At 30.7% G+C, this 54942-nt stretch carries 64 protein-coding genes and 1 riboswitch (2 of these 65 only partly in view); of the genes, 27 read left to right on the top strand and 37 right to left on the bottom strand.

All coding sequences use genetic code 11. From position 1 onward, the window contains the following. On the bottom strand, positions 1-337 hold the start of the coding sequence (locus ACTTA4_RS06340; protein ID WP_262589436.1) for an ABC transporter ATP-binding protein. The gene continues 596 nt to the left of window position 1, outside the view; 337 of the gene's 933 nt are visible here — the first part of the coding sequence; the start codon lies at positions 335-337; its stop codon lies beyond the left edge, outside the window. Positions 338-460: 123 nt separating this feature from the next. On the opposite strand from ACTTA4_RS06340, the gene ACTTA4_RS06335 reads away from it, so the two are divergent. Further along, complete coding sequence (locus tag ACTTA4_RS06335) at positions 461-775, top strand: thioredoxin family protein (protein ID WP_440633996.1); 315 nt, start codon at positions 461-463, stop codon at positions 773-775. Between the two features lies 1 nt (position 776). On the opposite strand, the gene ACTTA4_RS06330 is transcribed toward ACTTA4_RS06335, so the two are convergent. After that, positions 777-2216 (bottom strand): sodium:solute symporter family transporter, encoded by a 1440-nt coding sequence (locus ACTTA4_RS06330; protein ID WP_440633995.1) that lies wholly within the window; start codon positions 2214-2216, stop codon positions 777-779. Positions 2217-2343: 127 nt separating this feature from the next. Here ACTTA4_RS06330 and mgrA point away from each other — a divergent pair, with 127 nt between their 5' ends. Further along, positions 2344-3372, top strand: coding sequence for an L-glyceraldehyde 3-phosphate reductase (gene mgrA, locus ACTTA4_RS06325; RefSeq protein ID WP_440633994.1), 1029 nt, complete (start codon positions 2344-2346; stop codon positions 3370-3372). Between the two features lie 85 nt (positions 3373-3457). On the opposite strand, the gene ACTTA4_RS06320 is transcribed toward mgrA, so the two are convergent. Further along, positions 3458-3751: a hypothetical protein gene (locus ACTTA4_RS06320; protein WP_262589440.1), complete on the bottom strand. Its 294-nt coding sequence runs from the start codon at positions 3749-3751 to the stop codon at positions 3458-3460. A 3-nt stretch (positions 3752-3754) separates the two neighbouring features. After that, positions 3755-4267 (bottom strand): pentapeptide repeat-containing protein, encoded by a 513-nt coding sequence (locus ACTTA4_RS06315; RefSeq protein ID WP_262589441.1) that lies wholly within the window; start codon positions 4265-4267, stop codon positions 3755-3757. A 105-nt stretch (positions 4268-4372) separates the two neighbouring features. Here ACTTA4_RS06315 and ACTTA4_RS06310 point away from each other — a divergent pair, with 105 nt between their 5' ends. Beyond that, positions 4373-5437: a tartrate dehydrogenase gene (locus ACTTA4_RS06310; protein WP_440633993.1), complete on the top strand. Its 1065-nt coding sequence runs from the start codon at positions 4373-4375 to the stop codon at positions 5435-5437. Here the strand turns inward: ACTTA4_RS06310 and ACTTA4_RS06305 are convergent. From ACTTA4_RS06305 to ACTTA4_RS06250, 12 genes are all read right to left on the bottom strand, one after another. After that, positions 5434-6471 (bottom strand): Gfo/Idh/MocA family protein, encoded by a 1038-nt coding sequence (locus ACTTA4_RS06305; protein WP_440633992.1) that lies wholly within the window; start codon positions 6469-6471, stop codon positions 5434-5436. The two genes, ACTTA4_RS06310 and ACTTA4_RS06305, sit on opposite strands and share 4 nt — an antisense overlap. 1 nt (position 6472) lies before the next feature. Then, entirely contained in the window at positions 6473-7456 is a 984-nt protein-coding gene (locus ACTTA4_RS06300) for an aldose epimerase family protein (protein ID WP_440633991.1), read from the bottom strand. Between the two features lie 8 nt (positions 7457-7464). Then, positions 7465-8226, bottom strand: a complete 762-nt coding sequence (locus tag ACTTA4_RS06295; RefSeq protein ID WP_440633990.1) for an SDR family NAD(P)-dependent oxidoreductase — start codon at positions 8224-8226, stop codon at positions 7465-7467. Between the two features lie 133 nt (positions 8227-8359). Next, positions 8360-9208 carry a phytanoyl-CoA dioxygenase family protein gene (locus tag ACTTA4_RS06290; RefSeq protein WP_440633989.1) on the bottom strand — a complete coding sequence of 283 codons (849 nt, stop codon included), beginning with the start codon at positions 9206-9208 and terminating at the stop codon, positions 8360-8362. 42 nt (positions 9209-9250) lie between these two features. Further along, complete coding sequence (locus ACTTA4_RS06285; RefSeq protein ID WP_440633988.1) at positions 9251-10030, bottom strand: ATP-binding cassette domain-containing protein; 780 nt, start codon at positions 10028-10030, stop codon at positions 9251-9253. Next, the gene (locus ACTTA4_RS06280; protein ID WP_440618598.1) at positions 10030-11625 is read right to left on the bottom strand and encodes an ABC transporter permease; all 1596 of its coding nucleotides are present in this window, start codon (positions 11623-11625) and stop codon (positions 10030-10032) included. Before ACTTA4_RS06280 ends, ACTTA4_RS06285 begins: the two co-directional genes overlap by 1 nt. A 72-nt stretch (positions 11626-11697) precedes the next feature. After that, the gene (locus ACTTA4_RS06275) at positions 11698-12603 is read right to left on the bottom strand and encodes a sugar ABC transporter substrate-binding protein (RefSeq protein ID WP_262589451.1); all 906 of its coding nucleotides are present in this window, start codon (positions 12601-12603) and stop codon (positions 11698-11700) included. Between the two features lie 177 nt (positions 12604-12780). Further along, complete coding sequence (locus tag ACTTA4_RS06270; protein ID WP_440633987.1) at positions 12781-13683, bottom strand: ROK family protein; 903 nt, start codon at positions 13681-13683, stop codon at positions 12781-12783. A 5-nt stretch (positions 13684-13688) separates the two neighbouring features. After that, on the bottom strand, positions 13689-14438 hold the full coding sequence (locus ACTTA4_RS06265) for an SDR family NAD(P)-dependent oxidoreductase (RefSeq protein WP_440633986.1): 750 nt from the start codon (positions 14436-14438) through the stop codon (positions 13689-13691). 3 nt (positions 14439-14441) lie between these two features. After that, a complete protein-coding gene (locus ACTTA4_RS06260; protein ID WP_440633985.1) occupies positions 14442-15914 on the bottom strand; it encodes a tripartite tricarboxylate transporter permease in 1473 nt (490 codons plus the stop codon). Then, positions 15915-16421 carry a tripartite tricarboxylate transporter TctB family protein gene (locus ACTTA4_RS06255; protein WP_262589456.1) on the bottom strand — a complete coding sequence of 169 codons (507 nt, stop codon included), beginning with the start codon at positions 16419-16421 and terminating at the stop codon, positions 15915-15917. A gap of 23 nt (positions 16422-16444) precedes the next feature. Then, positions 16445-17419: a Bug family tripartite tricarboxylate transporter substrate binding protein gene (locus ACTTA4_RS06250; RefSeq protein WP_440614563.1), complete on the bottom strand. Its 975-nt coding sequence runs from the start codon at positions 17417-17419 to the stop codon at positions 16445-16447. Positions 17420-17508: 89 nt separating this feature from the next. On the opposite strand from ACTTA4_RS06250, the gene ACTTA4_RS06245 reads away from it, so the two are divergent. Beyond that, positions 17509-18510 (top strand): 4-hydroxythreonine-4-phosphate dehydrogenase PdxA, encoded by a 1002-nt coding sequence (locus ACTTA4_RS06245; RefSeq protein ID WP_440633984.1) that lies wholly within the window; start codon positions 17509-17511, stop codon positions 18508-18510. 3 nt (positions 18511-18513) lie between these two features. Here the strand turns inward: ACTTA4_RS06245 and ACTTA4_RS06240 are convergent, their stop codons facing one another. The 3 genes from ACTTA4_RS06240 to iolD are packed head-to-tail and all read right to left on the bottom strand — an operon-like array spanning position 18514 to position 22302. Beyond that, positions 18514-19275 (bottom strand): SDR family NAD(P)-dependent oxidoreductase, encoded by a 762-nt coding sequence (locus tag ACTTA4_RS06240; protein WP_440633983.1) that lies wholly within the window; start codon positions 19273-19275, stop codon positions 18514-18516. Between the two features lie 18 nt (positions 19276-19293). Continuing rightward, positions 19294-20451 (bottom strand): Gfo/Idh/MocA family protein, encoded by a 1158-nt coding sequence (locus tag ACTTA4_RS06235; protein WP_440633982.1) that lies wholly within the window; start codon positions 20449-20451, stop codon positions 19294-19296. 6 nt (positions 20452-20457) lie between these two features. Then, positions 20458-22302 carry a 3D-(3,5/4)-trihydroxycyclohexane-1,2-dione acylhydrolase (decyclizing) gene (gene iolD / locus ACTTA4_RS06230; RefSeq protein WP_440614575.1) on the bottom strand — a complete coding sequence of 615 codons (1845 nt, stop codon included), beginning with the start codon at positions 22300-22302 and terminating at the stop codon, positions 20458-20460. Positions 22303-22397: 95 nt separating this feature from the next. Between iolD and ACTTA4_RS06225 the strand changes: the two genes are divergently transcribed. Both ACTTA4_RS06225 and ACTTA4_RS06220 read left to right on the top strand, forming a co-directional pair. Further along, on the top strand, positions 22398-23840 hold the full coding sequence (locus ACTTA4_RS06225; protein WP_440633981.1) for an NAD-dependent succinate-semialdehyde dehydrogenase: 1443 nt from the start codon (positions 22398-22400) through the stop codon (positions 23838-23840). 2 nt (positions 23841-23842) lie between these two features. Further along, positions 23843-24637, top strand: coding sequence for an HpcH/HpaI aldolase family protein (locus tag ACTTA4_RS06220; protein WP_440633980.1), 795 nt, complete (start codon positions 23843-23845; stop codon positions 24635-24637). On the opposite strand, the gene ACTTA4_RS06215 is transcribed toward ACTTA4_RS06220, so the two are convergent. Genes ACTTA4_RS06215 through ACTTA4_RS06205 form a run of 3 tightly spaced genes read right to left on the bottom strand, consistent with a single transcriptional unit; the run spans position 24634 to position 26868 of the window. Continuing rightward, positions 24634-25449 carry a 3-methyl-2-oxobutanoate hydroxymethyltransferase gene (locus ACTTA4_RS06215; RefSeq protein ID WP_440633979.1) on the bottom strand — a complete coding sequence of 272 codons (816 nt, stop codon included), beginning with the start codon at positions 25447-25449 and terminating at the stop codon, positions 24634-24636. The two genes, ACTTA4_RS06220 and ACTTA4_RS06215, sit on opposite strands and share 4 nt — an antisense overlap. After that, complete coding sequence (locus ACTTA4_RS06210; protein WP_262589473.1) at positions 25449-25862, bottom strand: MarR family transcriptional regulator; 414 nt, start codon at positions 25860-25862, stop codon at positions 25449-25451. The genes ACTTA4_RS06215 and ACTTA4_RS06210 overlap by 1 nt, the downstream gene beginning before the upstream one ends. 28 nt (positions 25863-25890) lie before the next feature. Next, a complete protein-coding gene (locus tag ACTTA4_RS06205; RefSeq protein WP_440633978.1) occupies positions 25891-26868 on the bottom strand; it encodes a DUF1907 domain-containing protein in 978 nt (325 codons plus the stop codon). Positions 26869-26955: 87 nt separating this feature from the next. On the opposite strand from ACTTA4_RS06205, the gene ACTTA4_RS06200 reads away from it, so the two are divergent. Genes ACTTA4_RS06200 through ACTTA4_RS06185 form a run of 4 tightly spaced genes read left to right on the top strand, consistent with a single transcriptional unit; the run spans position 26956 to position 30716 of the window. Beyond that, positions 26956-27900: a ketopantoate reductase family protein gene (locus ACTTA4_RS06200; protein ID WP_262589476.1), complete on the top strand. Its 945-nt coding sequence runs from the start codon at positions 26956-26958 to the stop codon at positions 27898-27900. Next, positions 27900-28769, top strand: a complete 870-nt coding sequence (locus tag ACTTA4_RS06195; RefSeq protein WP_440633977.1) for a 2OG-Fe(II) oxygenase — start codon at positions 27900-27902, stop codon at positions 28767-28769. Before ACTTA4_RS06200 ends, ACTTA4_RS06195 begins: the two co-directional genes overlap by 1 nt. A 31-nt stretch (positions 28770-28800) precedes the next feature. Then, positions 28801-29784, top strand: coding sequence for a phytanoyl-CoA dioxygenase family protein (locus tag ACTTA4_RS06190; RefSeq protein WP_440633976.1), 984 nt, complete (start codon positions 28801-28803; stop codon positions 29782-29784). A gap of 11 nt (positions 29785-29795) precedes the next feature. Next, positions 29796-30716: an NAD(P)-dependent oxidoreductase gene (locus ACTTA4_RS06185; protein ID WP_440633975.1), complete on the top strand. Its 921-nt coding sequence runs from the start codon at positions 29796-29798 to the stop codon at positions 30714-30716. Here ACTTA4_RS06185 and ACTTA4_RS06180 read toward each other — a convergent pair. Next, a complete protein-coding gene (locus ACTTA4_RS06180; RefSeq protein ID WP_440633974.1) occupies positions 30709-31791 on the bottom strand; it encodes a Gfo/Idh/MocA family protein in 1083 nt (360 codons plus the stop codon). The genes ACTTA4_RS06185 and ACTTA4_RS06180 overlap by 8 nt on opposite strands. 31 nt (positions 31792-31822) lie before the next feature. Beyond that, complete coding sequence (locus ACTTA4_RS06175) at positions 31823-33055, bottom strand: cytochrome-c peroxidase (protein WP_440633973.1); 1233 nt, start codon at positions 33053-33055, stop codon at positions 31823-31825. 105 nt (positions 33056-33160) lie between these two features. Here ACTTA4_RS06175 and ACTTA4_RS06170 point away from each other — a divergent pair, with 105 nt between their 5' ends. Further along, positions 33161-33631, top strand: coding sequence for a tetratricopeptide repeat protein (locus tag ACTTA4_RS06170; protein WP_262589483.1), 471 nt, complete (start codon positions 33161-33163; stop codon positions 33629-33631). Between the two features lie 40 nt (positions 33632-33671). On the opposite strand, the gene ACTTA4_RS06165 is transcribed toward ACTTA4_RS06170, so the two are convergent. From ACTTA4_RS06165 to ACTTA4_RS06155, 3 genes are all read right to left on the bottom strand, one after another. Then, a complete protein-coding gene (locus ACTTA4_RS06165) occupies positions 33672-34724 on the bottom strand; it encodes a TRAP transporter substrate-binding protein (protein WP_440633972.1) in 1053 nt (350 codons plus the stop codon). A gap of 86 nt (positions 34725-34810) precedes the next feature. Continuing rightward, positions 34811-36100 carry a TRAP transporter large permease gene (locus tag ACTTA4_RS06160; RefSeq protein ID WP_440633971.1) on the bottom strand — a complete coding sequence of 430 codons (1290 nt, stop codon included), beginning with the start codon at positions 36098-36100 and terminating at the stop codon, positions 34811-34813. Further along, on the bottom strand, positions 36100-36696 hold the full coding sequence (locus ACTTA4_RS06155) for a TRAP transporter small permease (protein ID WP_440614590.1): 597 nt from the start codon (positions 36694-36696) through the stop codon (positions 36100-36102). The genes ACTTA4_RS06160 and ACTTA4_RS06155 overlap by 1 nt, the downstream gene beginning before the upstream one ends. 113 nt (positions 36697-36809) lie before the next feature. On the opposite strand from ACTTA4_RS06155, the gene ACTTA4_RS06150 reads away from it, so the two are divergent. After that, complete coding sequence (locus tag ACTTA4_RS06150) at positions 36810-37775, top strand: hydroxyacid dehydrogenase (RefSeq protein WP_440633970.1); 966 nt, start codon at positions 36810-36812, stop codon at positions 37773-37775. Positions 37776-37819: 44 nt separating this feature from the next. Here the strand turns inward: ACTTA4_RS06150 and iolE are convergent, their stop codons facing one another. Further along, positions 37820-38722 carry a myo-inosose-2 dehydratase gene (gene iolE / locus ACTTA4_RS06145; RefSeq protein ID WP_440633969.1) on the bottom strand — a complete coding sequence of 301 codons (903 nt, stop codon included), beginning with the start codon at positions 38720-38722 and terminating at the stop codon, positions 37820-37822. 129 nt (positions 38723-38851) lie between these two features. On the opposite strand from iolE, the gene iolG reads away from it, so the two are divergent. Genes iolG through ACTTA4_RS06130 form a run of 3 tightly spaced genes read left to right on the top strand, consistent with a single transcriptional unit; the run spans position 38852 to position 41689 of the window. Continuing rightward, positions 38852-39853, top strand: coding sequence for an inositol 2-dehydrogenase (gene iolG, locus ACTTA4_RS06140; protein WP_440633968.1), 1002 nt, complete (start codon positions 38852-38854; stop codon positions 39851-39853). Beyond that, positions 39853-40707, top strand: a complete 855-nt coding sequence (locus ACTTA4_RS06135; protein WP_440633967.1) for an SDR family oxidoreductase — start codon at positions 39853-39855, stop codon at positions 40705-40707. The genes iolG and ACTTA4_RS06135 overlap by 1 nt, the downstream gene beginning before the upstream one ends. A 19-nt stretch (positions 40708-40726) precedes the next feature. Then, the gene (locus ACTTA4_RS06130) at positions 40727-41689 is read left to right on the top strand and encodes an aldo/keto reductase (protein ID WP_440633966.1); all 963 of its coding nucleotides are present in this window, start codon (positions 40727-40729) and stop codon (positions 41687-41689) included. 35 nt (positions 41690-41724) lie between these two features. Here the strand turns inward: ACTTA4_RS06130 and ACTTA4_RS06125 are convergent, their stop codons facing one another. Further along, entirely contained in the window at positions 41725-42564 is an 840-nt protein-coding gene (locus tag ACTTA4_RS06125; RefSeq protein WP_440633965.1) for a phytanoyl-CoA dioxygenase family protein, read from the bottom strand. Positions 42565-42597: 33 nt separating this feature from the next. Here ACTTA4_RS06125 and moaA point away from each other — a divergent pair, with 33 nt between their 5' ends. Genes moaA through ACTTA4_RS06085 form a run of 8 tightly spaced genes read left to right on the top strand, consistent with a single transcriptional unit; the run spans position 42598 to position 47016 of the window. Then, positions 42598-43590 carry a GTP 3',8-cyclase MoaA gene (gene moaA / locus ACTTA4_RS06120; RefSeq protein ID WP_440633964.1) on the top strand — a complete coding sequence of 331 codons (993 nt, stop codon included), beginning with the start codon at positions 42598-42600 and terminating at the stop codon, positions 43588-43590. A 1-nt stretch (position 43591) separates the two neighbouring features. After that, on the top strand, positions 43592-44137 hold the full coding sequence (gene moaC / locus ACTTA4_RS06115) for a cyclic pyranopterin monophosphate synthase MoaC (RefSeq protein WP_440633963.1): 546 nt from the start codon (positions 43592-43594) through the stop codon (positions 44135-44137). Positions 44138-44142: 5 nt separating this feature from the next. Beyond that, on the top strand, positions 44143-44412 hold the full coding sequence (locus ACTTA4_RS06110; RefSeq protein ID WP_262589501.1) for a molybdopterin biosynthesis protein MoeD: 270 nt from the start codon (positions 44143-44145) through the stop codon (positions 44410-44412). Then, a complete protein-coding gene (locus tag ACTTA4_RS06105; RefSeq protein WP_440614604.1) occupies positions 44412-44864 on the top strand; it encodes a molybdopterin synthase catalytic subunit in 453 nt (150 codons plus the stop codon). Before ACTTA4_RS06110 ends, ACTTA4_RS06105 begins: the two co-directional genes overlap by 1 nt. Next, complete coding sequence (gene msrP / locus ACTTA4_RS06100; protein ID WP_075506535.1) at positions 44851-45756, top strand: protein-methionine-sulfoxide reductase catalytic subunit MsrP; 906 nt, start codon at positions 44851-44853, stop codon at positions 45754-45756. Before ACTTA4_RS06105 ends, msrP begins: the two co-directional genes overlap by 14 nt. After that, on the top strand, positions 45756-46340 hold the full coding sequence (locus ACTTA4_RS06095) for a sulfite oxidase heme-binding subunit YedZ (protein WP_440633962.1): 585 nt from the start codon (positions 45756-45758) through the stop codon (positions 46338-46340). Before msrP ends, ACTTA4_RS06095 begins: the two co-directional genes overlap by 1 nt. Continuing rightward, the gene (locus ACTTA4_RS06090) at positions 46333-46578 is read left to right on the top strand and encodes a DUF1244 domain-containing protein (RefSeq protein ID WP_440633961.1); all 246 of its coding nucleotides are present in this window, start codon (positions 46333-46335) and stop codon (positions 46576-46578) included. The genes ACTTA4_RS06095 and ACTTA4_RS06090 overlap by 8 nt, the downstream gene beginning before the upstream one ends. A 21-nt stretch (positions 46579-46599) precedes the next feature. After that, positions 46600-47016, top strand: a complete 417-nt coding sequence (locus ACTTA4_RS06085) for a YqaA family protein (protein ID WP_440614608.1) — start codon at positions 46600-46602, stop codon at positions 47014-47016. Here ACTTA4_RS06085 and ACTTA4_RS06080 read toward each other — a convergent pair. Next, positions 46997-47497, bottom strand: a complete 501-nt coding sequence (locus ACTTA4_RS06080) for a molybdenum cofactor synthesis domain-containing protein (protein WP_440614609.1) — start codon at positions 47495-47497, stop codon at positions 46997-46999. The genes ACTTA4_RS06085 and ACTTA4_RS06080 overlap by 20 nt on opposite strands. A gap of 15 nt (positions 47498-47512) precedes the next feature. Here ACTTA4_RS06080 and ACTTA4_RS06075 point away from each other — a divergent pair, with 15 nt between their 5' ends. The 3 genes from ACTTA4_RS06075 to ACTTA4_RS06065 all read left to right on the top strand — a co-directional run bounded on the left by ACTTA4_RS06075 (position 47513) and on the right by ACTTA4_RS06065 (position 49953). Continuing rightward, positions 47513-48259: a sulfite exporter TauE/SafE family protein gene (locus tag ACTTA4_RS06075; RefSeq protein WP_440633960.1), complete on the top strand. Its 747-nt coding sequence runs from the start codon at positions 47513-47515 to the stop codon at positions 48257-48259. 36 nt (positions 48260-48295) lie between these two features. Next, positions 48296-48886, top strand: coding sequence for a putative 2OG-Fe(II) oxygenase (locus tag ACTTA4_RS06070; RefSeq protein WP_440633959.1), 591 nt, complete (start codon positions 48296-48298; stop codon positions 48884-48886). A 91-nt stretch (positions 48887-48977) separates the two neighbouring features. Beyond that, positions 48978-49040, top strand: a riboswitch (SAM riboswitch). Between the two features lie 7 nt (positions 49041-49047). Continuing rightward, positions 49048-49953 (top strand): homocysteine S-methyltransferase family protein, encoded by a 906-nt coding sequence (locus tag ACTTA4_RS06065; protein ID WP_440633958.1) that lies wholly within the window; start codon positions 49048-49050, stop codon positions 49951-49953. Here the strand turns inward: ACTTA4_RS06065 and ACTTA4_RS06060 are convergent. Together ACTTA4_RS06060 and ACTTA4_RS06055 are read right to left on the bottom strand one after the other, a co-directional pair. After that, positions 49946-50827, bottom strand: a complete 882-nt coding sequence (locus ACTTA4_RS06060; RefSeq protein ID WP_440633957.1) for a DMT family transporter — start codon at positions 50825-50827, stop codon at positions 49946-49948. The two genes, ACTTA4_RS06065 and ACTTA4_RS06060, sit on opposite strands and share 8 nt — an antisense overlap. Further along, entirely contained in the window at positions 50824-51306 is a 483-nt protein-coding gene (locus ACTTA4_RS06055) for a YbaK/EbsC family protein (protein ID WP_440633956.1), read from the bottom strand. The genes ACTTA4_RS06060 and ACTTA4_RS06055 overlap by 4 nt, the downstream gene beginning before the upstream one ends. A 140-nt stretch (positions 51307-51446) precedes the next feature. Here ACTTA4_RS06055 and glnA point away from each other — a divergent pair, with 140 nt between their 5' ends. Then, positions 51447-52853, top strand: a complete 1407-nt coding sequence (gene glnA / locus ACTTA4_RS06050; protein WP_440633955.1) for a type I glutamate--ammonia ligase — start codon at positions 51447-51449, stop codon at positions 52851-52853. A 7-nt stretch (positions 52854-52860) separates the two neighbouring features. On the opposite strand, the gene ACTTA4_RS06045 is transcribed toward glnA, so the two are convergent. The 5 genes from ACTTA4_RS06045 to ACTTA4_RS06025 all read right to left on the bottom strand — a co-directional run. After that, complete coding sequence (locus tag ACTTA4_RS06045; RefSeq protein WP_262589515.1) at positions 52861-53031, bottom strand: hypothetical protein; 171 nt, start codon at positions 53029-53031, stop codon at positions 52861-52863. 71 nt (positions 53032-53102) lie between these two features. Continuing rightward, positions 53103-53435: a HesB/IscA family protein gene (locus tag ACTTA4_RS06040; protein ID WP_075506524.1), complete on the bottom strand. Its 333-nt coding sequence runs from the start codon at positions 53433-53435 to the stop codon at positions 53103-53105. Continuing rightward, positions 53435-53734 (bottom strand): SUF system Fe-S cluster assembly protein, encoded by a 300-nt coding sequence (locus ACTTA4_RS06035; RefSeq protein ID WP_075506523.1) that lies wholly within the window; start codon positions 53732-53734, stop codon positions 53435-53437. The genes ACTTA4_RS06040 and ACTTA4_RS06035 overlap by 1 nt, the downstream gene beginning before the upstream one ends. Before the next feature lie 2 nt (positions 53735-53736). Then, the gene (gene sufU / locus ACTTA4_RS06030) at positions 53737-54201 is read right to left on the bottom strand and encodes a Fe-S cluster assembly sulfur transfer protein SufU (RefSeq protein WP_262589517.1); all 465 of its coding nucleotides are present in this window, start codon (positions 54199-54201) and stop codon (positions 53737-53739) included. Beyond that, positions 54198-54942, bottom strand: the 3' portion of a protein-coding gene (locus ACTTA4_RS06025; RefSeq protein ID WP_262589518.1) for an aminotransferase class V-fold PLP-dependent enzyme. 476 nt of this gene lie beyond the right edge of the window; 745 of the gene's 1221 nt are visible here — the last part of the coding sequence; the start codon falls outside the window, past its right edge — the gene reads right to left on this strand; the stop codon is at positions 54198-54200. The genes sufU and ACTTA4_RS06025 overlap by 4 nt, the downstream gene beginning before the upstream one ends.

Below are 54942 nucleotides of genomic sequence, written 5' to 3'. Positions count from 1 at the left end.
TTGGATCTGGTTTTTTTCCATACAAACCTCTTGAGTATGAAACATTGTTAAAAACTGTTTCAAATTGTTCTAAGGTCAATTCTTGTGGAACTAATCCAATTCTAGATCTTGTTTCTCTGTAATCATCAATGATATCAAAATCATCTACAGTAACTTTTCCTGAAGATGGTCTAACGATTCCACAAATAATACTTATAAGAGTAGTTTTACCTGCACCATTCGGTCCAAGCATTGCAAAAATTTCACCTTTTTTGATGTTTAGGTTTATTTTCTTTAAGGCTTCAAAGCCATTATCGTAGACTTTTGATAGATTATTTATGCTTATTTGATCTGACATGAACTAGGCATATATAGAGACAATTTATTGTATTACAATAATTTAAAATTTGTTTACAACCTATGATTAATGAGAAAAATTTTTGTATTTATCTGTTTTATATTAGCATTCAATAATAACGGGATGGCTAAAGAAACAACTTACTCTAAAGAGTTGTTTGATAAGGCTTTAGCGGATGGAAAAGTTGTAGTGGTTAGTTCTTGGGTTAAATATTGCACATCTTGTGCCAGCCAAATGAAAGTTCTTGATAAAGCAAAAAATGATTTTGATAATATTGAATACTTTAAATTTGATGTAACTAATAAGGAAATTGCTAAATTTTTTAATGTTCAATATCAAACAACACTTTTAATTTTTAAAGACAATAAAGAAGTTTACAGAAGTATTGGTGAGACAACCAAAGAACTTATTTATGATGCTTTAAATTCAGTGATCTAAATTAATTACTTTTCAATTTCAAAATTACTGCTGGCAAAAAAGTTGCAACAACAAATGATAAGAATAATAAAGATTGTGCAACAAAAGGTGAAAATAGATCTTTAGACATAAATCCCCCAACTAATAAACTCTTAGAAAAATCTGGATAAGGAAACATTAAAAATCCACCAATTAAACCTATGATAATTGAAACATAAGCAGTTTTTTCATTTACCTTGTTGTAAAAACTGTAAAAGACTGTGAATACAAACGCGCAACAAAATAGATCTGCAAGTAAAAATAAATATAAAATATCAAATCCTTTTGATGCAACACCAAATGCAATTAATGATAAAAATATAATAAAGTATTTAGAAATTTTTAAATAATCTGTTTTTTTATCTAAATTAAAAGTTGCTTTACCATCAACAACAAACAAACTTGATATCGCATTAACCAATGTATCAACTGTTGAAATTGTTAAAGCTAATCCAAGAACAATAATAATTAAGGATAACATTTCAGTTTGCTCTTTTAACAATAAAGTGAAAAATCCTAAATCAGCTCTTGCTGAAGGGTCAATAGAAAATGAAACCATTCCAATAAAGCCCATTAAAAAAACTATTGGAACAATAACAAAAAAAGAAATGATCAATGCTGATTTTAAAGTGTTGTAATCTTTAGCAGCATAAACCCTTTGCCAATTTCCTTGGTGAAATAGATTAGTAGCTGCAACTGCAATAAAAAAAGTTAATCCAGCTGTATAACTTGGAATATAAGATGAGCTTAATAGTTGTGGATTTTTTTCTTTAATCAATGCAAATGAAAAATTATCTCCTGTTGATGAACTGATAATTAAAATTAGAATTAATAAAAGGAAACCAATTACTATCATTTGAATATTATCAGTAAAAATAGAAGCTCTTAGACCCCCATAAAGCGTGTACGTTAAAGTTGCTAAAAGTACTATTAATGCAGTGATCCAAAGATCTGTACCTGACAAATAATTTATCAAAACCGCAACAGCTGTCACCTCTGCACAAAGAAAAATAAACATGTAAAAAATTGTCATTAACAAAATCAGTTTAAACAAAATTTTTCCAAATTTTTTTCTCATAAACTCAATTAGAGATGAGCCTTTTGGAAACTCTGATCTAATTTTTCTTCCAAAATAAATTAAGAAAATCATTGGAAAAGCTGTACCTAGTGCATAACCAATAACAGCCCCTATTCCTCCCCATGTGGCAGCAGCAACTGGGCCAAATAAAATCCATGCTCCTAAAGCAGATGCAACAAGACTAGTTGTTAATGAAAATAATTCTATATTTCTATTAGCTGTTAAATAATTACTTATTCCTTGGAATTTTTTAGAATGATAAATTCCTAATGCAGCGAATACTAAACTAATAATAATTACTAATGTTAATGACGATGATTGACTTAAAAAGTATGCGTTATCCATTTTATCCCTTTCTGAATTACCGGACAGGTTCGTAGGGTTTAATCTCAGTCTGTTAAGACACCCCTTTATTTAAATATATATTTAATTTTAAGTTTTTAAACTAAAATATTAAGTTATATTAATAGTTATGAACTACAGAGCATCACCAAAAAGATATTCCAACATGAAATATAGAAGATGTGGAAAGAGTGGTGTTGATCTACCTTTAATAAGCCTTGGTCTTTGGCATAATTTTGGTGGTAAACAACTTACATCTGAAGCAAAGAAAATGTTGTTTTATTCTTTTGATTCAGGGATTACTCATTTTGATTTAGCAAATAATTACGGTCCACCAGCAGGAAGTGCTGAGGCTAATTTTGGAAAAATTTTAAGTAAAGAATTTAAAAGATATAGAGATGAATTAATTATCTCATCTAAAGCTGGTTATGATATGTGGGAAGGACCTTACGGTGAATGGGGTTCAAAAAAATATATCATTGCAAGCTGTGATCAAAGTTTAAAGAGAATGGGATTAGATTATGTAGATATATTTTATTCACATAGATTTGATCCAAATACACCGTTAGAAGAAACAGCAGATGCCTTAGAGCTTATTTATAGATCTGGTAAAGCTCTTTATATTGGTATTTCTTCGTATTCTTCAAAGAAAACCATTGAAATGTTCAATATTTTAAAGAAAAGAAACATTAAAATATTTATTCACCAGCCTTCTTACTCTTTAATAAATAGATGGTTTGAAAAAGACTTGGATAAAAATTTAATTAAATTAGGAATTGGAACTATTGCTTTTTCTCCATTAGCACAAGGAATGTTGTCAGATAAATATTTAAAAGGAATTCCAAAAGCATCAAGAGCAAGTGATCCAAAATCTGCATTAGATAAAAACTTTATAAACAAAAGAAACATAAAGATAATTTCAGATTTAAATCAAATTGCTAAAAAAAGAGGTCAAACGTTATCGCAAATGGCTTTGGCTTGGGTGTTAAATAACAAAGCAGTAACTACAGCTTTAATTGGAGCAAGTAGTGTAAAACAAATTAAAGAAAATATTGAAAGTCTAAATAATTTAAATTTTTCTAAATCTGAACTTAAAGAAATAAATAAAAAAGCTAAAGATGGAAATATTAATAAGTGGGCAAGATCTAGTTCTTATTAAAAAAAGTGTTTTTCAATCAAATAATGAAGAGTAAAAATAATTAAAGAAGCACAAATAATTAGAAATACTCTTTCTTGATTACTCATTATTGTTGACCTTTGTGATTCATGATTTCGATCATACACTGAGTAGCGTACTCTCTCCACTCTGTAGAATTCTTATTTTTTAGGCTATTTAAATGATCTCGGTTACTTTGAATATCGTCTTTATGTTTGAGATAATCAGCCCCATTTAGATTTGCTTCCATAGAAGAAAGGTTGGTTTCCATTGCTTTTATCCATTCTTTTCCAAGCTCAACACACTTTTGATCATCTTTTTCATCACAGATTTGTTTAAAAAAATTAAAAATAACATCATCAGTATTAACTGAAGTGTTCATATCTTATTGCTCAATGCAGGTGCCGATTGAGTCTGGACCGCATGTCTTACCATTAGTCCAAGTAGCACCAATCAGATTTGCATTTTCAAAATTTGCATTAGTAATGTTTGCAGATGTAAAGTTTGCTTCCATCAAATTTGCATTTTGAAAATTAGCTTCTATTAAAGTTGCTCCCATAAAATCAACTCTAGTTAAGTTTGCATTAGTAAAATTTGTTTTTTCAAAATTACCACCAATACTAATTGTTTCATAAAGATTAGCTCTAACAAATGTAGACTCTGGAAAAGTTCCAAAAGATAAATTTGAATTCATCATAATGCTTTTATCTAAATTTACTTGTACAAAACTTGCAAAAGATAAATTTGAGTTTGGTAGATAACTACCTTGTAGATCTTGTGCATCTGAAAATCTGCATTTAGAATAATCTACACCATCTGTTAATGGATCATCACATGCAGCATTTGAATTTGAAACAAAAAAGAAACTAAAGAAGATTAAAAGAAGTATTTTTTTCATAATCAAAACTAACAAATAAAATATGTCAAAACAATGAAGGTTTATGCCTTTAAAAATAATTTAACATTATAAATTATTGTATTTTTGAAGTATAAAAATCAACCTATGAAAGAATATAACATTGCATCAATAGCAGGAGATGGAATAGGAAAAGAAGTAGTTCCTGAAGGCTTAAAAGTATTAAAAGACGCTGCTGAAAAACATCAATTCAAAATAAATTTTACAGAATATGATTTTGCTTCATGTGATTATTATGAAAAACATGGAAAAATGCTTCCAGATGATTGGAAGGAAAAATTAGGAAAACATGATGCCATATTCTTTGGCGCAGTGGGTATGCCAGATCAAGTTCCAGATCATATATCTTTATGGGGATCCTTACTTCAGTTCAGAAGAGAATTTGATCAATATATCAATCTTAGACCAGTAAAATTATTTCCTGGAATTAATCCTCCGTTAGCAAATAAAAAACCTGGTGATATCGATATGCTAATTGTTAGAGAAAATACTGAAGGTGAATACTCTTCTGTTGGTGGAAGAATGTTTAAAAATACTGATAGAGAAATAGCTATTCAGGAAACTATCATGTCAGCGCATGGAATAGATAGAGTTCAAAAATTTGCTTTTGAATTAGCAAAACAAAGAAAAAGAAAAAAATTAACAAATGCAACAAAATCAAATGGTATTTCAATTACAATGCCGTTTTGGGATGAACGTTTTAATACAATGAAAGAAAATTATCCTGATATTGAAACAGATCAATATCATATTGATATTTTGGTTGCTAGATTTGTACTAAATCCTGAATGGTTTGATGTTGTTGTTGCATCTAACCTGTTTGGAGATATTCTTTCTGATTTAGGACCAGCTTGCACTGGAACTATTGGAATTGCTCCATCTGGAAACATTAATCCTGAAAATAAATTTCCATCTTTATTTGAACCAGTTCATGGTTCAGCACCTGATATTGCAGGAAAAGGTATTGCTAATCCTGTAGGACAAATTTGGTCTGGTGCAATGATGTTAGATTATTTAGGAGAAAAAGAAGCCTCTAATTCAATTGTTGATGCTATTGAAAAATCTTTAAGTGAAAAAGAAAACAGAACTAAAGACTTGGGTGGAGATGCTGATACCTTAAAATGTTCTAATTCAATATTAGCTAATCTTTAAATCTTAACCTTCTTACCAGTTTTTGCGCTTTTGGTTATTGCAGCAAAAATCTTTAGAGAGATTAAACCATCGTTACCATTAACTTTTGGCTTAACTTTTTTAGATACTACATCAGCAAAATGATCAATTTGGTTAACTAAAGTACTATCGTCTTTTTTGTTTTTATCTTCGTTAACAAATATCTTATTCCACCAACTTCGCTCATTTTTATAGAACCAATATTTTAAATTAGGAAATTGCAATGATCCCTTAGTACCACCAATCATATATGCAGATTGATTAGTTATAGGATAAGCAGGATTTTCTCCTGCAGTTAATTCATAACTCCATGGAGCAACAATTGTATCTGATAAATTTAAAGTACAAAGTGCACCTGAATTAAAAATTAAGCTAATTGTTGCTGTATCTTCGACTGCAAATTTTCTAGTTTTATTAGTTGTAAATGCTTGAACGTATTTAATAGATCCAAGTAAGTAGCAAATCATATCGATATCATGGACTAAATTAATTCCTAAAGGCCCTCCACCTTTACTAATTCTCCATTTTTCTTTGTAATAAGCTTTGTGTTTATAAAGCCAACACAATACATTTGCTGAAACGATGTTTCCCAATTTACCTTGATCGATTAACTCTTTTACCTTTGATACAATAGAGTTGTGTCTTCGGTGATAACCAATTAATAACGGTGTTTTATTTTTATTAGCGCTACTAATTATTTTTTTAGCTGAATTAATGTTATCTGAAATAGGTTTTTCTAATAATACCGGAATTTTTTTCTTTAAAAAACTAACTGTATGTTTTTCATGAAGTTGATTTGGAGTAGCTACAATTACTGCGTCCAAATTTTGTGAGTTTAAAAGTTCTTCTACATTTGAATACAATGGGATTTTATATTTTTTTGATAAATTTTTTGCATTGTTACTAATATCAACTATTGAATGAAGATTGGCTTTTTTAGATTTTGAAATTGCCTTTATGTGTTGCAATCCCATTAAACCAGTTCCAACAATCGATATGTTTATTTTTTTATTCATTTTATGAAATATTTATTTTTGTAAAGTACTTATAAAGTTTTTTAGGTTTAATTAAAGTACTTGGAAAATTTTTATTATTAGGTGCGTCTGGATAGTGCTGAGTTTCTAAGCAAACTCCTTGATAAGGAGAAAGTTTATTTTTATATCTCAAACCTTGGCTAGTATAGAGCTGTACTCCAGGAAGATTTGAATAAAAGTCTAATTGAATATTGGTTTTTTTATTTTTTAAAGAAGCTAAATATTTTTTAGAATTTTTTTTGACACAAAATGTTAAATCAAATCCTAATGCATTTATTTTATTAGATGATTTTTTTGTATTTTTGTATTTTATATAATCTATTTTTTCTCCAATATTTTTAAACTTATTGAAATCATTTATAGTGTTTTTAACTTTTTTAAATTTACCAGTTGGGATTAATTTATTGTTTACTTCAAGATATTTTTCTGAGTTAATTTTTAAATCATGATTAAAAATTGCCTCTTTTTTATTTTTATTTAAATTCCAATAACTATGATTTGTTAAACTGACGTGAGTAAATTGATTTGATTTATATTGGTATTTGATAATTAAACTTTTATTTATAATTTCAAAAATACACTCTGAATTTAATTCCCCTGGGAAACCTTGATCTAAATTTTTAGATAATAATTGATAAATAATTTTAGTTTTTGAATGATGTTTAATTTTCCATTCCAATCTATCAAATCCTATTTTGCCTCCATGAAGTGTATTTCTTCCCTCATTACCATCAAGTTTAAAAGTTTTATTTTTAATCTTAAATTTCGAATTTGATATTCTTCCTGCGTACCTGCCACAAGTAGCACCTACATAAAAATTTTTACTACTATAATTTTTTATAGAACCTAAATTTAAGATTAGATTAATTTTCTTTTGCTTGTCATAAACCTCGTACAAGCTAGCACCGATATTAATTGATTTAACTCTTAAATATTTATTTTCTATCGTAGAACTTTGTACTTTCACAAAGCGTTTTACAACCAGCCTTTATCAACTATATAAGATTGATTTGTACATCCACCTGATTGCTCTGATGAAAAAAACAATACTGCTTGAGCAAGCTCATGAGGTAACAATCTTGCTTTCAAACATTGGTTTTTCATCAATTCTTTTTCAGACTCTTCATTTAACCAAAGATCAATTTGTCTTTGAGTTAATACCCATCCTGGAACTACTGAATTAACCCTAATGTTAAATTCACCTAAATCTCTTGCAAAAGATCTTGTTAAACCTACAACACCAGATTTAGCTGCAGTATATGCAGCCATACCACCTTGGCCAACCATCCATGAAGATGATCCCATGTTAACAATTACACCACCTTTATTTTCAATCATTGATTTTTTAACTGATTGAACTGTGAAAAAATAATGTCTTAAGTTTACATTCATTCTTTCGTTCCAATATTCCTCTGTAACATCATCAATCTTATGTCTTGTATCATTAGCGGCATTATTGATTAAAATATCAATTGGGCCTTTTTGATCTATGATGTCTGCAATTGTTTTTTGAAGTTGTTTTATATTTAATAAATCACATTCAATAAAAGTTGGTATTGAATATTTTTTATTTTTTATATCTTCAATTAATTTTTCAGACTCTGATACGTTAATGTCTATAAAGTAAACTTCTGAACCTTGTTCACAAAAATGTTCAACTATGGAAGCCCCAATTCCAGATCCTCCGCCTGTAATAAATACTCTTTTATTTTCTAAATCGTAATATTTTACTTTCATACTTTTAATCCTCTTCCAGTTATAAATGCTCTTTAATTTTCTAAATATTGATATTTAAAAATTTTATTAATTTAATAATTTAAATTCTGTTTATTTTAGTACTTATAAAGAATTTAAAATAAAAATATAGATTTTATTTAGCTTTATAACCTAAACCGATATTATTTATTTTTTTACTTGCATCCATAATTTTTGGATATTCATAATTTAATCCTAAAAGCTGTCGCACTTTTGGATTTGAATTATTTTTGAAGTCTTCTGATAAATAAGTAACTAAATCTTCAACTGGTTTTATATACTTTGGAAGAAACTCTATCAGTAATGCGGCTCTTTGGTGATCTGATTTATTTGGTGATGCTCCATGCCAGCAGTTACCATTGAAAAAAACTAAATCACCAGGATTAGCAATCATTTGTTGTTTATTTGAAAAATCATCATTTTCATTTGGATAGTGTAGTTTCTTTTGTGATCCTGGTATGTATGCGGTTGCTCCTGATTGTTCTGAGCAAATATCTAGAGGTATAGTGGCCTGACAGTTTTGTGCAAATGAACTATTAAGACCCATCGGAAAAGTCTCACTATTATAAAAATCCCAATATGGATAATCGATATGTAGTTCTTGACCTATAGATCCTGGTAACAACCTGCTTGCACAGTAAGATCCACAAAAAAACTCTGAACCTAAAAGTTTAGACATTAAGCTAAAAATAATGTCGTTTGTTATTAATTTACTAAAAACCTCTCCTTTACCAAACAAATTCCATATCCTTTGCTGTAGTTTAATTTTATCAGACGCCTCAGCCTCAGCGTTAAAGTGGGTTTCTTTTTGCTCTTGTGTATCTGCAAAATGATTAACAATCTCTCTTGCTTCTTTAATTTCGTTTAAATTATATATGTTTTCAACAACAATAACTCCAGATTCATGCATTAATTCATTGATTGCTTCGTTAATATTAAAATTATCTCTTGAGAATTTCCGCATAGATAAATTTTAAGTGAAAAAAAATTAAAAAAAAATAAAAAATTATAACTCTAATTCTTTAGCTAGATCACCAATTTTAGCACCACCTGCCATCAATCTTTTCACATCTTCATTACCTAGCTCTGAAGACAATCCAGAACCAATTACTTCTCCTAAACTTAAAAAAGTAAATCGATCAGCTATAAGACGAGCATGAATTTCATTGTGAGTTATAAGTATAATTGCAATATTTCCTAAATTTTGAACTTTTTTTATTGTTTTTAAAACTTCCATTTGCTGCTTTTGTCCTAATGCTGAAGTAGGTTCATCTAAAATTAATATCTTTGCACCAAAGTAAATTGCTCTTGCAATTGCCAATGTTTGTCTTTGTCCACCTGACATTGTTCCAACTGGCTGATTAGGGTTTGCAATATTAATTCCAATTTTAGACATTTCCTCTATTGTTATTCTGTCCATCTCATCCATTTGCATTAAACCAAATCCGGCGGGACCTTTTATTAATTCACGTCCAAGAAAAAAATTTCTCGTTACTGATGTTAAAGCATTAAGTGCTAAATCTTGATAAACAGTTCCAATACCTGCATCAGACGCTTGACGTGGTGAAGTAAAGTTTACATTTTCTCCATCTACTTTTATTTCTCCACTTGTCATAGGATGAACACCAGATAACACTTTGATCAAAGTTGATTTTCCAGCACCATTATCACCTAACAATGCATGAACTTCCCCTGGATAAACATCTAATGAAACACCGTTTAAAGCTGTAAATGTTCCAAATTTTTTTACTAAATTTTTTATTTCAATTAATGGTTTTTTATCCATTAGATATTTCCCATAATTCGTTTTCTTATATTCTCATTGGTAAAGGCAGCAGTAACAAGAACTGCTCCAAGGAACACTCTGTAGAACGATCCATCAATTCCAGGAATATAAAAGAAAGCTTCTTTTGCAATTCCAAAGATAATTGTGCCTAGGATTATTCCACCTATTGTTCCGAAACCTCCAGTTAAAACAACACCACCAATAACCGCTGCAGCAATTGCTTCTAACTCTTTTAAATTACCTTTAGCTGTATCTGCTGTGTTAACTTCAAATACCTGACAAGCCGCAAACATAGTTGCGCAGAATGCAGTAAACATAAATAATGAAATCTTAACTTTATTCGTTGGAACACCATTAGCTTTTGCAGCATTAAGATTTCCACCAGTTGAATAAATCCAGTTACCTGCTTGAGTTTTACTTAAAATTAAATAACAAATGAACGCAATTAGTCCCCAGATCATTAAACAAGAATACATTCCTTTAGCAAAAATGTTTCCGAAGTTATTTACGTTCCAATCTACAGTATAATATAACCAGTTAAATACTGGTTCCATAATATCGCCACCAAAGAAATTAGCTACAGGTCTTGCAGTAACTATGGTGTCGATGTAAGCTTTTGCTATATCGATATCAGTTACCGCTTTTGCTGCAACTTCAGGAACATTAACACCAGCTTCAATTTTCTTTGTCAAAATTTCAACCATTGAGTCATTGCCAGATTTTTTTGCCCCAGCTAATGATTTTTCTAAAGTTGCAATCATCTTTTCGGCATTCATAGCAGTTTTGTAAGCTGCAACTTTTTCGTTAATATATGTTAATCGTTCAGTTAATTTTGCTACCGTGCTAGCTGGCACAGTGCTAAGAATTTCTAATAATTGGTCATTTGGTAAAGATTTAGCCGCGTCTCTTTCCATTTCTCCATGACCTGGTACATTTATAATATTTTTTATATCTGGTAAATCTGTAACAGTTGTTGATCCAGCAGTTTGATCAGGAGCTTTGTTAAATGCTCTGTATGATACCTCAGTTAAACCTCTTAAGAAGAAAAGTCCACCTAATGTAACGATGAAAGAAGATATTCCACTCTTAACAATTATCCATCCTTGTATCCAACCAAAAGATAATGTCATACATAATGTAATTAATATTGCTAATAATGGAGATACATCTTGAATTTTAAATAATGTAAATCCTTCAAAATGAAAACCACCTTCAAAAGATATGTAAGGAATAACAACAGCAAAACCCCATTTAAGTATCATTGCCATACAACCACCAGCAAAACCAATCATTGAACCAACAGAAAGGTCAAATTCACCTGCAATGATTAACATTCCAGCAGCAAGTGCAACGATCCCTAATTGTGCAATTACCCTAAAATTATTTCTAATTCCTAAAGCGTTAAATCCTTCACCAGAGAAAGGGTTAAGAGAAAATTGTCCTTCTGGAATAGAAAAGTATCCCAACATACAAAAAAGTAAAACCATAACTCCAAAAGGTCCAACTTCTGGTCGAGACATAAATGCAGAGTACCATTTTTTTTCACCTTGTCGGTCTGACTCTTGTCTTGGTTTTTTTGTTGTTGATGTGTTCATTTATTAAAGACTTATTAATTTTGTTAAAAAAAAAGGGCCGATTGAATAATCGACCCTTTAAATTATTACAGACTATCTATCAATACCTGCTAAAGCAGCAACTGAAGAAGCGTTAGACTTGTCAACGAAGCCAGGTCCTGATGGGATGTTAGCTCCTGGTAAAAGTCCAGCACTGTTGTTGTACAAGTGTAATACGATAATTGGCATATAACCTTGTAATCTTTGTTGTTGATCGATAGTGAAAGCAACTCTTCCAGATCCGATTAAATCCATAACTGCAGGACTTAAGTCGAAGCAAGAGTGGTGTACTGTCATACCTAGATCAGCTAAAGCTTTATCAACAGCTTCACACACGTGTGGTCCTACTGAAAGGATCGCATCGATATCACTGTTAGCTTGTAAAGCAGCAGTTGCTCTAGTTTGAATAGTTGCAGGGTCAGATGTAGTATCAGTCATTTGCATAGGAACAGCAGAACCGTAACCTTCACATCTGTCTACAAGAGCTGTGTTGTATGCTTCTTGAATCATACAAAGTGCTTTAGAAGCACCTTCAGCTTTTGCTCTTTCACCAGCTTTTTGTCCAGCAAGTAATTCGGGCTGACCAACGTGCATTAAAGCACCTAGGCTAGCAGAAGACTCTAAACCAGAGTTCATTGTAATTACTGGAACACCAGCAGCAACAGCAGCTTTAATAGCTGGGCCTAATGCATCTGGATCTGGTAAAGAAATTACCATACCATCTGGTTGAGTAGCTGCAGCAGCTTGAATTGAGCTTGCCATATCAGCCATATCAGCAGAAGGGTTGTAGATATATTCGAAGTCAGCACCGATTGCTCTAGCTGCATCTTCACCACCTTTTTGAACTACAGGCCAAAAAGGATCTTTTCCTTCACCATGAGTAATCATGACATATCTTTCAGCGAACGCAGAAGTTGCAAATAATGCAAGAGCTGCAATCGAAAGTATAAGTTTTTTCATTATTTCTCCCTTTTTTTTATGTTTTTAAATTAATTTAAAAAAGGAAATATACCTAGTTTCAGCAAAGTTCATAACAAAAAATATAAATACAACTTTAAATTGATTTTTTTTTTTTAATTTTTTTTCGCTACTTTGCTTGTCTTTAAAATTTAGAATTTCTCTAATTTAAATTTAAAACTAGTATGTCGCACTTCTTCCTAATCTTGCAGCACCACGGACGCCACTAGCATCACCATACCTTGGTTTTAAAAAAACACCTTCGTATTCTCTGCCAATTACAAATTTTCGTACCAGTGAATCTATTTCATGTAAGAAATCAATTTCATTTGAAACTCCTCCTCCAAATATAAAAGCATCAGGATCCAAAATATTTATTATACTTGAAAGTGACATTGCTAAATTTACTTTAAAATCATCTATAAATTTTTCTGCATCTAAATCATGTTGTCTATTTAATTCAAAAATTTCATTTGTTTTTAAATTTTTTCCATAAAGTTTTTTAAATCTTTTAGCTAAGCCTAAGCCGGATAAAAAGCTCTCAATCTCTGCTTCTCTTGGATTACTAGAGTCGAAATTTTCCTTTTTTGCAGCAAAATAAGGAATTTGGTTATGACCCCACTCTCCTGCAACTCCATTAGGACCACTTACAATTTTTTTATCAATTACCAAACCTCCTCCAACTCCAGATCCTAAAATAATTCCATAAACAATTTTATAATGTTTCCCTGCTCCATCTATTGCCTCTGACAAAGCAAAACAATTTGCATCATTTTCACAAAAAACTTCTTTACCTAGTGCTTTACGCAAATCATTTTGAAAAGGTTTTTTTTCTAACCAGCTTATGTTGGGAACGTTTTTAACTAACCCTGTTTGTGGAGAGTGAACTCCTGGATGACAAACACCGATTGGAAGCTCTTGTTTAAACTCTTCTTCTAATTTTTTATGAATATCTCTTATTGCAGTAATAATTTGAGTATAATTTTTTGGACAAGCTATTCTAGATCTGTGTTTTTCTTGTCCATCTTTTTCAAGTACAACACTCTCTATCTTTGTTGCACCAACGTCTATACCTACTTGCATAATTATTAGTAAGTTGCTCTACCGCCGCTTAGATCAAACACTGCGGCTGTTGAGAAAGAGTTTTCTTCGCTTGATAACCAAGCAACCAAAGAAGCTAATTCCTCCACCTTAGCAAATTTATTTCTTGGTATTTTTGAAAGCATATAATTTATATGCTCCTCAGTCATTTGATCAAAAATTCTAGTTTTTGCAGCAGCTGGGGTAACACAGTTTACTGCGATATTTTTTTGAGCAAGTTCTTTACCTAAAGATTTAGTTAAACCTATAACTCCTGCTTTTGAAGTGCTGTAAGCACTTGCATTTGGATTTCCTTCTTTACCTGCAATAGAGGCAATATTTACAATCCTTCCATAATCATTCTTAACCATAAATGGAACAACTGCTTTGCAACAATAAAAGACTGCATTTAAATTTAGGTTAATAACTTTGTTCCACTCTTCTATAGGGTATTCTGCAACAGTAGTGTTCATGCCTGCTACACCGGCATTGTTTATAAAGATATCAATCTTACCATGTGATTTTTCAACTTCAGATAATTTTGAATTAATTGTTTCATAGTTGCTCACATCTACTATTTGATAAGTTAAATTTTCAGAATTTACTTTTTCTAATGCTTTTTTAGCTTCTCCCTCGTCGATATCCCAAATTATTACTTTAGCACCCGACTCGATAAATCTTTCAGTAATAGCTAAACCAAAACCTTGAGCTCCACCAGTTATAATTGCCACTCTGTTATTTAAATCAAATTTAATCATAGTTTATTTTTTAATTTTTCTAGATCTTATTAATGGAAAAGCTAAAGCAATTAAAGATAAAATAAAGAATGTTAAAGCTATTGGTCTTGTGAAAAACATTAACCAATTTCCATCAAATATAACTAGAGATTGTCTTAGGGTTCCTTCAACTAACTCACCCAAAATTAAACCAATGATAACAGGAACAACTGAGAAACCATATCTTCTCATAAAGAAACCTAGAACACCAAAAAATAACATAATCCAAACGTCAATTATAGATTGATTTAATGAATAGGTTCCACAAACTGAAACTGCAAAAATCATTGGCCATAATATTTTATTAGGCACTAAAGTTATTCTTGCAAAAATTTTTGCTCCAAAAAAACCAAATATAAAGAACAAAACATTGGCAATTAACATTGCTCCAAATATTCCATATAAAAAATCAGGTTGCTCTCTAAATAAATCAGGTCCAGGTCTAACGCCATGTATAATTAATCCAGTTAAAATTACAGCTGTTGTTGCACTACCTGGGATTCCAAGTGCAAGTGTTGGAACCATTGCTCCACCTGTTGCTGCATTGTTTGCAGCTTCAGCTCCAGCTATACCTTCAATAGATCCTTTTCCAAATTCCTCTGGTTTTTTTGAAAATCTTTTTGCTTCTGAATATCCAATCAAAGAGGCAACTGTTCCACCTTCTGCAGGCAACACTCCAATAAATGAACCAATACCACTAGATCTTAAAATGGTTTTCCAAGTTTTTTTATAATCATCTTTACTTGGAAGTTTAATTGCTTTTAAAGCTATTCTGTTGAATACCTGATTAATTAAAGTTGATTGGGTTAACATCTCACTCATTGCAAATAAACCAACCACTACTGGTATAAAACCAATCCCTTCAGTTAACTCGTTAATTCCAAAAGTAAAACGATCAATTGATGTCATAAAATCTTTACCAACCGTTGAAATTAAAATTCCAAATGCACCTGCAATCAGGTTTTTAATTGGACTACCTTCTCCAATTGATGCAAGCATCGTTAAACCAAAAATGGCTAAAGCAAAATATTCTGGCTGACCAAATTCATATGCAAGTTGAGCCAATATAGGTGCAAAAAAGACAAGTATTACAACACTAAAAATACCACCAACTGTACTTGATACAGTAGCCATTCCTAAAGCTCTTCCAGCTTCTCCTTTTTGTGCCAAAGGATAACCGTCTAAACAAGTCGCTGCAGCAGCTGGGGTTCCAGGTGTATTAATTAGTACTGCTGTTATTGCACCACCGTAAGTACCTGCACAATAGATTGAAGTTAATAATACAATTGCTGACAATGGATCAAGTGTCATTGTAAAAGGTAAAATTAATGCACCACCAGTTGTTGGACCTAAACCAGGTAACACTCCTAAAATTAATCCAAACAATGTTCCAAAAAATAAAACTAATAATAGCTTTGAGCTAAATAAAGGAGCCATCATTAATAATAAATTATCCATCTAGCTGTAATAAATGTTAGTTATAATTCCAGGTGGAAATCTTAAACCTAAAATTGTTTCAAAAAAAATAAAGACAATCACAGGAAAAATTATTCCAACAAGTAATAAATAAAATATTCTTTTCTCTCCCCAACAATACGATACAAAAATAGATAAAACTGAAATTGCCAAGAAGAAATCTAAAGTCTTAGAAATGATTAAAAAAATCACAAAACTTGAAAGTGTTAAAAAGAATGACTTTGGTAATTTTGTTTGAACCTTCCAAGGATTTTTTGTTGCTAAATAATAAATCAATAAAGTCATTACTATTATTAAAACCAAAAGTGCTTTTGGAAAAGTTGCAGGCTGTATTCCTCTATTCAATATAGGAGGAACAATATCAAAAGTAAAAGTAGTGATTAATAATGCTACAGAAATAAAAATAATTACAAAAGAGACTTTAAATTCATCTCTAAAAAAAAAGGGCAAACTTTTGTTTGCCCTTTTTTGTTTTTGTACATTCTTCATTTGCAAATGTACTTTTAATTAGATTAGTTAATGTAACCTAAAGCTTTTAGCTGAGCAGTCATTTCAGCAAGCATTTCTTCCATTTGCTTACCCCACTCGTCAGCACCAACTACACTAGTGTCATCAAGACCAATTTCAGTTAAGAAATTTTTGTAATAGTTGTGGCTCATAGCTTTCATCATTCCAGCTTCTAATTGTTTAACTCTTTCTGCTGGAGCACCTTTTTTAGTTACGAAACCTCTAACAGTAGATAAAGAAACAGGAATTCCTAATTCTTTAGCTGTTGGAGAGTCACCAATTTTAGCCATTCTATTATTTGCTAAAACAACTGATACACAAAGTTTACCTTCGTTGATTTCAGTTAATGCTTCACCTAAGTTTAAAACACCTACATCGATATCACCTTTGATAAGGTTAGTTTTAATTGGCGCTACACCTTTGTAAGCAACAATAGTTGGATCTGTTAATCCACCCTTTTTAGTAAATGCAATTGCACTAACATCATCAATACCACCAGTGTGTGTTGTTCCATATTTTAGTGATTTTGATTTTTGCGCGCTAATGAATTTTTTAGCATCTTTAATTTCATTGTTACAGTTAACAACAAATAATTGAGGATCGTCTGTACCTCTTGCTAAAGGCTGCATATCACTTAATTTTACTTTAGTTTTTCCTAAAGCCATTGATACTGCGTGACCAGTAGTCCAAGTTAAAGTGTGGTTACCATCTGCAGGTAAAGACATCATGTAATCCATAGATGCTGCTCCACCACCACCTTTTTTGTTAACTAACTGCATATCTTGTTTAAGAACTCTTCTTGCTCTTAATAACATCATTCTAGTAGTAACGTCAGTTCCACCACCAAAACCAGCGTGAGTAATTGCTTGTATTGGATGTCCATCAGCTTTTGCTGAAGTGATCATTAATGGAAGAGCTACAACAAAAAATTCAGTTACTAAAAAAGCAGCTGCTAAAAATAGTTTAAAGCTTTTTTTCATTATTTCCCTCTTTAGTTTATTTAGTTTTTATATATATAACTTATATATAAATATATAATCATACTCAGATATAAGACGTAAAGTAAAAAATGACACAAACAAAAGCTAACATAGCTCTACTACTTGGAGATCCTGCGGGAATAGGACCTGAGCTTATTTCAAAATTATTAAGTGAAGAAATAACTAACAAAGCAAATATTGTTGTTATTGGTGAGAAACAAATACTTGAGAGTGGAAATAATGTAACTGGCAACTCTCACCATCTTGAAGTCGTAGAAAGTTTTGATCAAATTGATTTTAATAAATCGAATAGATTTTTATTAGATATTTCAAAAGGAAAAAACCACAAATATAAAATAGCTGAACCTTCAAAAGAATCAGGTGAAAGTGTTTTAGAGGCTTTAGATTTAGCACTAAATCTTGCTAAAGAAAAAAAAATTGATGCAATTAATTTTGCTCCAATGAATAAAACAAGTTTAAAACTTGGAGGAAATACCCATTCAGATGAATTACAATTAATGGCTGAAAAATTAGATGTAAAAAGTTTCTGTTGTGAGTTTAATGTTATAGATAATTTTTGGACTGCAAGAGTAACTTCTCACATTCCTATTAAAGAAGTGGCTCAGCACATCACAAAAGAAAATATCTTAAAGCCTATTAAATTAATTAATGAAGTTATGGAATTGAATGGTGTAAAAAATCCTAGAATAGCAGTTCAAGCACTTAACCCACATGCAGAATTCGGCACTGAAGAAAAAGACGAAATTATTCCAGCAATAGAGGAAGCAAAAAAACTTGGATTTAATACAGATGGCCCGTTACCATGTGATACATCTTTTGTGGTTGCATATAAAAATAAAAATCATGATTGTATGGTTGGAATGTATCATGATGCACTTCAGTCTGGACTTAAAGCATTTGGTTTTGATAGAGGAGTTACAGTTCAAGGCGGATTAACAGTTCCTGTAACAACTACTGCACATGGATCTGCATTTGCAATTGCTGGTAAAAATGAAGCTAACTTAGCTCCAATTTTAAATTCATTTAAGATTGCTTTATCAATGGCTGAAAATAAAAAGAAGTTAAGCTAAGCCTTATATTAAACCAGCATCTACCGTAAAATTTTGTTTAGTGCATCCAGATGAAACATCTGATGCTAGATATAAAACCATTCTTGAGACATCCTCAGGTAATACTTGTTTTTTAAGACACTGTTTATCTAAAATTTCTTTTTTAAACTTTGGATTTAACCATAATTTTGACTGTCTTTTAGTTGCGACCGACCCAGGTGCAATAGAATTTATTCTAATATTATGTTGTCCTAAATCTCTAGCTAAAGATTTTGTTAAACCATAAATTGCAGCTTTTGCAGTACTGTATGCTGGAAACATTACGGCTCCCCTAATCCAACTAACAGAACCTAAGTTTATTATTGATCCACCTTTATTTTTAATCATACTTTTTTTTACTGCCTGAATGGCAAACAAATAGTGCTTCAAATTTATTGCCATTCTGTCATCCCAGTATTTTTCAGTAACTTCTTCAAGTGTGTGTCGTTGATCATTGGATGCATTATTTACCAAAATATCAATTGGACCTTTTTTTTTAATAATACCTTGAATTAAAGTTTTGTATTTTTTTATATTTTTAATATTACAAAATTGAAAAGTAGGTATTTTTTGTTTTTTCTTTTTAATTTTAGAAATTAATTTTTGAGCTTCTTTTTTACCTATATCAAAAAAATAAACCTCAACACCTTGTTCGCAAAGATGTTCAACTATTGATGCACCAATACCAGATGCTCCACCTGAAACTAAAGCACGTTTATCCTTTAAATCAAAATATTGAACTTTCATTAGAATAAAAATTTATGATTAGTTTAATATTTTTTTTATTTCTTCTAAAGTAAAAGGTTTTGGTTTCTTGCAAGTTGTCTTTATTTCTTGTGGAATACCTGTTTGAGATGCTCTCATAGTTGAATCTATTATATCTAAAACGTGTAAAGAAAGCTCTCCATTACATCTATGTTCTAAATTGTTTTCAATTGCATAAGCCATCTCAGATAGACCAGCTCCTCTATAATTTGCATTTGTTGGAGATTCATTTGCTCTTGAGCTTTGACTTTTAATATTAATTTTTCCTAAAGGCATCATGTCGGTTTTATGTTCGCCCCAATTACCGCCAGCAGTTACTGAAACAAAAGCAGATCCACCAAACATATTTGGATCAGGAACAATAATTGATCCTTTGTTACCATATAGCTCTATGTGGTTTCTTTGATGAGCAACCACATCAAAAGATAAAGTAATCTGTATGATGCAATCATTTTCAAATTGTATAGTTGCAAGATAAGTTGTTGGAGTTTCTACTTTAAATTTTTGACCTTTTTTTGGACCTATTCCAATTTCTCTTTCTTCAAAGACTTTTGTGCATCTTCCTTGTACTTGTTTTGCCGGACCAATTAAATTTACTAATGCTGTAAGATAGTATGGACCCATGTCTATTACAGGACCTCCCTCATATTCAGCAAACCAAGGTTCTGGGTTTGGATGATAAGATTGCACTCCAGGGAAAGCAAAAATTGCATTACCTAATTTAATGTCACCAATTACACCGTTATCAATCAGTTCACGAGTTTTCTGAATACCCCCACCCAAAAAAGTATCTGGTGCATTTCCAATATAAAGATTTTTCTCTTTAGCAAGTTCAACTAATTTTTTTCCATCTTCAAAGTTAACAGCCATAGGTTTTTCAGCATAAGAATGCTTACCATTTTCTAAAGCCATTTTTGAAACTTCAAAATGTGCGCCAGGAATTGTAAGGTTTAATATTATTTCAATCTCTTTATCTTTAAGAAGTTCTTCAACAGTTACTGCTTCAATATTGTAATGAATTGCACACTTCTTCGCTGTTTCCATATTAATATCAGCGCATTTAACAATTCTGATATTATTGAAATACTCCTGAGCTCTAAAATAAGTCTCTGAAATATGACCACATCCTATAAGGCCGACTTTAAATACTTTGTTCATAAAGGATTAAATACCTTGTCTTTGCTTGCTTCTTCCTTCTTTATAAAGTTTTAAAGCTTCTTCATTTTCTTTAGTAGTTGGAATTTCTAAAGTTGGACTATCCCAAAAAGATGATCCTTCTACCCATTTATAAGCATGAGTTTTAATTGAAATAACATAAGTTACATCAGACGCTTTAGCTCTTTTAAATGCAGCTTCAAGATCTGAAATTGAAGTAACGTGTTCAGATTTCGCACCCATACTCTCTGCATGTTTTGCAAAATCTACATCTACTAAACCTGGGGTATTAGAACTCTTTAATAGGTTATTATACTCTTTTCCACCTTTGAATAATTGAAGTCGGTTTATAACTGCAAAGCCACCATTATCGCAAACAACTATAATTAATTTATTTTTTGTAATTACTGACGAATAAATATCAGTGTTATTTAATAAATAAGAACCATCACCAACAAACGAGATGACTTCTTTATCTGGATTAGCCATCTTAATTCCTAATGCTCCAGATATTTCATAACTCATACAACTAAAACCCCACTCGGTTTCATGAGTATTAAGTTCTCTTGGTCTCCATACTTGAATTACTTCACCTACCAAACCTCCTGCAGCTGTAACTGCAATATCTGTTGGATCAGAATTTCTATAAATGGCACCAATTACCTGAACATAACTTGGAACTTCCTGATTAGTTGGAGCACTCTCTTTATCTATATGTTCATTCCATGACTTAAGTTCTGTTTGAGATTTCTTATTCCAATCTTCTCCTGCCTTCCAATCACCTAAAGCTTGGGAAAGTTCAGTTAATGAAACTTTTGCATCTCCAACAACAGCTTGAGCTAAATGTTTATTAGCATCATATCTTGATACATTAATTGAAACTAATTTGAAATTTTCGTTTTCAAAGTTTGCCCATGATCCTGTTGTAAAATCAGCAAGCTTTGTACCTATTGCAATAGCAAGATCGGTTTGTTTTGCTAATGAGTTTGTATTTTTTCCACCAAGTCCTCCGATTTGACCCGCAAAATGAGAATGATCTCTCTTCATTGTTGAATAACCCATTACAGTTTGTGTAACTGGAATATTGTGTTTAATCGCAAACTGACTTAACTCTTCCATTGCATCGGAGTAAAAAACTCCACCTCCAGATATTATGATTGGATTTTTTGAAGATTTAATTTTTTCAGCTGCCTCTTTAATTTGAAATTCATCTGGTCTTGGTCTTCTAATTGTATGAACTTTCTCTTGAAAAAATTCTTCTGGATAATCAAAAGTTTGGCCTTGGATATCTTGGCTTAAAGCAATACAAGCAGGGCCACAGTCAGCAGGATCTAACATTGTTTGAACCGCTATTGGAAATGATTGAATTATTTGTTCAGGTCTAGTGATACGATCAAAATACCTTGTAACTGGTTTGAAAGCATCGTTTGCAGTTACGCTTGGATTGTTAAAATGTTCAACTTGTTGCAATACTGGATCTGGCATTCTATTTGCATAAGTATCACCTGGTAAAAATAAAATTGGCAATCTGTTACTCATCGCTACTGCTGCTGCAGTAACCATGTTTGTTGCTCCTGGACCAACAGACGATGTAGCAACAAAAATTTGTTGTCTTCTCTTAGCTCTAGCATAACCTATTCCCGTTAAAGCCATATTCTGTTCGTGATGGCCTCTATAAGTTGGTAATTCTTTTTGATTTTCTTCAAGTGCTTGACCTAAACACGCTACATTCCCGTGCCCAAAAATTCCAAAGACACCAGGAAAGAGTGGTTCTTTTTTGCCATTAATTAATATTTTTTGAGCTATTAAATATTTAACGATTGCATGTGCACAAGTAAGAGTGATTTTTTTCATAATTGGGTTTATTTTTTTTATGTATAATGTTTATATATATTTATATTTATAAATTAAAAAACCCAACTTAGTAAACCTTAAAAAAATAAAAAATTATGTATAGCAAATTTGGACAATTCATTGATGGAAAATGGCAAGAAGCAGAAAAAAAAGAGACGTATGATGTAATCAATCCTGCAACTGAAGAAGTGATTGGAAAAGCATCAAAAGCATCGTCAGCAGATGTACAAAAAGCATTAAAGTCAGCTGAGAAAGGTCTTAAAGTTTGGAGTAACACTACTCCCTGGCAAAGATCATATGTAATTAGAAAAATTGCAGATCTAATGAGAGAGAAAAAAGATGTTCTTGCTAAATGGTTAACACTTGAAGTTGGTAAACCTCTTGCTGAAGGAGTTGGGGAAGTTGGTGGAGGAGCTGATATATTTGAGTGGAATGCTGAAGAAACAAAAAGAATTTACGGTCAAACAGTTCAAAGTAGATTTCCTGATACAAGAGTTCATGTTTATTATCAGCCAGTAGGAGTTGTGGCTGCTTTAATACCATGGAACTTTCCAATTATTTTGGCTGCAAGAAAGATTTCAACAGCACTAGCTGCAGGTTGCTCTGTAATTTGTAAACCAGATGTAATTACACCTGGTGCAGTTATGGAATTAGTTAATATCTGTAAAGAAGCAGGTGTACCTGATGGTGTGGTTAATTTGTTATCTGGTGATCCTGCAGAAATTTCAAATGAATTATTAGAGTCTGATATTATTAAAAAAGTATCAATCACTGGTTCAACAAGAGTTGGTAAATTAATATTAAAGAAAGCTGCAGACAAAGTTCAAAGAGTAACGATGGAACTTAGTGGTCACTCACCTTTTATTGTTTGTGATGATGTTGATATGAATAAAGTTGCAGATATTGCGATTACTGCAAAATTCAGAAATAATGGACAAGTTTGTATCTCTCCAAACAGATTTTATATCCAGGAAAATAAAAAAGATGAATTCCTCGGTGCTTTTATGGATAGAGCAAAGAAATTAAAAATTGGAAATGGTATGGATGAAGGAACTATCTTAGGTCCTTTAACTACTGCAAAAAGATTAGAGGAAATTGAAAAACTAGTTGAGACAACAAAAAATGAGGGAGCCGATGTTTTGATGGGAGGAAAAAGACCTTCGGGTTTTAACAAAGGTTATTTTTATGAGCCAACTGTTTTTGATAATGTAAAAGACGATTTTACGATTATGAGAGAAGAGCCATTTGGTCCTCTCGTACCCGTTCTTACATTTAAAACATTTGATGAAGTTATTGAAAGAGCAAACAATAACGACCTTGGTTTATGTAGTTATTTGTATACAAATAACATGGATCAAGCCAACAGAGGTTCTGAAATGTTAGAGTCTGGTTGCGTTGCTGTTAATACTGGTGCAGTTGCTGTAGCAGAAGCTCCTTTTGGTGGTATCAAACAAACTGGTTATGGACGTGAAGGTGGATCAATGGCGATCAAAGATTATCTAAACATTAAATACACGCACATGGCATTAAAGGTATAATAATGAGAAAAAATAAAATTAAACAAATGATGAAAGACGGTAAACCCGTCATTAATGGTTGGTGCGCAATTCCAAGTACTGCATCTGCTGAAGCAATGGCACATCAAGGTTGGGATTCCTTAACTATAGATATGCAGCATGGATTGGTTGATTACAGCAATGCCCTTCCAATGCTTCAAACAATTTCGACAACAGACGTCACTCCACTTGCTAGAGTTAATTGGAATGAGCCAGGACAAATAATGAAAATTTTAGATGCTGGTTGTTATGGAATTGTTTGTCCAATGGTAAGCAATAGAAAAGAAGCTGAAAATTTTGTTCAAGCATGTATGTATCCACCTGATGGTTATAGAAGTTTCGGTCCTGTTAGAGGATTAATTTATGGTGGTGCAGATTATCCAGATCACGCTAATGAAGAAATTCTTAAATTAGCAATGATAGAAACTAAAGAATCTTTAGAAAATTTAGATGATATAATGTCTACACCAGGTGTTGATGGTATTTATATTGGACCAGCAGACTTAAGTTTAGCAATCGGTGAAAAACCTGGATTTGATCGAGCTGAAACAACAAAGGCTTACTCTGAAATTTTGAGAATTCTAGAACATGCAAAGAAAAATAATATTTTTGCAGGAATTCATAATGGTACAACAGAATACGCAACGAAGATGATTGAAAAAGGTTTCGATTTTGTAACAATAGCATCTGATTTAAGAGCTTTAAGTGCTGGTGCAAAAGCAACTGTAGATAAAATGAAAGGTTCTTTGTCTAAAAAAGATGACGACGCTACTTATTAATCAAGTTGATTTAAAAATTCTTCAAACTGATTTTTATCTAAATTAGAAGATTGTTTTTTACCTGGAAACTTTCCAGCTATAGAGTCTTTTTTAAATGCTTTAAGAGCTTTAACTCTTTCAACTTTAATTTCATTTCTAAGTTTTAATAAGTTTCCATAAGCTTTAGAATGTCTTGGAGGATTTTCGGTATCACCACAAATATCTTCCATAAATAAATACATCACATCTGCATTTCTTCCAGATCCTAAAGAAACAGTAACAATATCTGTTCGTTTAGAAATTTCTCCCATCACATTTTCAGGTATCACTTCACACTCAGCAGAAAAAGCTCCTGCATCTTCTAATCTTTTAAATTTTTGAAATAACTCATAAGCTTCGTTTGCTGTTTTACCAACTGCTCGAAGTCCACCTATCCAAGTTGATTTTCTTGGAACTAATCCTAAGTGACCCATAACAGGCACATCTTCCTTTGCTAGCATTTCTACTATATCCATACTTCTTGGCGTCATCACTGCATCAGCACCATTTTCTAAAGCTTTGAACGCTCCACGCATAATATCATCTGCTGTAACAAATTCGTTCAAAACTAAAGCTGCGGTTAAAAAAAGATTTTTGGACCCTTCCCTAACTGGAATAACATTTTTAGCGTTAGCAATAATCATGTCAAAGCCAGCTTTTTCTGCTGCAGCAGCCTCATCAACAGTATTCGCGGTAACTTGAGTAAATTTTCTTTTTCCTTTTGCCGCTTTTAAATCACCTACTGTAGTTGATCTTTTGGCTGGTTTTGCAGCCCATGTATATACATTCTTCATTAAATACCTTTATAAAGAACGTCTCTTCGATCAATAAATTCCTCAAAAGTCTTAATGGTAACAACTGATGGTAAAATAAAAATTGATCTTTTGTCCTTTTCGTTTCTAATAATTCTAAAATAACCTTTTTTGATTGCTGTATCGATATAAACGTTAGAAGTTAAATAAGATTTCTCTATAACTCTCAATAGTTCATTTTTTGTAATAGATTTATTTTTATAATAAGCAAGCATTACCATGTGAAGCATAATCCAATGTTGAGGTGTTAGAGAAAACCAATTTAATAAATCATTTGCTAACCTTCCTTCAAAATCTCCAAGTGAAATTTCAGCTAAGGTAATTCTTTTTTGAGTTGATTTTGAAATTTTTTTCTGTTCTTCAAAATTTTTTGGATACTTAAACTGTCTTTTCATTTAAATAAACTTAAACTTATTAAGTTTTCTATTCAATACTATTTTTGCTTAGTAGTTCTTTATAAATATTATTCACTCTATGCACTTCTGAAGCTGTATTAAAATATCCTTCATATTCTATTTCATCTGGTGTTACATCAAAATGGTAATGACCAGCATCTTTATCGTCTTCATAAGAATGAAAATGTGTATGTTCACCAGACTCCCTTAAATTCAATTCTCCTCCTGTAGGATCTCCAGTCCAAAGTACTGTATAACACTGCAATTTTGGACCAACAGGTTCGTAAAATTGAAGAAAATCTTTTACACACTTCATTTGTTTTGGATCATAGTATTCATGTTTGATATCTTTATAATCTGGTTGAACATGCGATCTTACTTTTCCTTCTAAAATTCTAAACACACCCCCGATAGCAATGTGTTTATTTTCATTGAGGTTTAAATTATTAGATAAAGAAGACCTCATTGCTTGCGGAAGTGAACCTTGATTACCTGATCTTCCTTTGATTTTTATTTTAATTACTTTTCCTTGTTTACCATCTGTATAATAAATATTTCCAAGTCCACCGTGTTTTCGTGCGCTATATTTTTCAACAATACATTTTTTATCAGGACTTACTCTTGCAATTATAGATCTAGATTCGTCAGTAATTAAATTTTCATTAATTACTAATTCTCCGCAGTGACCATCTAAACACGACATTGCACCAGATCCAGCACCTAATGCATAAGATTTTTCTGATCCAATCATTTTAGAAATTTCTTGGTAATCAAATTCAGCACCGATAAAATTAGGATCATGCATGTATGGTTCACCACCAACATCAATGATTTTTTGGTTACCGCTTATTCCTTCAGATGGACAATCCCATTCACGAAGATTGGGACAATCTACAACTTCTACTTCAATATTTTTATAATTTTCTGAAAGTCCTTTTTTTAATGCATTCGCTATATCTTCAAGTGAATGATTTGTGAAAGTTCCTTTTTCTATTTTTAATTGCATGATGTTAATAAGCTATAATTTATTTTGCATATTGTCTATAGATAATATATATAATTTCTATACATAAATAATTTTAAAAAGGTAACGATGATAAATAAAGATTTAAAAGTAGCCGTATTAGGCGCAGGTGCAATGGGATGTCTGTTTGGAGGATTGCTAGCTGAAAAAGGTTTAAATGTAACTTTAATTGATGTTTGGAAAGAGCATGTTGATGCAATTAATAAAGATGGTTTGAAAATGGATGGTCACGGTGGTGATCGTATAATTAAAGTTAATGCTACTTCAGATCCATCATCGTTAGATAAGATGGATGCAGTGATTGTTATGTGTAAAGCAACTGCATTAGAACCAGCGTTAAATAGTATTAAAAATATTATTGGTGAAAAAACAGTTTTCATGTCTTTTCAAAATGGAATTGGTCATGAAGCAATAATTCAAAGTATCGTTGGAAATGAAAAAGTAATCGGTGGAACAACAACACAAGCTTCTAATATTTTAGGACCAGGTCATATAATGAACCATGGCGCATTGCCTTCATGGATTGGTGAATATGAAGGAGGAATAACGGAAAGAATTACAGAAATAGCTGATACTTTTACTGCACATAATTTAGAAATGATTGCAGCTGAAGATGTTAAAAAAAGAAAATGGATGAAGCTTTTTGCTCTAACAGCGATTGGTCCTCTTTCAGCTATATTTGACCTACATCACACCGATCTTTACGTAAATAATAAGGCTAATGATGTTTCAAGAGGGCTTGGTAAAGAAATCATTTTAGAGACAAGAGAAGTAGCACTTGCTGATGGAGTTAATGTTTCTGAAGATGAGTGTCTATTTATGTTCAATAAAATTGTAGATTCTATGCAAACTAACAAATCTTCAATGGCTTTTGATGTTCAATACAAAAGAAAAACAGAAATAGATTTTATAAGTGGTGCTGTTTCTAAAATTGGAAAAAAACATGGAGTAAAAACACCTTTAAATGACCTGATGTATAAAATGATCAAGGTTAAAGAAGGTATGTATAGTTAATGCTTAAAATTAATCGATTAAAAAAAATTAAAAGTAATTTTCCTGTACTAGTTGGAGATAAAGTCGTTGAGAAAAATACTTGCAATTTATTAATCGATGAAATTAGTAAATCTAAAGCTTTTGATGACATGATAATGGGTGGTCGAAGCAGAATTAATAAAGGCTCAAAAAATTTTAATAACTATATTAAATCTTCAAATAATTCTGCAAAACTCTTCAAACTTTTTAATAGCAAGGCATTTTATAAAAAAATTGAAACTCTTTTTTCTAAAAATTTTAAAGATGGATCTTGGACAAACACTCACAAACCAAAAATATTTAATCGAAAAAAATTTACTATTAAAAAGAAATTAAATTCAAGTGAATTAAAAAAATTATTAGGAAACAATTACACTAACCCAAAAGTTAATTTAGATATTGATTTTTCGGTTTCTAAAGGAGGATACAGACTGCGTCCTCATAGAGATGATATTACGAGATTGTATAATTTCTTAATTTATCTAACAGATATTCCAAAGAAAAATGGAGGATCACTTACAATTTATAGAAAAAAATCAAAGAAAAATTTAAGAAAAAGTTTCAGGCGATTTCCAAAAATGAGTGAATTAGAAATAGTAAAAGCATTTACTCCAAAGAAAGGAACTGTGGTATTTTTTCAATCTACACCAAATTCTTATCATGGAGTTAAACGTTTTATAGAAAAAAACTGTCCAAAAAGATTTTTTATTTATGGAAGTTACGCACTCAATAAGCCAGTTATTTGGAATTATAAAGGAACAGCTTACTATCCACACATCATCAGTACGAAGAAAAAAATGTTAACTTCTTTTCATGATGCAAATTATTTAACAACTGCTCCTAAGAATTGATATTGTTAAAAATTTCTACTAGGTTCTATTAATGCCAAATAATCTACAAAAGAAATTATTTGAACAAGGATATTTAAAAGTAAAAAATGTTCTTAACTATCAAAGAGATTTAAAGCCAATCCTTAATGACATGGAATTTGTAATGGATTGTTTGATCCAAAAATTTGCAAAAAAAAAAGATGTAAAAAAAGTTCTTAATTTAGATTTTAAAAAAAAATATTCTTATATATCAAAATTAAAAATTGATGATTTAGATCAATATTTTAATACTAGATTGCCAAGAGATCACGTTAAGAAAGATAGTGATTACTTTGCTACTCAATCTTTATGGAATTTAATTACTAATAAAAATATTTTAGATGTTGTTGAAAAAATTTTGGGAAAAGAAATCATGTCTAATCCAGTACAAAATACTAGAATTAAACAACCTGAAAAAAAATTACCAAAAGGTTCAATTTTAGACGGTTTAAGTGGAAGAACGCCTTGGCATCAGGATGCTGCGGTTCTCAGTCCTAAAGGGCAAAAATTGACTGACATGGTTACTGTATGGATACCTTTTACAAAAACTACAAAAAAAAATGGGTGCATGATTACTGTTAAGAAAATTAATAAAATGGGATTATTAAATCATATTGCTGGTTATAGAGGCCAAGTAGAAATTAAAGACAGTAAATTACTGGATAAAATGGAACATATTCATTTAGAGGCAGATGTTGGGGATGTAATTCTTTTACACAAACATTCAATTCATTGCTCCTTACCTAATAGATCAAATGATTTTAGAATAAGTGCAGACCTTAGATATAACGTAGCTGGCCAACCTTCTGGAAGAGATCCGCTACCAAATTTCTATGTAAGAAGTAAAAACAAAAAAAATCTCAAAATTCAGAATTTTAAACAATGGTTAGCTCTTTGGGAAAAAGCAAAAGAAAAGTGTATCCCACGTAAATACGCTTTTAAATATCCTCTTCCTACTTTTAAAACAAATAAAAGAGATCTTTCAAAATTGTTATAAAAAAATTAATTATGAAAATTTTAATAACTGAATTTATTAATCAAAACAGTTTAGACGAGTTAAATAATACTTTTGAAATCAAATTTGATGAAAATCTTTGGGAAAAAAAAGAAGAACTTAAAGAAATTATTAAAGATTGTGATGGTTTAATTGTTAGAAATAAAACTCAAGTAAATAAAGATATTTTATCTAACGCTAATAATTTAAAATTTATAGGAAGATTGGGTGTTGGTTTAGACAACATTGATACTGAATTTTGTAAAACCAAAAATATCCATGTCCAACCTGCAACTGGTATGAATGCAGATTCTGTAGCTGAATATGTGATTTCATCTTCTATGTCTTTAATAAAAAAAATTCCTATGTTTCATCATGGAACGATCAAAGGTGATTGGCCTAGAACAACTATTAAATCTGCTGAAATAAATGGAAAGTGTATTGGAATAGTAGGTTTTGGTACTATCGGCAGAAAAGTTGCTGACTATAGTTTGAAAAATGGACTAAATGTTTTGGCTTATGATCCTTATACTAAAAAATTAGAAGATAATGAAAAAAATTATAAATTATCTACATTAGAAGATGTATTTAAAAATGCAGATATTATTTCTTTACATTTACCATTAACAGAAGAGACTAAAAATTTAATCAACAAGACTTCATTTTCTAAAATGCAAAAACAGCCAATTATAATCAATACTTCTAGAGGTAGTGTTGTAAATGAGAATGATCTTATAAATGCTTATGATCAAAATCTAATTTCAGGATTTGCATTAGATGTGTTTGAAAATGAACCTATTAAAAAAGATTTATACGAAAGAATTACATCTGAAATGAATTGTATTTTAACTCCTCATATTTCAGGTGTTACTACAGAGTCAAATATTAGAGTTAGCAATTTTATAGTTAAAAAGGCAATTGATTTTTTTAAGTAATTATCTCGTTTAACTTAACTACTCTTCCAAGTTTAATTGATGTCTCAGCAGCTTCTCCAACAGCAACTGCAATTAATCCATCATTCAAAGATACTTCTGGCTTTAATTTATTTTTTACTGCATTTATAAATGCTAAATGTTCATAATAAGTTGAACCATGATGATGTCCTGCTTCAAGTATTTTAGGATCCACACTAATACTTTCTTGTTTAGTTTTTCCATCTCTCATACCAATTCTTACATCAGAAGTAGTTTTCCCAGACTCGTTTGAAGGAACTGAAGTTTCAATTTTACCGATATTTCCTGTTGCGGTTAACTCTTCTTGCATTTCAGAATTTTCAGCAAACATACAAAGCTCAAGCATACTTCTTGAGCCGTTCTCAAAATTAACAATTACGTAAGCATTATCAATAATATCTGGTTTTTTCCCATCATATTCCTCATCTAAATGATTTACATCTTGTCCCCCACTCGCATAAACACTTACGGGCTCACTCTTAACAATAAAACGCATCAAATCAAAAAAATGACAGCACTTTTCAACTAAAGTTCCTCCAGTATTTTTTTCAAATCTGTTCCAATCATTTACTTTTTTTAAAAAAGGAAACCTGTGTTCTCTTATTGTTAATGTTTTTAGATCACCAATTGTTTTGTTGTGAATTTCTTTAATAAATTTTGAAACAGGAGGCATGTACCTGTATTCCATTGCAGTCCAAAACACTGATGGGTAATCTTTAGTAAGTTTTTCTATTTCTAAACAATCTTTTGTCTTAGTACACAAAGGTTTTTCAACCAATATGTGTTTCTTAGTTTGAATTACATCTTTTAAAATTTGAATATGAGTAAAATTAGGAGATGAGATTATATATACATCGACTAAATTTTTTTTAATCAAATCTTGATGATTTTTAAAGCAAACAACTTCCTTTTTGAGGAGTTCTTGGCACTGTTTCAAAGACTCTTCGTGAGGATCTGAAAGAGCAACTACTTCAGCTTCGTCTATCAAAGATAAATTTAAAATATGTTCTCGAGCCATCGTGCCAGCTCCAATTATTCCATATTTAATTTTTTCCATATTTATTATCTATCAGTTTAATTAAATAAATTTAATCAATTGTTAATCCACTTGGTACTTTTTCTGGTTTACCGAGTGGTCTTTGATTTCCACTTTTTCCAGTTAGAGATTGTAAAAAAGAGACTAATTGATCAATTTCTTTTTCACTTAAATCTATTGGCTTGATATCTATACTTGAAATAATTCTATCCTGTTCTCTTTTGTCAGAAAAAGTCACAAAATCTATTTGTTCTAACCATGGAGCCTTTGGTAAATTTGCATATTGAGGTTTCCAATTTTTATTCATAGTTACTGGATTTAAATGATGTTTAATTATGCCCTTAAGTGTTGGATAAGCACCATTATGACCATAAGGTGCCGTTAAAGAAACATTTCTTAGCGCAGGTGTTTTAAATTTATACATGTCATCCACATCATCTGTTTCAACCATTCTTCCAACATCACGTGCATAAGGATCGAAAGGTCTGGTTCTGCCCGGTCCAAATTGTGGAATACCTATTGAATGAAATTTTTGATCAGACAATAAAGACCCTGAATGACATGAACTACAATTAGCTTTGCCATAGAATAAATTCATACCTGCAATCTGATTTGAATTTAAAGCTGATTTATTTCCGTTTAAATATTCATCAAATGGAGAGTCAAAAGATGTCCATTCATGAATTTCAAAAGCTGCAATTGAGTTTACTATATGTGTAATATTTATGTCTAAAGCATTATCCACATCATCAAAAGCATGTTTAAACATCTCAACATATTCAGGAACTCCTCTTATTCTATGAGCAATTACTGGCCAGACTCTATCAATTCTCATGCTGTCTTTACCAACTTTTGAAACCAATCCTATAATTTCATTTTCACCTGGATTGCCAGCCATTTCGAATTGTCTTGTCATTGGAAATAAAGCTTGTACCGCCACTATATTATCAAGACCTTTTGGAAGCAGTTCTTGTGCTGGAGTATTAAAACCATTTCCAAATATATCAGATTTAGTCACTCTACCATCGTGAAGTAGTGTTGTAATATCTTTAAATCCTAAATTCCATAATGCCAAAGCGTTTCTTGGAATACGTTTTTTGATTTTATCATCCCCTGATCCAGCTGTTCTTTCTAATCCAATACCGTGTCCACCTTCACCAATTCCTAATGAAAGTCCATCAGACCCTCCTAGATCATGGCTATGACAAGTTGCACAAGCAATATTACGATTGGCAGATAAAATTTTATCATGAAATAAAAGTCTTCCTATTTTAACCTTTTCCATATCAACTTTATGAAAATCATTACTTGTTAAAGGTTTTGGTAATTCAATTGAATATGTTTTGTTTGCTGAAATTAAAAATGGAATTATAAATATTAATATTTTTATATGTTGAGATACTTTTTTATAATTTTTTTTATTCCATCTATAGTTTTTGCAGAAATTGAAAATGCTAGAGATTTGATGGAAGCTGGAAAATTTCAAGAAGCTATGGAAGAACTGATGCCAGCTGCCAGATCTGGGAACGCTGATGCTGAAGAGCTTATTGGAATAATGTATGCAATGGGTCTTGGAGTTGAGCAAGACGATGTTAGAGCTTTTGAATGGTATCTTAGATCTTCGATGAAAGGTCATCCTGGTGCTCAATCGGGTGTTGGGTGGTATTATGAAATCGGTAGAGGACTTCCTGCCCCTGATCTTGTTAGAGCTTACATGTGGTATGGTTTGTCTGCTATTGGAGGCGATCCTGATGCTGCGATTTCTCAAGAAGAAGTTGTTAAAAAAATGACTCCTGAACAAATTGAAAAAGCGCATATACTTATTAAAGATTACAAAGCTTGGATTTATCCGTTTAGGTAATGAGGCGAATAATTAAATCCGCCCCATCATTAAATTAAGATTATAAGTCTTTGTCGTATGCACTTGATGCTTTTTTCTCAGCATCAGCAACTGCGCTTGTTAAAGCGTCAAAGATTTGTCCGCCACCTTTAACATTTGACTTAAACCAATCATAAACTGGACTAGCAGCTTTTTTGAAGCTAGCTTTTTGTGCTGGAGTTGGAACATATAAATCTCCACCGCCTGCTACAAAGTCTTCATATGCTTTGATTGATTTTCTTTTTGGAGATGCAAATGTAGCTTGTTGCAATGCATAAAATCCATCCGTAATAACTTTCTTAAGTTCTTTTGGCATAGATTGATATTTTGCATTGTTCATCCACCAAAGTGCTCCCATGTATGCGTGACCGTCTAAAGTAACATATTTTAGACCTGCATCTGGAAACTTCATGTTCATAATGTCAGTTATTCCATTTTTAGAACCTTCAACTACACCTGTTTGAAAAGATGTAAATAATTCTGGCCATGGAATAGGAGTTGGTGATGCACCTAAAGCTCTTACAAGCTCTTGAGGTAAGTCAGCTACAACAGTTCTGATTTTTAGACCTTTCATGTCTGATGGTTCTGCAACTCTTCTTTTAGTGTTAGCAAAATTTCTCCATCCACCAGTGTTTCCGATAGTCATTAATCTTATTGTATCGCCTGAATCTTTAAGAGCCATTTGTCTCATAGTTCTCACAAAATCACCTTGCATAACATCTTCAGCAATTCTGTCGTCTGCCATTAGATATGGTAAATCTAAAACTTGAACATATGGGAATACACCAGCTGCTCCTCCAGAAGTAGAAATGTAAACGTCGATGCTTCCATCAGAAACACCTTGTAAACATTCTGCTCCTTTAGAACATAACTGTGTACCTACGAAAAGTTCTACAGATATTTTTCCATTTGATGCTGCTTCTACATAGTTTTTAAATACTACTGCACCATCATAGTCTTCATCTTGATCATTGGAGTTCATTGTCATTCTTAAATTGTAATCAGCAGCTGAAACAGAAGCTGTAAAACTAATTAAGAATAATAATGAAAAGAATGATTTAATTATTTTATTCATTATTTTTTCCCTCTCTTTAAATATATATTTAAGTATAGAAACTATACCTAAATTGAACCACTGTGTCTATTATCTAAAAATTAAAATTATTTTGCAAAACCCGTAAGTAAAGGAATGGTCATTGAGATTGACGGGAAGTAAGTAATTATAAATATTACAATTGCTTCTACTGCTAAAAATGGCAATATTGCTTTTGATATAGTTTCAACTCTTTCACCAGAAACTGAGGATGCAACAAATAAAACTAAACCCATTGGTGGTGTTGCTAAACCAACAGTTAAGTTAACTGACATAATAATTGCAAAATGAACTGGATGTACACCTAATTCTACAAACACTGGTCCAAGTATTGGTCCTAAAATAATTATTGCAGGACCAGCATCTAAAAACATTCCAACAATAAATAGTAAAATATTAATCAGAAATAATAAAATATAAGGATTGTCAGTTAATCCTAAAACAAATTCAGCAAGATATTCTGGTGCATGAGATAAGCTAACAACTGTTTTAAAAGCCATTGCAGCACCAACCAAAAGTAATACTACAGATGAAACCATTGCAGCTTTTGTCATAACCTTTGGTACGTCTTTCCACTCTAAAGATTTTAAAACAAATAAACCAATAAACATTGCGTAAGCAGCTGCAACTGCAGATGCTTCGGTTGGAGTAAAAATCCCTCCAAGTATACCTCCTAGAATTATAACAGGAGTCATCAATGGGAAAAAAGCTTTCAAAGAAGCTTTTCCTCTTTGTCTCCATGTTGTCTTTTTTGTTACGGCAGGAAAATTATATCTTTTAGCCATAAACTTGATTGTAACCATCAAACTAACACCAACTAAAATTCCAGGAATAATACCTGCTAGGAATAAAGCAGCTACGCTCTCTCCCATAACGTATGCATAAATAATCATTATTCCTGAAGGTGGAATGATTGGACCAATTACTGAACTCGCTGCGGTAATTGCTGCTGAAAATTTTTTTGTATACCCTTGCTTCTCCATTGCAGGAATTAACATTGAACCAATTGCAGAAGTATCTGCAACTGCAGATCCAGATAGGCCAGCAAAAAGCATTGAAGTTAAGACGTTAACATGTGCCAAACCACCTTTTAAATGCCCCATCATCGCCTGGCTAAATTCAACTAATCTTTGAGTAATTCCTCCCCTATTCATTAGCTCACCAGCTAACATAAAAAAAGGAATTGCCATTAAAGGAAAGCTATCAATACCATTGTAAATATTTCTATAAAGCATAGCTCCATCTCTAGATTGATCATTCAGCCAAAGTAAAATTCCAGGAGCAGCCAACAATCCAAAAAATACTGGTAATCCAATTAACAAAAATAATAAAAATAAAGGGAGAAACCAAATCAACATTATTGTGTCTCCAATTTTTGTTTATCTAAATCTTCAGGTAATTCTAATTTTGTAAAATTACTTAAAAAATTTCTTAAAATTAACTCTATGTTTACTGAAATCAAAAAAACAATTCCAACAGGTAACGACATATACATCCAGGCTAATTTTATTGGCTCTGCTTTGCCGCCAATTAAATTAAATGGAATTTTGATTGAAGCTGAATTAAATATCCATCCAGCATTAATGTGTTTCAAACCTAATTCAAGTCCAATGATCAAAACAAATAAAGATATGATCAATAAAAATAAGGTTAAAAAAGTTGATATGATTTTAGGTAAAAATCTTTCCAGCATATCAATTGAGACAAAACCACCCCACCTATAAGCTGAGGGAGCTATTAACCCTGTCATCCATAGCATTAAAAATCTCGCAACTTCATCAGGCCAAGGTAATGCGTTGTTGAGAACATACCTAAAAAAAACTTGGATCATAATTACGACAACCATTAAAAAAATTGCGATCCATGCAAATTGTCTTCCAATTCTTAGAAAAAAAGTATTTATCTTTTCAAGAAAGTTAAAAATGTAAAGTAGAGTTTTTATAGTTAAATTCACAACTAAATTTATTTTAATAAGAAAATAATTACAACTTTTTAAAAAACTATTTTACATTGTTAGATATTTTTCGTATTAGAAAAGCCTTCAACAGAAAAGCTTAAATAAAAATTATGAGTAATAAAAAGAAAATTCTAGTTATCCAAAAAGTTCATGATAAAGGCATGGAATTAATTAATAACCATCCAGATTTTGATGTAGAGGTAACTGACGATGTTTCAGTAGAAAACTTAAAGGCTAAAATAAAAGATTGTGATGGTGCTTCAATTAGAATAGCAAAACTACCAGGTGAGGTAATTAACGAAGCAAAAAATCTTAAAATAATATCTAGACATGGAGTAGGCTACGATAATATTGATTTAAAAACAGCTAAAGAGAGAGATGTAAAAATTGCTATTACAGCTAATGCTAATGCAGTTACAGTTGCAGAGCATGTTATGTTTGTCTTGCTAAATATTGCAAAAAGAAGAGAGCTTTATCATACGACGGTTAAAGAAGGTAATTTTAAGGATAGAAATAAATTACCCAAAACTATTGAAGTATGGAAAAAAAATTTCCTAATTATGGGATTTGGTAGAATAGGTAAAGCACTTATTAAAAGATGTTTAGGATTTGAAATGAATGTATTCGTCTATGATCCATTTGTAGATAAAGATACAATAGAGAAGCTTGGTGGAAAAAAAGTTGATAATCTTGAAGAGGCAGTAAAAACAATGGATGTAATATCTTTACATATGCCTTTAACTGAAAAAACAGAAAATCTTATTAATTATGATTTACTTAAAACGATGAAGAAAAACTGTATCATCATTAATGCCGCTAGAGGTGGAATTATTCATGAGGAAGATCTTGATAAGGCTTTAAATGAAGATTTAATATTTGGAGCAGGAATTGATGTGTTCAAACAAGAGCCACCAGAAAATGATAATCCTCTTTTAAAAAATGAAAAAGTTTACTTAAGTCCACATACAGCAGCATTTACTGATGAATGTATGACAAGAATGGGAGTAGAAACAATTCAAAATATAATTGATTATTTCGATGATACATTGGAAAAATCAAAAATTGTAAGACTATAGTAAAAGATTTAATCTAAAAATTTAGATTTATTATTTATTGAAAATTAACTTTTATAAATCTCAATACCACTAAGATTTAAAGTTTCGGTTAAATACTTGTAACCTATTTTTGCATATTCAAATGGATTTGCTTTTGCAGGATCTTGTTCTGCCTCTACTACTAACCATCCAGAATAATTTTTTTCTTTCAATACATCAAATAAAGGCTTGTAATCAATACATCCATCACCTGGAACTGTAAATGCACCTTCTAAAAATGCTCCTCTAAAACTTAAGTCTTCTTTTAAAGATTTTTCTAAAACATTTTTTCTAATGTCCTTACAATGCATATGAATTAATCTTTCGCTAAAGTCGTTTAATATTTTTAACGAGTCTCCCTGAGCAAATAACATATGACCAGTATCTAATGTTAGTTTTACACTATCATGAGTGTTTTCAAGTAATCTTACTGTATCTTCTTCTGTCTCTATTACGGTTCCCATATGATGATGATAAGCAAGTGGCATACCTTCATCTTCAAGATATTTTCCCATTTCTGAAATTTTTTCATAATATTTTTTAGACTCTTCCAGATCCATTTGAGGTCTTGTAGATAATTTTCGATTTGGATCTCCTTGAATTGAGCCAGAAACTTCAGCAAAAACCATACATGGTGAATTACAATCTTTAAAAAGCTTTAACTGATCTTGAATTAGATTTTTTTCTTCATCGACACTATTTGTTCTTAAATTAGCTCCATACCAACCTGAGCAAAGATTTAATTTAAATTCAGTAAGTTTTGGAATTAATTCTTCTGATTTTTTTGGAAATTTACCACCAGACTCAATTCCAATAAATCCTGCCTGACTAGCTTCAGACAAGCATTGTTCTAAAGAAGTATCACCACCTAATTCTGGCATATCATCATTGCTCCATGCAATTGGTGCTATTCCTAATTTTACTGACATACAAAATTTATTTAAAAGTTAGATGGTTTTTTAAATGATGATTTTATGTGCATCAAGAAAATTTTATTTTTAATTCTTCATTAAAAAATAGTTTCTTGATTTTGTTTTTTAATTCTGTTCTATATCCTTATGATTAACTTTTCTTTAATGGGAGCAGGTCGGATTGGAAAAATGCATGCTAAATTTATAGCTGCACATCCAAATGCAAAATTAAAATACATATATGACGTCAACTCTCAATTTGCTGAAGAAGTAGCAAAATCAACAGGTTGTTCAATTGCATCCTCGCCAGAAGAAGCAATTAATTCAGATGATATAGATGCAGTTCTTATAGCATCTGCTACTCCAACCCATACTCTATTTATTACAATGGCAGCAAAAGCAGGAAAGGCAATTTTTTGTGAAAAGCCAATTGATTTAGATATAAATAAAGTAAATGAATGTATGGAAAATATTAAAGGAACAAATGTTCCTATTCAAATAGGCTTTAATAGAAGATTTGATGCTAGTCACTCAAAAGCACAACAAGCAAGAGTAAAAAAAGAAATTGGTGAATTAGAAATGGTTGTGATTACAAGTAGAGACCCCGAGCCTCCAGGTATTGAATATTTAAAAGCTGCAGGAGGATTTTTTAGAGACACTACTATTCATGATTTTGACTTAACTAGATTTATTTTAGGTGATGATCCTGTGGTTCAAGTATCTGCTTTTGGAGATGCTTTGTTTGATAAAAATTCACAACAAGTAAAGGATTTTGATACTGCAATGTTTATATTAAAATCAAAAAAAGGTGTTTTAATTCATATTAATAACTCCAGAAGAGCGGTTTATGGATATGACCAAAGGGTTGAGGTCTTTGGTAGTAAGGGAATGGTTATTTCAAATAATCAAACTCCTACTTCTTTAGAAAGGTACACAAATAAATCTACAAATGAAAAAGAACCAATACATTTCTTTTTTATTGAAAGATATGAGCAAGCTTATAGAGATCAATTTAATGAGTTCGTGAAATGTGTTGAAAATAAAACTAAACCTTTGGTAGGTTTTGAAGACGGTAGAAACGCATTGATAATAGCTAATGCAGCATATGAATCGTTTGAAAGTGGTAAGGTAATAGATATAAAATTCTAATGTCTAATAAATATATATCCGAACAATCTAATCAATTTAAAAATAGAATAATAATTGTAACTGGAAGTACTCAAGGAAGTGGAGCTGAGACTGCAAAATTACTAGCAAGTAGAGGTGCTAAAGGAATAACTATCTGTGGAAGAAATAAAGAGAAAGGAAACAAGGTAAAATCAGAAATAGAAAGTATGGGCGCAGAATGTCTATACGTTCAAGCTGATTTAGAGAAACTTGCAGATTGTAAAAAAATAATTTCTGAGACTGATAAAAAATTCAATACTGTAGATAGTTTTATTAATGTTGCTGCTTTTACTGAGAGAGGAACAATTTTAAGTACAACAGAAGAAAATTATGACAAAAATTTTAATGTAAATGTGAAGGCTCCTCTTTTTATGATGCAAGACGTTATAAAAATAATGATTAGGGATAAAAAAAAAGGAACTATTGCTCATATTTTATCAATGGCTGGGTATAGTGGAATGCCTTTCTTAACTGCTTACAGTTCTTCTAAAGCGGCACTAGCAGTAATGATTAAAAATGTTGCAAATTCAGTTTCTGGTCATCAAATAAGAGTAAATGGTGTAAATTTAGGATGGACAGATACACCCGCAGAAACAGTAATTCAGAAAAAATTTCATAACGCAGATGATGATTGGCTTAAAAAAGCTGAGGCAAAAGTTCCTTTCAAAAGATTAAACAAACCTTTGGATGTTGCTAAGATCTTAGCTTTCTTGTGCTCAGATGAATCGGGGATTATGACTGGAAGCATTATTGATTTTGATCAAACGGTTGCGGGATGGCATTCTTATTCTGCATATGACACTAAAATTTTGGATGATAGTCTTTTGGGTGAATGAGCCTAATTTAAATTAACTTATGAAAAAAAATATAATTAAAGATACTGGTGTAGAAGTTACTGAATTGAGTTTTGGAACATCTTCTTTGGGTAGTATGCCAGATACTTACGGTTATGAAGTACCTGAACAAAGAGCTCAGGAAACACTAAAAAGATTTTTTCAAGGTCCTGTAAATATGCTTGATACTTCAAGAAATTACGCAATGGGAGAAAGTGAAAAAAGAATTGGTATTGCAATAAAAGAAAATGGTGGGTGGCCAGAAAAATTTGTCTTATCAACTAAGATCGATAGAAATATGGATACATTGGTTCTTGATAAAAAAAGGACAAGGGAGTCTGTTGAAGAAAGTTTAAAGGCTTTAAACGTTGATTCTGTAGACGTTTTATTTCTTCATGACCCAGAATACGTAAAAGATATAAATGACGTAACTAAAAAAGATGGAGCATTGGATGAACTGTTTAAAATTAAAGAAGAAGGTTTGGCAAAAGCAGTTGGTTTAGCTATGGGAAGAATAGATATTATGTTCCCAATCTTAAGAAAGTGGGACTTTGATGTCATAATAAATCACAACAGATACACTTTGTTAAATAGAGAAGCGGATGAAATGTACAGTTATGCTTATAGTAAAAATATATCTATTTTCAACGCTGCCCCTTACGCGGGCGGTGTTTTGGCAAAAGGTCCAAGTAATTTTAAAAAAATAACTTACCAGGATGCTACTGAAGAAAAACTTGCACCAGCTAGAGAAATAGAAAAAGTTTGTAAGAAATATAATGTTGAAATGGGTGCTGCAGCTTTACAATTTTCTATGAAAGATAAAAGAATAACATCTACTATTTGTGGTGTTACTAGCGTTCAGAGTATTGAGAAAAATATTTCATGGGCTGAAACAGATATTCCAGAAGAATTTTGGAATGAAGTTTTAAAATTACCTTACTCAACGAAAGATCCAGAGTCTGAGAGGACATATACTCCAGGTTAAATTTTAAAAAAATTTAAGACAAATAGATTTTATAATTAATTTGAATTAATTTCATAAAGGGTTGGAAACATTTTACCACTTAAATCATCACCATTTTTATATCCATTAGCTTCCATAATTAATCTTTCTTCTCTAGCCCAATCACCTCTATAAATTATTTTTGAATTTTCTTTCGCCATTCTAAGTGTAAATCTATTTACATCTGATTTTGGAGTAGTTTCGTGTAAAGCTCCATGCAAAGTCCTAATATCAAAATATACACAATCTCCTACTTCTAAATCCCATTCTAAAAATTCATAATTTTCTTTATTAGAAATTATATCTGGGGTTAATTCATACTTAACACCATTAACAACTCCTTCTGCTCCATCAACTTTATGACCGTCTTTAAAACGAGTTCTTAGGAATAATTTATCCCACAAATGAGAGCCTTTTATCCAAGCTATAGAATCTTCTTTTCTTACTGGTTCAAGAGGTATCCACAAAACACACATTGAACCTTCAAAATCAAAATAAGAAATATCATGATGAAATGGTGGTTTAGATGTAGAGCCAGCTTCTCTAAAAAACCAATTATCCATTACTAAATTAATCTGCTTAGCATCTAGTAATTCAGAGGCAATTTTAGCTGTAGGTGAATTAAAAACAAAATTCTCAAATTCTTTATGTAAGTTCCATGTCCAAAAATCCTCTAAATAACAAGGTAAATTTGGATCTGTGGTATGATTAGTAAACCTGGGGCTTGGATTATTTTTTGCTTTATTTATTCCAGATCTTAAAAGCTCAATCCATTTGATATCAAATTTATTTCTTAAAAATACCGCTCCATCTCTTTTAAATAGTTTGATCTCATTATCATTTAAAATTTGACTCATAGATTATTTAAGAAATAATACTCAATATATCATATGAATATTCTCAAAGATAGTTTTGGGCGGAGGTTTCAATACATAAGATTGTCAATATCTGATGTGTGTAATTTTAAATGTGGCTACTGTTTACCTGATGGTTATAAGATAGATAAAAGTGATAACAGAACTTTTATCACTAAAGAAGAAATTGGAAGACTTGCAAAAGCTTTATCAGAATTAGGTGTATCTAAAATAAGATTAACTGGAGGAGAGCCTACAGTTAGAAAAGATTTTTTGGATATAATTAAAATAATTAAAAAAAATTCAGGTATTAAAAAAACTGTAATTACTACTAATGGATATCACTTAGATAGAATTGCAGATGATTTAAATAAGAGTGGTCTTGATGGTATAAATATAAGTATTGATAGTCTTGATCCAAAGACTTTTAGAAAAATTACTGGACATGATAGATTAAATGAAATTTTAGAAGGAATTAAAAAATTACAAAAACTAAATTTTAAAAATATTAAAGTTAATGCAGTCCTTCTTAGAGGTGTTAATGATAAAGAAGAAGATTTTAAAAGTTGGGCTAATTTTATAAAAAATAATCAAATTGATTTTAGATATATAGAATTAATGCAAACTGGAGATAATTTAGATTATTTTAATCAGTATCATGTGTCTGCAAATAAATTTACAGATTATTTAAATAATAATAATTGGGTGATTCAAACATTTGGTAAAGATGCTGGTCCTTCAAAGAATTATATAAATCCTGAATACAAAGGAAAATTTGGTGTTATTGCACCCTACTCAAAAGATTTTTGTAAGAGTTGTAATAGACTAAGAATAACTGCCAAGGGTGATTTAAGATTGTGTTTATTTGGAAATACTGGAATAAATATTAGACACTTGATGCAAAGAGATGACCAAACTGAAGAACTGAAAGATTTAATTTTGAAACAATTAAATTATAAAAAAGAATCTCACTATTTAGAAATAGGAGAAACAGGATTAACAAAAAATCTATCAACAACAGGTGGATAAGATGAAAAATTTAAAGATTGTAACTAACAACGATTTAAAAAACTGGGCAAAAGAAATTTTTAAAAAAAATTCATTTAAAATGATTGATGTTTCTGAAAAAAAAGAAACTTTCCGTAGAGCTTTGGCATCAGGAAAAATTTATGTTGGCAAAGAGGTATTTGAACTTATTAAAAGTAAAAAGATGCCTAAAGGTGATCCAATTACTTTAGCAGAAGTTTCGGCAGTATTAGGTGTTAAAAAAACAAGTGAATTAATACCTTTGTGTCATCCTCTTCCAATAGATCATACGGCTACTAAAATCATAATGAATGAAGAAGATAGTTCACTAGAAGTATACTGTGTGGTTTCCACCTATGCCAAAACAGGTGTAGAGATGGAAGCAATAATGGGTGTAAATACAGCTCTGATTACAATTTACGATTTAAGCAAAATTGTAAATCCTCATCTAAAAATAGATAATGTAAAATTATTAATTAAAGAAGGTGGAAAAACTGGATTATGGAAAAATCCAGATGGAATTCCGAATTTTTTAAAAGATTTTTTCTAAACTTTATGAAAGTTAAAATTGAGTTGTTTGGAGCTGCTAGAGATTTTAATGACCAAAATTTATTAGAACTAGATCTGGGTCAAAAAACAACAATCAAGGATATAAGGAATAAAATAATTCAATATGTAGATCAGAAATTCAATGGAAATGAAAATTATATAAAAATCATTAACTCTTCAGCTTTTTGTTCAGAAAAAAATAATATTGTTAGCGACAATTATAAAATCACAAACAATGAAAAAATTGGTATTATTCCTCCAATTGGAGGAGGCTAATGCTTCATACTGACATTATAGATAGTAAAGTTAAAAAATTATCATTAATTGATGCTGAAAAATTTATAGCATCCAATGATTTTGGAGCATCACTAATTTTTAGTGGCACAGTTCGTAATCAAAATAATAATAAAAGTGTTTTAGGTATTACATATGATAGCCATGATGCTTTGGTAATAAAAAGTTTTGAAGAAATTTATAGTGAGGCAGAAGAAAAACTAAACATAAAGAATAAGAGTGTTTTTATTGAACATGCCAAAGGTTACTTAAACTTAGGCGAAATTAGTATTATTATAGCAGTTGCGTGCAAGCATAGAGATGAGGCTTATGTACTATCAAGATATATAATTGAAGAAATTAAAAAAAGGTCTCCTATATGGAAAAAAGAACATTACACAAATAATCAAAGTGATTGGTTAAAAGGAAATCCTATTATTCATGAAAAAAATTAAGTATTCAGAAATAACACCAGAGAAAATTTATAAAAATAGAAGATCTTTTGTTAAATCTCTTGGGTATGGAGCAAGTTCTTTAGCTTTAGCCACAATTCCTTTTGCAAGTCAATCTCAAGCTGATGATAGGAATGAACTTACAAGTTTTAAAGATATAACAACTTATAATAATTATTATGAGTTCGGTACTTCAAAGAGTGATCCTTATGTTAATTCACAAAATTTTAAAACATCACCATGGACAATAAGTATAGAGGGTGAAGTTGAAAAACCTATCAAAATTTCTATGGAAGAAATAACCGAAACATTTACCTCTGAAGAAAGAATATACAGATTAAGATGTGTAGAAGGATGGTCAATGGTAATTCCATGGATGGGTTTTTCGTTAAGTAAATTATTGTCAAAAGTAAACCCAACTAGCAAAGCAAAGTATATTGAATTTGAAAGTGTTTATGATCCTGAACAAATGAAAGGTCAAAGATATCCGGTTTTGAATTGGCCTTACAAAGAAGGATTAAGAATAGATGAAGCAATGCACCCTTTAACTACAGTTGTGACTGGTTTGTATGGTAAAAAACTTCCAAATCAAAATGGAGCGCCTCTGAGAATATTTATCCCTTGGAAGTATGGTTTCAAAAGTGCAAAAGCAATTGTTAAGATTAAATTTGTAGAAAAAATGCCGACTTCTTCATGGATGTGGGCATCTCCACGAGAATATGGATTTTACTCTAATGTTAATCCTAATGTAGATCATCCTAGATGGTCTCAAGCAACAGAAAGAATAATTGGTAAAGATATTTGGGTGCCAAGAGTAAAAACACTTATGTTCAATGGTTATGGAGATGAAGTCGCAAATTTATACACAGGGATGGATCTAAAAAAATATTTTTAATGAGAAAATATTTTAAACCAGGTGTATTTATTTTAAGCACAATTCCGTTTTTATTAATTTTTTATAAAATATACTTCAATAAACTGGGGCCAGAACCTGTAAAAGAAATTACTCATTTTACTGGAGAGTGGACTTTAATATTTATCTGTCTAACATTAAGTATGACACCACTTAAAAGGCTAACTAATTTAAATATTTGGATAAGTTTTAGAAGAATGTTGGGATTGTTTGTATTTTTTTACGCATCTCTTCACCTGCTTACTTACATAGGTATAGATTATAGATTTAATTTACAGCCAATACTTGATGATGTTCTGAAAAAAAAATATATCTTTATTGGATTTGCGGCATGGGTATTACTGCTTCCATTGGCAATTACATCTTCTCAAATGATGATGAAGTTATTAAAAAATAATTGGAAAAAATTACACAGATTAATTTATGTAATAGCGATATTTGGAGCTCTTCATTATATATGGTTATCTAAAACAATTTTTTTTAGACCACTAGTATATTTGGCAATAATACTTGTTTTACTTGCTTTAAGAATTAAAATTAAAAATAGGAACGTAAATTATGGATGACAATCTAAAAAAAGAAATTCAATCAGCTACACTTGAAAGATTAATAAAACATCTAGATGAGAGAAAAGACGTTCAAAATATTGATTTAATGAATTTAGCAGGATTTTGCAGAAATTGTTTGTCTAGATGGTACAGAGAAGAAGCTGAAAAAAAAGGAGTAGAAATATCAGATCCTGATGCAAGGCAACGTATTTATGGAATGCCCTACTCTGAATGGAAAGAAAAATACCAAAAATAACTTTCTATTCAATTCAAGTTAATGTTTGCTTATTTAAGTCTATTTATTATTTCGTTTTTAGCGGCAACTATACTTCCTTTTTCATCAGAGGCTATATTGGCAACTTATCTATTATCAGAAACTTATAATAAATTTTTGTTAATATTTTTTGCAAGTTTTGGAAATATTTTAGGATCTATCTTCAATTGGTTTCTAGGAATTTATTTACTTAAATTTCAAAATAAAAAATGGTTTCCATTTAGTAGAACACAAATTGATAGGTCGTCTAAGTGGTTTAAAAAGTATGGTAAATGGTCTTTGTTATTTGCCTGGGTACCAATTATTGGTGATCCACTTACTTTTGTCGCTGGAACGATGAGAATTAAATTTTTAATTTTTTTATTGCTTGTAAGTTTTGGAAAAATAATGAGATATTTTTTTATTTCTCTTTTAGTCTAGGAAACAATTCAACAAAATTACAAGGTTTATGATTAATATCTAATTGATGTTTAAGGATACCGTCCCAAGCATCTGTTACTCCTCCTGAGGATCCTGGTAAGGCAAATATGTATTTACCATTTGATAGAACTGCACAAGCTCTAGATTGAATTGAAGACGTACCAACTGTTTTTAAACTAATAGTCCTAAAAACTTCGCCAAATCCTGGAATATGTTTATCTGCTATTTCATCAACAGCTTCGGGTGTAATATCTCTTCCAGTTAAACCTGTGCCACCAGTTGTAATGATAACATCAATATCTTTATGATTAGTCCAGTCTTTTAGAATTTTAACTATATCTTCTTTATTATCTTTACAAATTTTTCTATCAATTAATTGATGATTTGCCTCTTTAATTTTTTCAACCAAGATCGCACCAGATTTATCGTTATCAATTGTTCTTGTATCTGTTACAGTTAGTAAAGCTATATTTACAATCATAAATAAATTTTTTTAATGATTATACTTACAATATTTTTTTTTATAACTGCAGTATTATATTCAAGCATAGGATTTGGTGGTGGCTCTACTTATCTTGCATTACTTTTAATTTGGGATGTCCCTTACTATATTTTTCCAATTTTAGCTTTGATTTGTAATATTATTGTAGTTTCTGGAAATTCTATAAATTTTTTAAAATCAAAGAATATTAATTTTAATTTACTTTATCCTTATTTAATTGGTTCTATACCTCTTGCTTTTATTGGAGCATCTATCTCAATTGACAAAAATTTATTTGAGATTTTACTTTTCTTTATTTTAATATTAGCTGGAATTTTTTTACTTATTGAAAGCAAATCTTTTAACAAACAAGAAATTGTTATTAAAAAAATACCCCTAGTTTTATCAATACTAATAGGATCAATAATTGGTTTTATATCTGGTTTGGTTGGAATTGGTGGTGGGATATTTTTAAGTCCTATTTTATTTTTGATGAAAGCAGGATTTCCAAAGCATATAACAAGTACTGCTTCTTTGTTTATTTTAGTAAATTCAGTATTTGGTATAGGTGGACAGTTAACAAAGGATATAGTTTTCAACGAATTTTTGAATTACTGGCCACTATTTATTGCTGTATTAATTGGTGGTCAAATAGGAAGTTTTTTAAATATAAAATTCTTATCTAACAAAATATTAGCTCTGTTAACTGCATGCTTAGTAATTTTTGTCGCTATAAGAATGGGCATAACACTTATAGCTTAAGTTGAATTAATTATTATTTGATATATTTAATCTTTCATGAAAAATTTTAAACCATTTGGGCCTTCAATAGGAAAATCTAAAATTTCTAAAAAATTTTTAGAGAAACTTAACAAAGAAGTTGATACAAAAATCTTCTCAAAATCAAATGATTATAGTTCAAAATTAGCAAGTCAAATTAGAAAAGAAGTTCAAATTTCTAAAAGTTTTATAAAAAAAAATTTGGAAAAAGAATTAATAAAAAATATTAAAATTTTTCTAACTAAAGAACATATTAAAAAAATTAAAGAAATTAAAATTTTAAACCTATGGGTCGTTAGCCAATATAAAAATGAGTATAATCCTATACATTATCATGAGGGTGATTTGTCAGGAGTTGGTTATTTAAAAATACCTAAACATATGACTAAAAATAAAAATGTTAAAAATAAAAAAATAAAAACCAATGGTACGATTGATTTTATTAATGGGCAAAAAGCTTTTCTTTCAAAAAGTATTTTTAATTTGATACCAAAAAAAGGCGATCTTTTAATATTTCCCAATTACTTAATGCATACAGCCTACCCATTTAATATTGAGGAAGAAAGAAGATCATTTTCTTTCAATGCTAAAATAATTTTTAATAAATAATTTACAAATTTTAATAATATTATATAAATCTAATTGCCGATTTGATCCTATTGCGGGCATAAACTGCTAAAATGGAAATTCCCAATAGATCTAATTAGCAAGGTATTTGAACTATATTGTGCACCTGCATTTCGCTTAAGCACTAAAAAAGTGAGGATAAAATGAATAAGGATTTTTTTAAAACAACAAAAATTTTAGATGGTGGAATGGGTCAAGAATTATTGGCCAGAGGTATGGAGCCTAAAGGAACTTTGTGGAGTGCAAATGCTTTAATTGAGGAAAAATACCACAACTTAATACTTAATATTCATAATGATTTTATTAAATCGGGAGCTGATGTAATTGTAACTACAACTTTTACAACGAGAAGAAAAAGATTGAGAGAAAATGGAATAGAAGATCAATTTAAATTCTTAAATCAGAAAGCCTGTGAAATTGCACAAAAAGCTAAATTAAATAATCCACATATTAAGATTGCAGGAGGACTCCCGCCTCAAGATTTGACATATGAAGAAGACAAGAGAAGTGAAAAAGAAATTACAAAAGATCATTTGGAATTAGCAGAAATACTAAACCCTTCAGTAGATTTTTTCTATTTTGATGTATGGAGCAGTATCAAAGAAATTAGATGTGGAATAGAAGCTATTAAAAAATTTAATAAACCATACTTGGTTGGGGTTCATATTTCTGAGGGAAACTCTTTACCAAGTGGAGAAAAAATTTCTGAAATTAATTCAATAATTACCGAAAATTGCCTAGGAGTAATTCTAGCATGTGTTTCACCTGAAAATTATGAGAATAATTTAGATGAAATTCAAAAACTTAAAGTTCCATTTGGTTTCAAATTAAACGGATTTGTCACAACTAAACCAAAAGGTGGTTATACTTCTCAATATAAAGAGAATGATGGATCTAACCCCAATAGTTTTTTAGGTCAAAGAAAAGATTTAGATCCTGAAAAAATATCAATTTTTGCAAAAAAATTTAGAGAAAATGGAGCAACTATTCTTGGAGGATGTTGTGAAACTCGGCCTTCACATATAGAGGCAATTAAAAACACTATTTAAATTTTGTACCTTTTCTTACAAAATAGATACCTGTAGCAACTGCTATCAATGAAATTATAACTTTCGTTGTTATTAATTCTTTTAAAAAGATATAACTTAAAATGGTACCAAATATTGGAATTAAATAAGATACTTGAGATTGAAAAATTAAACCATTGTTAATTAAAATTCTAAATCTCAATAACCAAGCAATTCCAGTAGATACCAAACCAAGATAAACAACTGAAATAGTAGAATCTAATCTTGGAACAGTTTTCCAAGGTTGTTCAATTAAACATACTAAAGGTAATAATATAATAGTAGCCCAAATCAAAATTGAACTGGTTACATTTTCATTTTTTTTCTTACTTATTTTTAATGTTAAAAGACCTCCAATTACATAACAAGTAGCACCTAACAAAATTAATAATGCTGAAGTAAAGTTATTTTCATTAATTAATAAATTATCTGAAAATAAATAAACTATTCCTGAAAAACCAATTAGAACTCCAGTTGTTCTAATTAAATTAAATTTTTCATTTTTGGTGTAAAAATGTCCTAGTACTACTGAGCTAAGTGAAGTTGATGACATTAAAATTGCTGCTAAGTTACTTTGAACAGATTTTACTCCATATGCTATTAAAAAAAATGGAGCTACTAAATTTATAAATCCAATCATTGCAAACCAATGCCAATCTTTTGAAAATGCCTCGATTTTAATTTGTTTATAAAAGCAAAGTAGCAAAACTGGAATTGAACCAAAAAAAACTCTTAGAAATGCAATCGTAACAGGTCCAAACGAATAGGTTGCTATTTTAATATTAAAAAAAGCAGATGCCCAAATCAATGCTAGCAACGTTAATAAACTATAATCAATTAGTTTTGGTTCTCTCATTCAATAATATCTTCTGGTGTTCCGTTTGTTATTTCAATTAACTTATTATAATTTATTTTGAAAACAGCATTTGGATGTCCAGCTGCTCCAAATATATCGGGGAATCTCTCAAGACTTTTATCAATAAAGATTTTACATCGCTTCAAGTGCCCTACTGGAGACACTCCACCAATTGTATATCCAGTATTTTCTTTAACAGCTTCAGGAGATGCCATAGACACGTCTTTTTCATTGAGAATTTTTTTTAATTTATTTAATGAGCAACGTTTGTCTCCAGATACTAAACTTAATATATAATTGTCACCTGCCCTAAAAAGTAAACTTTTAACAATGGCACCAACGTTGCAACCCAAAGCTGTAGCAGCATCATTGGCTGTTCTTGCTGTTTTTTCTAATAAGATAACATTTAAATTTTGATCGAATGATTTAAGAGCTTTTTCTGCCCTTTTTACCGGTTCTTTATTTAGTATTGATTCCATTGAATTTATTAAATTCCTTAATTTGATTGAGTAGATACACTACTTATGTAAAAAATGCATAGGTGTTATTTATTAAATAAGCATTATTTTTTAACTTTTTTTTGCTAATTAGGCTCCATCAAAATTACATAGGAGACAAAATGAGTGCAGAAAACGTTTTAAAATATATTAAAGAAAAAGAAGCAGAATTTGTAGATTTAAGATTTACTGATCCAAGAGGAAAACTTCAACATTTAACTATGGATGCATCAATAGTGGATGCCGACATGCTTAATGAGGGAGTATTTTTTGATGGTTCATCTATTGCTGGATGGAAAGCAATTAACGAATCTGACATGATTTTAAAACCTGATACTGCAAGAATGTTCATGGATCCTTTCACGTCTCATAATACTGTAGTTTTGTTCTGTGATATTTTAGATGCAATCAAAAAAGATCCTTACGAAAGAGATCCAAGAGGAGTTGCAAAAAAAGCAGAGGAATATTTAAAAGCTTCAGGTATTGGTGATAAAGCGTTTTTTGGACCTGAGCCAGAATTTTTTGTTTTCGATGATGTAAGAATTAAAAATGATATGAATGAAAGTGGATTTAAAATAGATAGTAAAGAAGGTCCATATAATTCAGGTAAAGAATATGAAAATGGAAATATGGGTCATAGACCTCAAATCAAAGGAGGTTATTTCCCTGTGCCACCTGTTGATAGTGAGCAAGATATGCGTGGTGAATATTTAAAAAATTTAAAAGAAGTTGGCATCAAAGTTGAAAAACATCACCATGAAGTTGCTCCAAGTCAACACGAACTTGGTATGTATTTTGGAACTTTAGTTGACCAAGCAGATAATGTTCAACTTTATAAGTATGTAGTTCAAATGGTAACACATTCATTTGGGAAAACTGCAACTTTCATGCCAAAACCAGTTGCAGGTGATAATGGTTCAGGTATGCATATTCACCAATCTATTTGGAAAGGTGATACTCCTGTATTTTCAGGTGAAGCATATGCAGGACTTTCAGAAACTGCATTACACTATATTGGTGGAATTTTAAAACATGCTAAAGCGATTAATGCTTTTGCTAACTCTACAACAAATAGTTACAAAAGATTAATACCTGGTTTTGAAGCTCCAGTATTATTAGCTTACTCTGCAAGAAACAGATCGGCATCATGTAGAATTCCAATTACTCTAAGTAAAAAAGGTGCGAGATGTGAAATTAGATTTCCAGATGCAGCAGGTAATCCTTACCTAACATTTGCAGCAATGCTAATGGCTGGTATTGATGGAATTAAAAACAAAATACATCCGGGTGAGTCTTTTGATAAAGATTTATATGAATTACCACCAGAAGAAGTAAAAGCCATACCAACTGTTTGTGGATCTTTAAGAGAAGCAATGGAAAGTTTAGATAAAGATAGAGAGTTTTTAACTCAAGGTGGTGTATTTACTGACGACCAAATCGATGCTTATATAGCTCTTAAGTTTGAGGAAATTCATAAATTTGAACACGCACCTCATCCTGTAGAGTTTGAGATGTATTACAGTAGTTAATATTTAATTACTGTTTGGTTGTTGCAATTGTATCTTTGTTAATACCTTTTTTAACAACGTAATCTTGAGTACCGTTTGCACCGGTCTCAACTTCTTTACGTAAATCTTTAAAGAATGTTCTTTCTTTAATTGTATCTTTTAGGTTTTTAACAAGATTTTTAAATTCAAATTTGTTCATACCTAATATATATACTAGGTATGCATATTACGCAATACTGATATGCGTTAAATGGGAATATTCAACTTTTGCTAGATTTTAAAGGATTCTCCGCAACCACATCTCTCTGTTTCGTTGGGATTATTGAAAACAAAAGAAGAAGATAGCTCTTCTTTTTTGTAATCCATTTCTGTTCCAAGCAAATACATAATAGCTGCAGAATCAACAAATACTTTTACACCTTTTTCCTCAATGACTTCATCATTTGGATTTACTTCTTTGGTATACTCCATGACGTAAGACATACCAGCACAACCTCCTGATTTAACTGAAACTCTTACACCTAAAGAATCTTTTTCTGCATTAGACATAATTTCTTTAATTCTTTCCGCAGCATTATCACTTAATTTAATAATTGGATTCATTATAAATTTAACTCCAGTTTTGCAGCTTCTGACATCATGTCTTTATTCCAAGGTGGGTCCCAAACTAATTCAAGATCAACGTCCTCAATACCCTCAACTTGCATTGCACCATCTTTAACTTCTTTAGGCAAACTTTCAGCAACTGGACAATTAGGAGTGGTCAAAGTCATTTTAATTTTTGCAAATTTATCATCCTCAACTTTAATATCATAAATCAAACCTAGTTCATAAATATTAACTGGTAACTCAGGATCATAAATTTTTCTAATTTCCTCAATAATTTGATCTTTTTTCGACATAATTAATTTTCTGTTTTAACCTCATCAGTTTTATTATCAAAAGCTGAGACTAGTGTATGCCAAGATAGTGTTGCACACTTTACTCTCATTGGATATTGTTTTACTCCAGATAAACACATTAGTTTTGTTTTTTCATCTTCTTTAAGATTTTCTGATTTAAGCTCAGGATTTTCTTTAATCATCCCTAAAAAATCTTCAACAATTTCTTTTGCTTCATTTTCATTTTTGCCTTTAATTAAATCAGTCATTATTGATGCAGAAGCCATAGAAATTGCACAACCACTACCTTCAAATGAAATATCTTCTACAATTCTTTGACCATTTAATTTTAAATAGACATGAACGTTATCGCCACACAGTGGATTGTTGCCTTTGGCATCTTTATTAAAATCTTCTGTCTTACGAAGATTTCTTGGATTTTTTCCATGCTCTAAAATTATTTCTTGATATAATTCTTTTAAATTCATTTTAAATTAAATATTTTCTTACAGTTATTTATTGCATCATTAAGTTTATCTAAATCTTCTTTGGTATTATATATTCCAACGGAAGCTCGTGCGCTCGCTGGTATATTAAGTTTGTCATGTAAAATTTGACAGCAATGATGACCAGCTCTTATTGCAACTCCGTCTTCATCTAAAATTGTTGCGATGTCATGAGGATGCACACCTTCTAAAGTGAAAGACAAAACTCCACCTTTATTTTTTGGATTTCCAATTAATTTTACTGAATTATTTTTTTTTAATAATTCCTGGCCATACTCAACTAATTCTGCTTCATGTTTCATAACATTTTCAATACCTACGCTCTCCAGAAATTTAATTGATTGATCAAAAGCAATAACTTGCGCTGTAGCCATAGTTCCAGCTTCATATTTATTAGGTAAATCACCATAGGTAATTCTATCTTTTTTAACCTCTCTAATCATTCCTCCACCGCCTTGGTAAGGAGGAAGTTCATCCAACCACTTTTTCTTACCATAAAGAACCCCTAATCCTGTAGGGCCATACATTTTATGACAAGAAATTGCATAAAAATCACAATCTAAATCTTGCATATCTAGCTTTAAATGAGGAGCTCCTTGGCAACCATCTACGACAACTATTATTCCTTTTGAATGTGCTAAATCAGTAATTTCTTTTACAGGTAATATTGCTCCAGTCACATTTGATAAATGAGTAATTGAAATAACTTTTGTATTAGGAGTA

This window comes from Candidatus Pelagibacter sp. HIMB1485, from assembly GCF_052048055.1.
Lineage (GTDB): Bacteria > Pseudomonadota > Alphaproteobacteria > Pelagibacterales > Pelagibacteraceae > Pelagibacter.
The sequence above is the reverse complement of the archived record's forward strand: the minus strand, read 5'-3'. Positions and strand labels throughout refer to the sequence as shown.

What these genes read in the sequence shown, in the direction of transcription:
- ACTTA4_RS06335 (WP_440633996.1), top strand. Translation starts at nt 461, where the DNA reads ATGGCTAAAGAAACAACTTACTCTAAAGAGTTGTTTGATAAGGCTTTA.
- ACTTA4_RS06330 (WP_440633995.1), bottom strand. Translation starts at nt 2,216, where the DNA reads ATGGATAACGCATACTTTTTAAGTCAATCATCGTCATTAACATTAGTA.
- mgrA (WP_440633994.1), top strand. Translation starts at nt 2,344, where the DNA reads ATGAACTACAGAGCATCACCAAAAAGATATTCCAACATGAAATATAGA.
- ACTTA4_RS06320 (WP_262589440.1), bottom strand. Translation starts at nt 3,751, where the DNA reads ATGAACACTTCAGTTAATACTGATGATGTTATTTTTAATTTTTTTAAA.
- ACTTA4_RS06315 (WP_262589441.1), bottom strand. Translation starts at nt 4,267, where the DNA reads ATGAAAAAAATACTTCTTTTAATCTTCTTTAGTTTCTTTTTTGTTTCA.
- ACTTA4_RS06310 (WP_440633993.1), top strand. Translation starts at nt 4,373, where the DNA reads ATGAAAGAATATAACATTGCATCAATAGCAGGAGATGGAATAGGAAAA.
- ACTTA4_RS06305 (WP_440633992.1), bottom strand. Translation starts at nt 6,471, where the DNA reads ATGAATAAAAAAATAAACATATCGATTGTTGGAACTGGTTTAATGGGA.
- ACTTA4_RS06295 (WP_440633990.1), bottom strand. Translation starts at nt 8,226, where the DNA reads ATGAAAGTAAAATATTACGATTTAGAAAATAAAAGAGTATTTATTACA.
- ACTTA4_RS06290 (WP_440633989.1), bottom strand. Translation starts at nt 9,208, where the DNA reads ATGCGGAAATTCTCAAGAGATAATTTTAATATTAACGAAGCAATCAAT.
- ACTTA4_RS06285 (WP_440633988.1), bottom strand. Translation starts at nt 10,030, where the DNA reads ATGGATAAAAAACCATTAATTGAAATAAAAAATTTAGTAAAAAAATTT.
- ACTTA4_RS06280 (WP_440618598.1), bottom strand. Translation starts at nt 11,625, where the DNA reads ATGAACACATCAACAACAAAAAAACCAAGACAAGAGTCAGACCGACAA.
- ACTTA4_RS06275 (WP_262589451.1), bottom strand. Translation starts at nt 12,603, where the DNA reads ATGAAAAAACTTATACTTTCGATTGCAGCTCTTGCATTATTTGCAACT.
- ACTTA4_RS06270 (WP_440633987.1), bottom strand. Translation starts at nt 13,683, where the DNA reads ATGCAAGTAGGTATAGACGTTGGTGCAACAAAGATAGAGAGTGTTGTA.
- ACTTA4_RS06265 (WP_440633986.1), bottom strand. Translation starts at nt 14,438, where the DNA reads ATGATTAAATTTGATTTAAATAACAGAGTGGCAATTATAACTGGTGGA.
- ACTTA4_RS06260 (WP_440633985.1), bottom strand. Translation starts at nt 15,914, where the DNA reads ATGGATAATTTATTATTAATGATGGCTCCTTTATTTAGCTCAAAGCTA.
- ACTTA4_RS06255 (WP_262589456.1), bottom strand. Translation starts at nt 16,421, where the DNA reads ATGAAGAATGTACAAAAACAAAAAAGGGCAAACAAAAGTTTGCCCTTT.
- ACTTA4_RS06250 (WP_440614563.1), bottom strand. Translation starts at nt 17,419, where the DNA reads ATGAAAAAAAGCTTTAAACTATTTTTAGCAGCTGCTTTTTTAGTAACT.
- ACTTA4_RS06245 (WP_440633984.1), top strand. Translation starts at nt 17,509, where the DNA reads ATGACACAAACAAAAGCTAACATAGCTCTACTACTTGGAGATCCTGCG.
- ACTTA4_RS06240 (WP_440633983.1), bottom strand. Translation starts at nt 19,275, where the DNA reads ATGAAAGTTCAATATTTTGATTTAAAGGATAAACGTGCTTTAGTTTCA.
- ACTTA4_RS06235 (WP_440633982.1), bottom strand. Translation starts at nt 20,451, where the DNA reads ATGAACAAAGTATTTAAAGTCGGCCTTATAGGATGTGGTCATATTTCA.
- iolD (WP_440614575.1), bottom strand. Translation starts at nt 22,302, where the DNA reads ATGAAAAAAATCACTCTTACTTGTGCACATGCAATCGTTAAATATTTA.
- ACTTA4_RS06225 (WP_440633981.1), top strand. Translation starts at nt 22,398, where the DNA reads ATGTATAGCAAATTTGGACAATTCATTGATGGAAAATGGCAAGAAGCA.
- ACTTA4_RS06220 (WP_440633980.1), top strand. Translation starts at nt 23,843, where the DNA reads ATGAGAAAAAATAAAATTAAACAAATGATGAAAGACGGTAAACCCGTC.
- ACTTA4_RS06215 (WP_440633979.1), bottom strand. Translation starts at nt 25,449, where the DNA reads ATGAAGAATGTATATACATGGGCTGCAAAACCAGCCAAAAGATCAACT.
- ACTTA4_RS06210 (WP_262589473.1), bottom strand. Translation starts at nt 25,862, where the DNA reads ATGAAAAGACAGTTTAAGTATCCAAAAAATTTTGAAGAACAGAAAAAA.
- ACTTA4_RS06205 (WP_440633978.1), bottom strand. Translation starts at nt 26,868, where the DNA reads ATGCAATTAAAAATAGAAAAAGGAACTTTCACAAATCATTCACTTGAA.
- ACTTA4_RS06200 (WP_262589476.1), top strand. Translation starts at nt 26,956, where the DNA reads ATGATAAATAAAGATTTAAAAGTAGCCGTATTAGGCGCAGGTGCAATG.
- ACTTA4_RS06195 (WP_440633977.1), top strand. Translation starts at nt 27,900, where the DNA reads ATGCTTAAAATTAATCGATTAAAAAAAATTAAAAGTAATTTTCCTGTA.
- ACTTA4_RS06190 (WP_440633976.1), top strand. Translation starts at nt 28,801, where the DNA reads ATGCCAAATAATCTACAAAAGAAATTATTTGAACAAGGATATTTAAAA.
- ACTTA4_RS06185 (WP_440633975.1), top strand. Translation starts at nt 29,796, where the DNA reads ATGAAAATTTTAATAACTGAATTTATTAATCAAAACAGTTTAGACGAG.
- ACTTA4_RS06180 (WP_440633974.1), bottom strand. Translation starts at nt 31,791, where the DNA reads ATGGAAAAAATTAAATATGGAATAATTGGAGCTGGCACGATGGCTCGA.
- ACTTA4_RS06175 (WP_440633973.1), bottom strand. Translation starts at nt 33,055, where the DNA reads ATGGAAAAGGTTAAAATAGGAAGACTTTTATTTCATGATAAAATTTTA.
- ACTTA4_RS06170 (WP_262589483.1), top strand. Translation starts at nt 33,161, where the DNA reads ATGTTGAGATACTTTTTTATAATTTTTTTTATTCCATCTATAGTTTTT.
- ACTTA4_RS06165 (WP_440633972.1), bottom strand. Translation starts at nt 34,724, where the DNA reads ATGAATAAAATAATTAAATCATTCTTTTCATTATTATTCTTAATTAGT.
- ACTTA4_RS06160 (WP_440633971.1), bottom strand. Translation starts at nt 36,100, where the DNA reads ATGTTGATTTGGTTTCTCCCTTTATTTTTATTATTTTTGTTAATTGGA.
- ACTTA4_RS06150 (WP_440633970.1), top strand. Translation starts at nt 36,810, where the DNA reads ATGAGTAATAAAAAGAAAATTCTAGTTATCCAAAAAGTTCATGATAAA.
- iolE (WP_440633969.1), bottom strand. Translation starts at nt 38,722, where the DNA reads ATGTCAGTAAAATTAGGAATAGCACCAATTGCATGGAGCAATGATGAT.
- iolG (WP_440633968.1), top strand. Translation starts at nt 38,852, where the DNA reads ATGATTAACTTTTCTTTAATGGGAGCAGGTCGGATTGGAAAAATGCAT.
- ACTTA4_RS06135 (WP_440633967.1), top strand. Translation starts at nt 39,853, where the DNA reads ATGTCTAATAAATATATATCCGAACAATCTAATCAATTTAAAAATAGA.
- ACTTA4_RS06130 (WP_440633966.1), top strand. Translation starts at nt 40,727, where the DNA reads ATGAAAAAAAATATAATTAAAGATACTGGTGTAGAAGTTACTGAATTG.
- ACTTA4_RS06125 (WP_440633965.1), bottom strand. Translation starts at nt 42,564, where the DNA reads ATGAGTCAAATTTTAAATGATAATGAGATCAAACTATTTAAAAGAGAT.
- moaA (WP_440633964.1), top strand. Translation starts at nt 42,598, where the DNA reads ATGAATATTCTCAAAGATAGTTTTGGGCGGAGGTTTCAATACATAAGA.
- moaC (WP_440633963.1), top strand. Translation starts at nt 43,592, where the DNA reads ATGAAAAATTTAAAGATTGTAACTAACAACGATTTAAAAAACTGGGCA.
- ACTTA4_RS06110 (WP_262589501.1), top strand. Translation starts at nt 44,143, where the DNA reads ATGAAAGTTAAAATTGAGTTGTTTGGAGCTGCTAGAGATTTTAATGAC.
- ACTTA4_RS06105 (WP_440614604.1), top strand. Translation starts at nt 44,412, where the DNA reads ATGCTTCATACTGACATTATAGATAGTAAAGTTAAAAAATTATCATTA.
- msrP (WP_075506535.1), top strand. Translation starts at nt 44,851, where the DNA reads ATGAAAAAAATTAAGTATTCAGAAATAACACCAGAGAAAATTTATAAA.
- ACTTA4_RS06095 (WP_440633962.1), top strand. Translation starts at nt 45,756, where the DNA reads ATGAGAAAATATTTTAAACCAGGTGTATTTATTTTAAGCACAATTCCG.
- ACTTA4_RS06090 (WP_440633961.1), top strand. Translation starts at nt 46,333, where the DNA reads ATGGATGACAATCTAAAAAAAGAAATTCAATCAGCTACACTTGAAAGA.
- ACTTA4_RS06085 (WP_440614608.1), top strand. Translation starts at nt 46,600, where the DNA reads ATGTTTGCTTATTTAAGTCTATTTATTATTTCGTTTTTAGCGGCAACT.
- ACTTA4_RS06080 (WP_440614609.1), bottom strand. Translation starts at nt 47,497, where the DNA reads ATGATTGTAAATATAGCTTTACTAACTGTAACAGATACAAGAACAATT.
- ACTTA4_RS06075 (WP_440633960.1), top strand. Translation starts at nt 47,513, where the DNA reads ATGATTATACTTACAATATTTTTTTTTATAACTGCAGTATTATATTCA.
- ACTTA4_RS06070 (WP_440633959.1), top strand. Translation starts at nt 48,296, where the DNA reads ATGAAAAATTTTAAACCATTTGGGCCTTCAATAGGAAAATCTAAAATT.
- ACTTA4_RS06065 (WP_440633958.1), top strand. Translation starts at nt 49,048, where the DNA reads ATGAATAAGGATTTTTTTAAAACAACAAAAATTTTAGATGGTGGAATG.
- ACTTA4_RS06060 (WP_440633957.1), bottom strand. Translation starts at nt 50,827, where the DNA reads ATGAGAGAACCAAAACTAATTGATTATAGTTTATTAACGTTGCTAGCA.
- ACTTA4_RS06055 (WP_440633956.1), bottom strand. Translation starts at nt 51,306, where the DNA reads ATGGAATCAATACTAAATAAAGAACCGGTAAAAAGGGCAGAAAAAGCT.
- glnA (WP_440633955.1), top strand. Translation starts at nt 51,447, where the DNA reads ATGAGTGCAGAAAACGTTTTAAAATATATTAAAGAAAAAGAAGCAGAA.
- ACTTA4_RS06045 (WP_262589515.1), bottom strand. Translation starts at nt 53,031, where the DNA reads ATGAACAAATTTGAATTTAAAAATCTTGTTAAAAACCTAAAAGATACA.
- ACTTA4_RS06040 (WP_075506524.1), bottom strand. Translation starts at nt 53,435, where the DNA reads ATGAATCCAATTATTAAATTAAGTGATAATGCTGCGGAAAGAATTAAA.
- ACTTA4_RS06035 (WP_075506523.1), bottom strand. Translation starts at nt 53,734, where the DNA reads ATGTCGAAAAAAGATCAAATTATTGAGGAAATTAGAAAAATTTATGAT.
- sufU (WP_262589517.1), bottom strand. Translation starts at nt 54,201, where the DNA reads ATGAATTTAAAAGAATTATATCAAGAAATAATTTTAGAGCATGGAAAA.